This is a genomic window from Allopusillimonas ginsengisoli, assembly GCF_004153455.1.
Lineage (GTDB): Bacteria > Pseudomonadota > Gammaproteobacteria > Burkholderiales > Burkholderiaceae_B > Allopusillimonas > Allopusillimonas ginsengisoli.
Genome location: NZ_SDQE01000011.1, coordinates 1 through 57,671, shown reverse-complemented (window position 1 = coordinate 57,671; position 57,671 = coordinate 1). Strand labels below are relative to the sequence as shown.

Here is a 57,671-nt window from a genome sequence, read left to right as displayed (position 1 = left end):
CAGGCTCTTGCCGGTGGCCCTGGTGTCGCCAACCGTCACCGGCTGCGCCATGAAAGCTTCTACTTGCGTATTCATTTCGTCCCCTCAGGATGCAACCGCGCAGGCGAACACACTGGTCTGCGCGGGTTCCAGCGGCGCCTGCGGCCGGGTTTCCAGAAAGAAGCGCTGCAGCAGATTCTTTACCGTCGTGTGCCGGTAAGCACTGCTGGCGCGCATGTCGGACAAGGGGGTGTAATCCTGGCCCAGTGCGTCCATGGCGGCAGAGGCTGCCTCTTGTGCCCAGGGCTGCCCCAGCAATGCCTGTTCAGCCAGCGCGGCGCGCTTGGGTGTGGCCGCCACACCGCCAAACGCGATGCGCGCATCCGTAATGATGTCCCGGTCATCCAGCGTGATCGCAAACGCCGCGCACACGGCGGAAATGTCCTGATCAAAGCGCTTGGATAATTTATACGTGCGGAAACGCTGTGCAGGCCTGGGCAAGGGCACCTTGATGCCCTGCACGAATTCGCCTTGCTCCATGGCATTCTTCTGGTAATCCAGATAGAAGTCCTCAAGCGGCATTTCACGCACACGCTCGCCCTGGCGAAGCACGATGCGCGTACCCAGCACGATCAACGCGGGCATGGAATCGCCTATTGGCGAACCATTGGCAACGTTGCCGCCCAATGTGCCGGCATTGCGTATGGGATAAGAGGCGAAGCGTCGATGCATTTCGTCCAGCTCGCTGTAATGCGACACCAGCTCGCCGTAGGCGTCATTCAGCAGGACGCCGGCCCCAATGTAGAGTTCTTTTCCATCGTCCGACATCTCGCGCAGTTCCGCGACCTGGCCGATATAGATGAGTTCGGGCAAATGCCTGAGCTGTTTGGTCACCCACAATCCCACATCGGTGCTGCCGGCCAGTATGCGGGCCTGTGGATGCGCGACACGCAACTGGGCCAGTTGGGCCAGCGTACGAGGCGCATGAAACACCTGATCGCCATGCTGGTAGGTAAGCGGCACATCGCGCTCCAGCGTCTTGAGCCGGGCGGCCAGGGCTTTGCGGTCCAGCGGCACAGCCGGCATGTCGAACATGGCCTCGGCGGCATCAACGATCGGCCGGTAGCCGGTGCACCGGCACAAGTTGCCGGAAAGTACATTCTCGATATGCTGGCGGCTGGGCGGGGGATCGCCTGGCTTGTGATCCAGGTACATACCCCACAACGACATCACAAAGCCCGGCGTGCAGAACCCGCATTGCGACGCGTGCAGATCGACCAGCGCTTTCTGGACGGGATGCAGACTGCCGTCGGGCTGGCGCAGGTCTTCTACCGTAAAGACCGCCTTGCCGTCGAGCGCGGGCAGGAACTGAATACAGGCGTTGACGGCACGCAGGTCGACATCGCCCTTGTTGTCCAGCTCGCCCACCACGACCGTACAGGCGCCGCAGTCGCCCTCGGCGCAGCCTTCCTTGGTGCCGGTGCAGCGCAGATCTTCGCGCAAATACTGCAGCAGCGTTCGGGTGGGGGATTGCCCGCTTGCCTCTTGCACCTTGCCGCGATAATAGAAACGGATATTCTGTGTCTCCATGACTAACCCTGTATATTCTGAAGTTTCAGTCAAAGTAACACCGGCTGGCGTTCGCGGCATTTGCACATCATGATGTGCGATATCATGACGAAGCAATGTCGAGACGCCCGTACGCAGGCCGATCCGGCAATCGGCCATACCCTGCGCCTATATCAAGCATAATATCCTGATGGAACGACATCGTGAACAGCTTGAAACGTCTTTGCTGCGGGTGCTGCAAGTGTTGTTGACCGAGCAAAGCGTTTCCCGCGCCGCAATAAAACTCCGGCTTTCGCAGCCGGCCGTCAGCAACTCGTTGCGGCGGCTGCGCAGCATTACCGGCGATCCACTGCTTGTGCGCTGCAAAACAGGTATGGTGGCCACCGAGCGCGGGCACGAGCTGTTGGCGCACGCCAACGAAGCACTGGCGGCCATCGACCAGATCACCCAGCCCACTGCCGAGTTCTCGCCACAGGAATCCGAGCGGGTGTTCCGGGTGGGCGCGCCCGACTACCTCGATGCCCTCTTCCTGCCCAATATTGCCGAAATGCTCAGCAAGCAGGCGCCCTCCACCAAGTTGATGGTTCATCCCATCAATGCCGATTTCGACTACCAGAGCGCGCTGGAGAACGGCAATCTGGATATCGTTGTCGGCAACTGGCTCGCCCCACCGCCGCAATTGCATACTTCGCGGCTGTTCGAAGACGAAGTCGTGTGCATGCTGGGCAATCAGCATCCGCTGGCGAGCAAGGGCATTTCGATGGAACACTATCTGCAAATGAAGCATCTGGCCCCAACGCCGTATGTGTCGGAACGCGCCAGCTTCATCGACGGCTGCCTGGCCGAACACGGGGTGCAGCGCAACATTCACATGACCATCCCGTACTTCGGCCTGGTTCCGTATGTGCTCATGTCCACCGACCTGGTCTTCACGACAGGCCGCCAGTTCGCCCAGCACTATGCACGCTATCTGCCCGTGACCGTGCTCGATTCGCCGTTTGCCTTCCCGCCCATGCGTTTTTACCAACTGTGGCACAAGCGTTCGCACAATGCCCGCGAAATCGTCTGGCTGCGCCGCCGCATCGCCGAGGTTGCCGCGCGCCTGTGCACATAAGCGGAATAGACAAATACATATAGTGGTGGCCTTATGGCCTTGTCCGATGCGTTCTCCCGCAGGCAAACCACTATGAAACGCCCGGATTTCGACGCCCCGCTGCGCAAACGGCACATCAGCGCGGATGGATAACCTTCATCACCACGAGCGAAATAAGGGCTCGCAATCCGGTCCATAAAATGGTCTCACATCAACGCGACTTCAATCAGGAAGCCGTGCCCGCCTCGATGCGGTCATGATAAATGCGTGAGGAGACAAACACCATGACGGAACAAGACTACACCATGACACCCGCGCCGGCGGCCGTCTCTGCGGGCGCCTCCGCAACCAGGACGGGAGTCGGCGCGGCCTCTCTGGCCGCGACACCTGCGCCAGCCAGGGGAACCCGCCGCCCGGCGGGGCTTGCGGAAGGACTGGATCGCTACTTTGGCATACGCCAGCGCGGCAGCTCGGTGCGCCAGGAAGCCCTGGGCGGCATCACCACTTTTCTTGCCATGGTGTACGCGATCTTTGTCGTGCCCGGCATGCTGGGCAAGGCCGGCTTCGACCCCAGCGGCGTCTTTATCGCCGTCTGCCTGACCAGCGCCTTTGGTTCGCTGCTGATGGGGCTGTGGGCCAATCTGCCCATTGCCATCGGCTGTGCCATCTCGCTCACTGCATTCACCGCCTTCGACCTGGTGCTGGGCAAAGGCCTGTCGCCCGCCGTGGCGCTGGGCGCCATCTTCCTGATGGGCCTGGTGTTCACGGGCATTTCGGTGACCGGCATACGTTCCTGGATACTGCGTACACTGCCCGCTGGCGTGGCGCATGGCACAGGCGTCGGTATTGGGCTTTTTCTGCTGCTGATCGCCTCGAACAGCGTAGGCCTGGTTGTCAGCAATTCAGGGCCCGGGCTTCCGGTCGCGCTGGGCGACCTGGGCAAACTACCCGCCCTGCTGTCAGTGCTGGGCTTGGCCGCCATTTTCGGCCTGGAACAGCGCCGCGTGCCAGGCGGCATCCTGCTGGTGATCCTCGTCTTGTCCGTGTTTGGCCTGATCTTCGATCCCTCGGTGCAATATAGCGGCGTATTCGCCATGCCCTCCTTGGGACTGTCGGAGGGCACATCCGTATTCGGCGCCATGGACCTGCGCGGCGCACTCAGCGCCGCCGTGATTCCCAGCGTGCTCGCGCTGGTCATGACGGCTGTGTTCGACGCAACCGGCACGATCCGCGCCGTGGCAGGCCAGGCTGGACAACTGGACGACAAGGGCCAGATCATCAATGGCAGCAAGGCGCTGACCAGCGATTCGGTCAGCTCCATCTTCTCGGCGCTGGTGGGCGGCGCGCCGGCGGCGGCCTATATCGAATCCGCGGCCGGCGTCGCAGCGGGCGCACGCACGGGCCTGTCCACGACGATCATCGGCCTGCTGTTTCTCGCGCTGATTTTTGTGTCGCCCCTGGCCGCGCTGGTGCCCGCCTATGCCACCGCCCCCGCGCTGATGTATGTCGGTCTGCTGATGCTCAGCAGCATCCGAAAACTGAACATGGATGACACCGTTGATGCCTTGGCCGGGCTGGCGTGCGCCGTCTTTATCGTGCTGACATGCAATATCGTCACCGGCATCATGATCGGCTTTTGCACCCTGGTGATTGGACGGGTTGTCGCATGCGACTTCCGCAGGCTGAATGTCGGCACCGTGGCCATCGCCGCCGCGCTGGCAGCCTTCTATCTGGGCGGCTGGGCGATCTGACGGGCGCATACGGCAGCGCCTATATTCCTTATTCATTTTTGGGCTTAATTGTTTTTCATACAGCCCTTACACTTAATGCAAGCCCGGAAGCCGCCAACCGGCGGCATCCTGCCTTCAGCCGCAGGATCCCTGCATGCCAGCAACCTTGCCAATACGACGAGACAGTATGACGCAAACCCAGGTGCCAGACCTCACTCTGGCGGATCTATCCATGCTCCCGCAGGACGATTTCACGGATCGCCTCGCAGATATCTTTGAGCACTCTCCCTGGATCGCCAGAGGTGCGTGGCCAGCCCGCCCGTTTTCCGACGTGGCGTCCCTGCATCAGGCAATGCTGGACGTGCTTGCAGAGGCCAGCGAACAGGCCAAGCTGGATTTAATTCTTGCCCACCCTGAACTGGCAGGCAAAGAAGCCGCCAGCGGCACGCTGACGCAATCATCCACTAGCGAGCAAAAGGGTGCAGGCCTGGACCAATGCAGCCCAGAAGAACTGCAGCGGCTACGCGCGCTGAACGCAGCCTATCGCGAGCGCTTCGGTTTTCCTTTCGTGATTGCCGTGAAAGGTTTGAGCCGTTATGAGATCATGGACACCATCGAAGTGCGACTCACGCATGGCCGCGACACCGAATTCGCGGCATGCCTGAACGAGATCGGCAAGATTGCGCGCTTTCGCCTTGATGCACTGTTTGACTGAAAGGACACTGCCTTGACCACTCTGCTCCAGCTCCACGCCGAACCGCTGACCCGCGAAGCCTTCGCGCCATTTGGGGATGTGATCGAAGCCTCTGATTCCGTCAGGCACTTCTCCATCAACGACGGCAATACCGAGCGCTATCACGATCTGGCCAATATCGATCCCGGCGCCGACGGCAAGGCCATTGTGTCTATTTTCAGAGGGCAGCCACGCAGCCTGCCGTTTGCGGTCACCATGATGGAGCGCCATCCACACGCCAGCCAGGCTTTCATACCCATGTCGGGCCGACCCTATCTGGTGGTTGTGGCGCCGGCGGGTGATGCGCCAGGGCCAGACGACCTGCGCCTGTTTGTTTGCCAGGGCGACCAGGGCGTCAACTACGCCGCCGGTGTCTGGCACCACCCTTTGCTTGCGCTTGAAGCCGTGTCGGATTTCCTGATCATCGACCGCAGCGGCCCCGGTGACAACTGCGACGTCATCGAGCTGGCCGAAAGCCGCGAGATTCCCGCCGGGATCTGAGGCGCGGCGTGCAAACGAGCTCGGCCTGCGCCCCCCGGCCGGCCGACAGCGCTCAGGCCCGGAACAGCGCATGCCCCCGCCAGTTCCATCGCTCAATCCCCTGCGCCTTCCCAATACCCGGGCCGATTGTAGATAGCCCTGAGATAATCAATAAAGTGGCGCACCTTGGCAGGCAGATAACGCTGCTGAGGATAGACCGCCTGGATGTCGTACTCTGGCAGCGCAAAATCATCGAGCACCGTCATCAGGCTACCCTGTTTGAGCTCTGCCTGGATCTCCCAGGTTGAGCGCCAGCCTATGCCCAGGCCCTGCTTGACCCAGTCGTAAAGCAGCTCGCCGTCGTTGCAGGCCAGATCACCATCCACGCGCACGGCAAATGGCCTGCCGCTGCGCACGAACGTCCAGCCACGCTGCTGGCCACCCTGCAGATTGAACGCCAGGCAGTTGTGCTGGGACAGATCCTCCGGACGCGCTGGAATGCCATGCTTCGAAAAATAGGCGGGCGTGCCGCACACCACGCGCTGGTTGGGATACAGGCGCAGCGCAACATAATTGGGATCGCGCACTTCCCCTACGCGAATGGCGAGGTCATAACCTTCTCGTACAAGATCCACCACGCTGTCCGTAAAGTTAAAGGACAAACGCAGATCCGGATAGCGCGCGCGAAACGCAGCGGCGTGCGGCGCGATATGACGGCGCCCAAATGCGGCCGGGCCGGACACGACCAGGTGCCCGCGTACCGTGCTGCGACCCGAGCTGATGCTGTCTTCGGCCGCTTCGAAATCGTGCAGCAACTGCTGGCAATTTTCCAGAAACCGTTCGCCCAGTTCGGTGAGCGTGAGGCCACGCGTGGAGCGGTGCAGCAATTGCACGCCCAGGCGGCGCTCCAGCGACGTCAGCCGGCGGCCCATGATCACCGGCGTTACGCCCTCGACCAGCGCAGCGGCGGCAAAGCTGCCGTGCTCGGCCACCAGCACAAAGCTTCGGATAGCGGTGTATCGGTCCATTGCATACCTTTTATATGTGTTTTCGCATAATCGCAAAAAACCCGCTGCTCGCCCATGGTGCGCTGCACAATAGTATTAAGCAAGGGAGACAGACGGGTTTCAAGATCGTCCAGATCGAGGTGGCTGAACCTGGAACATACTAAAAGTATCGACAAAAACGATAGCAAGTGCAATTCAAAAGCATGAGGACATTCCCTATCCTGATCACCAAGAGCCTCGCGTACATCGCACGAGCACAGACACATCAACTCTGAACCCAAGGAAAGATCATGGCCCGAATGAGAGCAGTCGATGCAGCCGCCGCCGTATTGCACAAGGAAGGTGTCAGCACCTTGTTCGGCGTACCCGGCGCCGCTATCAACCCTTTGTACTCCGCCTTGCGCAAGCATGGCGGGTTTTCCCATATCCTGGCTCGCCACGTAGAAGGCGCCTCGCACATGGCAGAAGGCTACACGCGCGCCAAGCCGGGAAACATCGGCGTCTGTCTGGGCACCTCCGGCCCTGCCGGCACCGACATGATCACCGGCCTGTACTCCGCCTCCGGCGACTCCATTCCCATACTGTGCATTACCGGCCAGGCATCGCGCGACCAGTTGCACAAGGAAAGCTTCCAGGCCGTGGATATCGAGACCATCGCCAAGCCCGTCACCAAATGGTCCATCACGGTACGCGAACCGGCGCAGGTGCCGCGCGTGCTCCAGCAGGCCTTCCATATCATGCGCTCGGGCCGCCCTGGCCCCGTGCTGGTGGACCTGCCCATCGATGTGCAGATGGCAGAAATCGAATTCGATCCCGACACCTATGAGCCGCTGGCCGTGTACAAGCCATCGGCCACCCGCGCCCAGGCAGCGCATGCCGTTCAGATGCTCAATGATGCCGAACGACCCGTGATCGTATCGGGCGGCGGCGTCTTCAATGCCGACGCCTCGGACAAACTGCAGGCCTTTGCCGAATTGCTGGGCGTGCCCGTCATTCCGACGCTGATGGGTTGGGGCGTCATTCCCGACGACCACCCATTGATGGCAGGCATGGTCGGCCTGCAGACCTCGCATCGCTACGGCAATGCCACACTGCTCGAATCCGACTTCGTGATGGGTATCGGCAATCGTTGGGCCAATCGCCACACAGGCTCGGTCAGCGTCTACACCAAAGGCCGCAAGTTCGTGCACATCGATATCGAACCCACGCAGATCGGCAAGGTGTTTGGTCCCGACTACGGCATCGTGTCGGATGCAGGCATTGCCCTGGACTTGATGATCGAAGCCGCACAAGACCTGAAGAAAGCCGGCATCCTGCGCGATCGCAGCGAATGGGCGCAAAAGTGCCAGGCGCGCAAGCGCGAACAGTCCATGCAGCGCAAGACCAACTTCGACAACAAGCCGCTCAAGCCGCAGCGCGTCTACCAGGAAATGAATACGGCTTTTGGTCGCAATACCCGCTACGTGAGCACGATCGGCCTGTCTCAAATTGCCGCCGCCCAGTTCCTGCACGTCTATGGCCCGCGCAACTGGATCAACTGCGGTCAGGCTGGCCCGCTGGGCTGGACGATCCCTGCCGCCCTGGGCGTACGCGCTGCCTGCCCCGATGATGAAATCGTGGCGATCTCGGGCGACTATGACTTCCAGTTCATGCTGGAAGAGTTGGCGGTTGGCGCGCAGTTCAAGCTGCCCTACCTGCACATCCTGGTGAACAACGCCTACCTCGGCCTGATTCGTCAGGCGCAGCGCGGCTTTGACATGGACTACTGCGTGCAACTGGCGTTCGACAACATCAACAATCCGGACACCAAAGGCTATGGCGTGGATCACGTTGCCGTGGCCGAAGGCCTGGGCTGCAAGGCGATACGGGTGGATGCGCCCGAAGACATCCAGCCCGCCCTGGAAAAGGCCCGTGCCCTGATGAAAGCGCACCAGGTGCCTGTCGTGGTGGAACTGATGCTGGAGCGCGTCACCAACATCGCCATGGGCGCCGAAATCGACAACGTGAGCGAATTCGAAGACATGGCCCTGCAAGGTGTAGACGCACCCACCGCACTCGCCCTGCTCGACTGAATCAACTATCCAACCAGGAGTAAGACCATGCCAAGATTTGCCGCCAACCTGTCCATGCTCTTTGGCGAGCTGGATTTCCTGGACCGCTTCAAAGCGGCCGCCGATCATGGCTTTACCGGCGTCGAGTATCTGTTTCCCTACGCCTACGGCAAGGAAGTGCTGGCCGCAGCACTGAGTGAAAACGGCCTGACTCAGGTACTGCACAACCTGCCCGCCGGCGATTGGGACGCCGGCGAGCGCGGCATTGCCTGCCTGCCAGACCGCGCCGGTGAGTTCCAGGACGGCGTGGGCCGTGCCATTGAATACGCCACGACCCTCGGCTGCACGCAGGTCAACTGCCTGATCGGCAAAACGCCAGCGGGCGCCGATGCCGACACCGTGCATGCGCTGGTTGTCGATAACCTGCGCTTTGCCGCAGACCAGCTCAAAGCCGCCAACATTCGCCTGCTGATCGAACCCATCAACACCTTTGACATTCCCGGCTTTTATCTGAGCCGCACCGACCAGGCGCTGGAGCTGATCCGCCAAACCGGATCAGACAATCTCTTTGTGCAGTACGACATCTACCACGCTCAGCGCATGGAAGGCGAACTGGCCGCCACCATCGCCGCCAACCTGGCGCAGATCGGCCATATCCAGCTGGCCGACAATCCGGGCCGCAACGAACCCGGCACCGGCGAAATCAACTACGCCTGGCTGCTGCGACACATCGACAGCCTGGGCTATGAAGGGTGGATAGGCTGCGAGTACAAGCCGGCCGCCGGCACCAGTGCAGGCCTGGGCTGGATAGAGGCCCTCGCCGCCCAAGAGTACGCAATCTAATTTCAAGCATACGCAATCTGAATCAAGGAGCATCACCATGGCAAATATCGCTTTCGTTGGCCTGGGCATCATGGGTACCCCGATGGCCGCCAATCTCATCAAGGGCGGTCACACGCTGTATACCTATACGTTGGGCAATACCCCTGCCGATCTGGTCAGCGCGGGCGCAACATCGTGCGCGAGCGCTGCCGAGGCGGCCAGCCAGGGCGATGTTGTCATCGTCATGGTGCCAGACACCCCGGACGTCGAAAAAGCCCTGTTCGGCAAAGACGGCGTTGCCAGCGGCGTTCGCAAAGGCGCCATCGTGGTCGACATGAGTTCGATATCGCCCGTTGCCACCAAGGACTTTGCCAAACGCATCAATGAACTTGGGTGCGAATATCTTGATGCGCCCGTTTCGGGCGGCGAGGTCGGCGCCAAGGCAGCCAGTTTGACGATCATGGTCGGCGGCAAGCAGGAAGCCTTCGATACAGTCAAGCCACTGTTCGATCTGATGGGCAAGAACGTGACACTGGTCGGCGGCAATGGCGACGGGCAGATCACCAAGGTCGCCAACCAGATCATCGTGGCGCTGAACATTGCCGCGGTCGGTGAAGCATTGCTGCTGGCCTCCAAGGCCGGCGCCGATGCCGCCAAAGTTCGCCAGGCGCTCATGGGCGGCTTTGCCAACTCGCGCGTACTGGAAGTGCACGGCGAACGCATGATCAACCGTACCTTCGAACCGGGCTTTCGCATCGCCCTGCACCAGAAAGACCTGAATCTCGCACTGAGCACCGCCCGCCAGCTTGGCGTATCACTGCCCAGCACCGCCGTATCGCAAGAACTGTTCAACTCCTGCGCTGCCCATGAGGGGTCGGGATGGGATCATTCGGCCATGGTGCGTGCACTGGAAAAAGCCGCCAACTTCGAGATCGGCCAGTAAGCGGCACGCGTTCAGCCGCCCTTGTTGACTGCCCTGACGGAACCATCCATGACCTTGCCCCCTCGCGAACTACTGGCCCAAATGTTTGCCGCTGCGGTGGAAGCGGCGCAGCCGGCGCACTGCCTGCCGCCCTTTCTGCCTGCCGCGCCCAAGGGCCGCACCATCGTGATCGGGGCCGGCAAGGCGTCTGCCGCCATGGCCCGCGCCGTCGAAGACCACTGGGCGGGGCCGCTCGAAGGCCTGGTGGTCACCCGCTATGGCCATGCCGTAGCCTGTGAGCGGATAGAGATTGTCGAGGCGGCCCATCCGGTGCCCGATGCGGCAGGCAGTGATGCCGCCCGGCGCATGATGGAACTGGTGCAAGGCTTGACGGCAGACGACCTGGTGCTGTGCCTGATGTCCGGCGGCGGCTCCGCGCTGCTGGCAGTGCCCGGTGACGGCCTGACGCTGGAAGACAAACAGGCGGTCAACCGCGCCCTGCTCAAGTCGGGCGCCAATATTTCTGAAATGAATTGCGTGCGCCGGCATCTGTCCGCCATCAAAGGCGGGCGCCTCGCCGCGGCCTGCCACCCGGCACAGGTGGTGAATTTGCTGATTTCCGATGTGCCGGGGGACCAGCCCGCCGATATCGCTTCAGGCCCAACCGTTGCCGACGACAGTAGCTGCGCCGATGCGCTGGATATCGTGCGCCGCTATGGCATCGACCTGCCGCCCGCTGCCCGTCGCCTGCTGGAAGATGGATCGGGCGAAACGATCAAGTCCAATGACCCGCGCCTGTCCGGCGTGGAAACCCATTTGATCGCCACGCCGCAGAAGGCCCTCGGCGCCGCGGCCCAGGTTGCCGCACAGGCCGGGGTGAACAGCCTGATCCTGGGCGACCGCATCGAAGGCGAAGCGCGCGAGGTGGGCAAGGTCATGGCGGGTATCGCCTTGCAAGCCCACGACCATCATCAACCCATTGCCCCGCCCTGCGTGCTGCTATCGGGTGGCGAGACCACGGTCACGCTGCGTGGTCAGGGTCGCGGCGGACGCAACGTCGAATTTCTGCTGTCCCTGGCCGTCGCGCTGGATGGCGCAGGCGGCATCCACGCCATGGCTGGCGACACCGATGGCGTCGACGGACAGGAAGAGCGCGCCGGCGCCTTTATCGGCCCGGACACGCTGCAACGCGCACGCGAACTGGGCTTGCGGCCGCGCGACAGCCTGGACGACAACGACGGCCACGGTTTTTTCGAGGCGCTGGACGATGCGGTGATTACCGGTCCGACGCTGACCAACGTCAACGATTTCCGCGCCATTTTGGTCCTCTGACCATTGTGCGCCATCCCCAGGAGACTCACACCATGACAGCTCAACGACGCGCACGCATTGTCGCCACGCTCGGCCCCGCCAGCTCCACGCGCGAGTGCATCGCCGCGCTCCTGGATGCCGGTGTCAACGTATTTCGCCTGAACTTCAGTCACGGCACACATGAAGACCACGCCGCCCGCCTGCATATCATCCGCGAGCTTGAGCACGAACGCGGCCGCCCCATCGGCATTATCCAGGACTTGCAGGGCCCCAAGCTGCGGGTCGGCCGCCTCGAAGACGGCAAAGTCACGCTGGAGCACGGCCAGCCTTTTCGCCTGGACCTGGATCCGGCCATCGGCAATGCCCGCCGCGCCAATCTGCCACATCCCGAAATCTTCGCCTCGCTGGAGCACGGCGCGGACCTGCTGCTGGATGACGGCAAGCTGCGCCTGCGGGTCGAGACGTTCGGGCCGGACTTTGCCGAAACCACGGTCATGGTCGGCGGTCCGCTGTCGGACCGAAAAGGCGTGAACGTGCCCGGTGTCTTGTTGCCGATTTCTCCCCTGACCGCCAAGGACCGCGCCGATCTGGACTTCGGCCTGTCGCTGGGCGTGGACTGGATCGCGCTTTCGTTTGTACAGCGCCCCGAAGACATAGACGAAGCGCGTGCCATTATTGGCGACCGCGCCAACGTCAAGATCATGGCCAAGCTGGAAAAGCCGGCCGCCATCGAGCACCTGGACGCCATCATCGAACGCGCAGACGGCATCATGGTGGCCCGCGGCGACCTGGGCGTCGAGGTGCCGCCGCAAAAAGTGCCCGTGCTTCAGCAACGCATTGTGCGCGCCGCCCGTGCCGCGGGCCGCCCGGTGGTGGTCGCCACACAGATGCTCGAATCCATGATCACGTCGCCGGTGCCCACGCGGGCCGAAGCCTCGGACGTGGCCAATGCTGTCTACAGCGGCGCGGACGCGGTGATGCTGTCGGCCGAATCCGCCTCGGGGCAATACCCGGTCGAAGCCGTCACCATCATGGCCAGCATTATTCGCGAAGTCGAGCAGGATCCTGCCTGGCGCGCAGGCCTGGACGCCACCCACGCCGCGGCGCAGCCCACCACCCCGGATGCCATTTGCTGCGCCCTGCGTCGTGTTGTCGGCTTGCTGGAACCTGCCGTCACCGTTGCCTATACCGCGTCGGGATTCAGCGCCCTGCGTGCCAGCCGCGAACGCCCCACCGCGCCCATCCTGGCCTTGACCCCCGACCCGACCATCGCGAGACAGCTGGCCCTGGCGTGGGGGGTACATCCTCTGGCATTCCAGGCTCAGCTGACGGATGTCAGCCAAATGATAGACGAGGCCGTGGCTCATGCCCTGCGCGCCGGCCTTGCGGGCGTCGACGACAAGGTCGTTGTGATTGCCGGCCTGCCCTTTGGCTGCAGCGGCAGCACCAATCTGCTGCATGTCGCCACTGCAGGCAACGAGCACTTGCGCGACCGTTCATCCACCAGCGACCCAGGCAAACACAAAAAAACCGCCCGCGCCAACACCGCCAGTGAGACCGATCCGCGCCTCGCAACCGCCTGACTTTCGTCCCGGGGCCTTGATGCCCCGTACGTTTTCACGCTGCCTGCCCATCCAATAGGGGGTGGTCCGATATCGGGCCACCCCCTATTACCATACCCGCTCAGAAACTGAAACCTATAGTCTCAATTAACAAGTCTTATAATAGACTTGAAAGACTATGCGTAAAATTCGCAAATCCGTAGATAGCTGCGCAGCCGGCCCATCCAGCCGGCACGTATCGCATCCGCCCAGCATGCCGTGTCCACGCCGCCGCCTCCCTGCCGCGCGCCTGCGCACGGCACGCTTGCCACCTGCGAAACAGACGTCGCAAGCTATTGCTAATTAAACTGAGCGAGGAAATCACATGATCGAGCGAACGACTTGCAAGCGGCTGCAGGTAGCGACCGAACTGTATCAATTTGTCGAGCGGGAAGTGTTGCCCGGCACGGGGGTCGCTTCGGACGCCTTCTGGACAGGCTTTGATGCCCTGGTCCACGACTTGGCCCCTCGCAACCACACGCTGCTGGCCGAACGCGACCGTCTGCAGGCAGAGCTGGATAACTGGTATCGTCAAAATCCCGGGCCCGTCAAGGACGCAGACGCCTATCGCGCCTTCCTGTCCGACATCGGCTATCTCACGCCCGTGCCCGACAGCGTGGCTGTCAAGACCGACCGCGTCGACACCGAAGTTACGCAACAGGCTGGGCCCCAGCTTGTCGTGCCCATCACCAACGCCCGCTATGCGCTGAACGCGGCCAACGCGCGCTGGGGCAGTCTGTACGACGCCCTCTATGGCACCGATGCCATCTCCGAAGAAGACGGCGCAACGCGTGCCGGCGGCTATAACCCCAAGCGCGGTGAAAAAGTCATCGCCTTTGCCCGCAAGTTCCTGGACGACAGCATTCCGCTGGCCAAGGGCTCACACGTAGACGTTACCGCCTATCAGGTGGACGGCAACCGCCTGACGGTCACGCTGGCCGATGGCGGCACCGCCACGCTCGCCCAGCCGGACGCCTTCCTGGGTTACCGCGGCGAGGCCGCGACGCCTGAGGCGCTGGTGTTCCGCCACAACGGCCTGCATTTCGAAATCCAGATCGACAAGTCCCACCCCATTGGCGCGCAGGACAAGGCTGGTGTCAAAGACGTGGTGCTGGAATCGGCCATTACCACCATCATGGACTGCGAAGACTCCATCGCCGCCGTCGATGCCCAGGACAAAGTGCTGGCCTACCGCAACTGGCTGGGCCTGATGCAGGGCTCGCTGACTGAAGAAGTCTCCAAGGGCGGCAAGACCTTTACCCGCGCCCTGAACCCCGACCGCGAATACACCGGCACCGACGGCAAGACGCATAAGCTGCACGGCCGTTCGCTGATGTTCATCCGAAACGTTGGCCACCTGATGACCAACCCCACTGTCCTTGACGAGAACGGGAACGAAGTCCCAGAAGGCATTCTGGATGCCGTGTTCACGTCGCTGATTGCCATGCACGATCTCGAACGCAAGGGCAACTCGCGCACCGGCTCCATTTACATCGTCAAGCCCAAGATGCACGGCCCCGACGAAGTCGCCTTTGCCAACGAGCTGTTTGCCCGCACCGAGCAATTGCTCGGCCTGCCCGCCAACACCATCAAGATGGGCATCATGGACGAAGAGCGCCGCACCAGCGTCAACCTCAAGGCCTGCATTGCGTCGGCACGCGAACGCGTCGCCTTCATCAACACCGGCTTTCTGGATCGCACCGGCGACGAAATCCACACCTCGATGGAAGCCGGCCCCATGGTTCGCAAGGGCGACATGAAGCGCAGCGTCTGGATCGACGCTTACGAGCGGAACAACGTGCAGACTGGCCTGGAATGCGGCCTGCGCGGCCAGGCGCAGATCGGCAAAGGCATGTGGGCCATGCCTGACCTGATGGCCGACATGCTGGAGCAGAAGATTGGCCATCTCAAGGCGGGCGGCAATACCGCCTGGGTGCCCTCGCCCACAGCCGCTACGCTGCATGCACTGCATTATCATCAGATCGATGTGCAGGAAGTCCAGCGCGGCATGGAAGGCAAGTCCGAGCCCTTGCTCGACAAGATTCTGACGATTCCTGTTGCGACGGACACCAACTGGTCGGATGAAGAAAAGCAGCAAGAGCTGGACAACAACGCACAAGGCATTCTGGGCTATGTCGTGCGCTGGATCGATCAGGGGATTGGGTGTTCCAAGGTGCCCGACATCCATGATGTCGGCCTGATGGAAGACCGCGCCACGCTGCGCATCTCCAGCCAGCACATGGCCAACTGGCTGCGTCATGGCGTCGTTACCAAAGAGCAAGTCCAGGAAACCATGGAACGCATGGCAGCAGTTGTGGACAAGCAGAACGCCGGCGACCCCGCCTACCGCCCCATGGCAGGCAACTTCGCGTCCTCGGCTGCCTACAAGGCTGCGTGCGACCTGGTCTTCAAGGGCCTGGAACAACCCAATGGCTACACCGAGCCTCTGTTGCACGCCTGGCGTCAAAAGGTCAAGGCAGGCGCTTGATGCCAGCACGGCCATGTCTCGGGCAATCCGCCTGAGCTGGCCGCTGCAGTAGACAGGGCGCGGCGCAGTCTTAGCAAGCGCCCGGAGAAACGCCCCCGGCAAACAGGACACAAGTCCTGTTTGCCGGGGGCGTTTCCTTTATGCGATTTTTATAAAGTCCATTATGCGATTTTCGTAGCGTTGTCCGATGCCAAATTCGCATACATTCACATCACCTGCTCCACGGGGGATGCCGGTGTACACAACGAAAACGGAGACAACATCATGTTCAACCCGCTCAGACGCAAAATCCTGCTTGCCGCTTCCGTATCCGGGCTCGCCGCCTGCTCCCAACCGTTGCGGTTGAACCAGGACAAGCCCAAAGTGGCCGCCCTGTTTTGCGGCAGCACCAGCGATGGCGGCTTTATGCAGGCTGGTTACGAAGGACTCATGCTGGCGCAACGTCGCCTGGGGGTCACGGCAAGCTATCTGGACAAAGTCGCCAACGAGACGGAGGCGCAAGCGGCCGGACTCGAAAAACTTGCCGCGGCAAAGCCGGACCTGATCATCGCCCATGGGGGCCAGAACAACAAGGCCGCCGAGCGCGTTGCCGCCGCCCACCCGGACATTCTTTTCGTCGTCACCCAGGGCAGTGTCACAGGCAGCAATCTCTCAAGCTACGACGTGCTCCAGGAAGAGTCGGCATGGCTGGGGGGCGCCTATGCAGCCATGATGACGCGCACCGGCGTGATTGGCCACCAATCCGGCATCCGTGTGCCGCCCGGCCTGCGCGGCCGCGCCGCCTATGCCGACGGCGCTTTTACCGTAAACCCCAAGATCAAACTGCTCACCAACTTCTCGGGCGCCCAGGATGACATTGCGCTTGCCGACCGGGTCACCCGGGCACAGGCCAAGGCCGGCGCCGACATCATCTTTACCATGCTCAATGCGGGCCGAAGCGGCACCACCGAAGCCTGCCGCGCCCTGGGCATCAAACAGATCGGCAACGTGGCGGACTGGGTTGCCCGCGATCCCGAAGTGTTCATCGGTTCTGCCTACGCAGACGTGGGGATTGGCGTGTTCGAAGCGTGCAAGGACGTTGTGAACAATACGTTCAAGCGCGGCGAGATCTTCAAGGTTGGGCTGCAGAATCCTGAAGCGGTCAGGCTCATTATGTCTGAGCAGACACCCGAAGACGTGAAACAGCGCATTGAGGCCTATCGCAAGCAGATTCTGTCCGGCGAGATTCACGTCAAGAAGCAGTACGGCGGCCCCGAGTTCACGATCTGATCCGCTCTTAACCCGGCGTAAAAAAACCCGGGTGCGATTTGCGTATGGTTTCCGCATACTCCAGCGTACCCGACAGGTGCTGGCGCAGGCTATCCTGGGCTCCCAAGGCATCTCCCGCCTGAATGGCGTCCAGCACCTGACGGTGATCCGCCACAATGCGATCAAGCTTGCCGGCCGCCGGCAGATGCAGGCGCCGCAACCGGTCTATATGGCCGCTGCGGCTGCGCACCAGTCTCCATAAGGCATCTTTGCCTGTGGCCTGGTACATGCTGCGGTGAAACGCCTGATCGGCTTCGGTGAAGCCATCAAAATCGCCCGCATCGCGCAATGCTTCTTGTTGGGCCAACAGGGCAACCAGCCGCGCCAGTAGCGCAGGCGGCCGCATCAGGGCGATTTCGCGCACCAATTCCAGCTCTATCGCCCGGCGCAGAAAATGGGTTTCCTGCGCGTAAGCCATATCAATCAGGCTTACTCGGGTGGCCGATTGCGGGAACACGTCCACCAGTCTTTCTTCAGCCAGTTTCAGCAAGGCTTCGCGCACCGGCGTCTGGCTAATGCCGAATTCCAGCGCCATCTGCGGCCGGGACAACGACGCGCCTGGTTCCAGTTCCAGCGAAACAATTCTGGCCCGCAACAATTCGTAGAGCTGCGGTACCGCATGTCGCGCGCGATCAAACCCGGTCGGTGCATTCATAGATAAAAACAATCAAATTAATTGGCTGATGAAAATTTATCATTTACAACTCATACACTAATATATTAGTATATTTCAAAAGGATTTGCAGCACCTTTTCCACCAAAGGTAGTTCAAACGGAGCGAGACAATGATATCTACACGCAAATATGCCGCGGCTGTGGTCCTGGCTGCCGTCGGCATGGCAGGCACCTGCGCGTACGCGCAGCAAAAAACCGAGATCACCATCACCAAGCAGCCGAGCATTCTGTATTTGCCTGCCCTCGTCATGCAAAAGCAGGAACTGATTGAAAAATACGCGGCCCAGGAAGGCTTGAAAGACCTGAAGGTGAACTGGCGCTCTTTCAGCAGCGGCGGCGCTTCCACCGATGCATTGCTTTCGGATAACGTCGAAATCGTCAACAGCGGCGTAGGCAATCTGTTACTGCTATGGGATCGCACCAAAGGCAAGGTCAAGGGCATTACCACCAACTCGGCGCTGCCGCTGGCGCTGGTGAGCCGCGACCCCAACATCAATTCGCTCAAGGATTTTGGGCCCAAGGACAAGATTGCCGTACCCACCGTACGGGTTTCCACACAGGCAATCTTGCTGCAAATGGCGGCAGAAAAAGAATGGGGTGCGGAAAACTGGTCCAGGCTGGACGCGAATACCGTCCAGCTTGGCCACCCCGATGCGGCAGCCATGCTGGCCAATCCAAACGGCGAGATCAGTACTCACTTCGCGGCGCCCCCCTTCTACTACAAAGAGCTCAAGACAGTGCCCAATGCGCACGTCCTGCTGCGATCGAACGACATCATCGATGGCGGACTGTCACAATCAACGCTGTTCACCACCACCAAGTTTGCTGAGGCCAATCCCGTCATCATCAAGGCTGTGCTGGCGGCATCCAAAGAAGCCATCGGCTTCATCAAGACGCATACGCCCGAAGCCGTGGATATCTATCGTGAAATCAGCGGCGACCAGACGAGCCGCGAGGAGCTGTTGGACATGCTCAAGCAACCCGGCATGATGGACTTTCAGATGGCGCCGGCAGGCTCGATGAAGTTCGCCAGGCATATGGTCAAGGTCGGCATTTTGAAAACCGAACCCGGCGCATGGACGGACTATTTCCTGCCTGAATCCGCCGACCTCAACGGCAGCTGATCATGACGACCGCAACCACGCAGGCCCTGCTGGACGTCGATCGGGTCACACTGCGCTACAAAACACCGGACGCCATCATCACCGCGACCGACCAAGTGAGTTTCACGGTGAATGCGGGAGATCGCTTCGTGTTGCTTGGCCCCTCGGGTTGCGGCAAATCCACACTGCTCAAGGCCGTGGGCGGATATCTGATGCCCGAAGAAGGAGAAATACGCATCAAGGGCAGGCGTGTCGAGCGTCCTGGCGCCGACCGCATGATGGTCTTCCAGGAGTTCGACCAATTGCTGCCCTGGAAGACGGTGCTGGAGAACGTCATGTTCCCCTTGCTGGTTGCGCGCAAAATGCCGCGCAAAGAGGCGCAGGAGCGCGCCCGGGCCTATGTGGAAAAAGTGCATCTGGGCAAGTTTGCCGACAGTTATACGCATCTGCTGTCGGGCGGCATGAAGCAGCGCGTCGCCATCGCACGCGGTATGTGCATGGAGCCGGACATCCTGCTGATGGATGAACCTTTTGCTGCGCTGGATGCGCTCACGCGCCGGCAGATGCAGGACGAGCTGCTTCAGTTGTGGGACGAAACTCGCTTTACGGTCATGTTTGTCACCCACTCCATCGCCGAGGCCATACGCATCGGCAACCGCATTCTGCTGCTGTCGCCTCATCCAGGCGAAGTCAAGGCCGAAGTCAGCAATGTGCAAGCCATCGGCGACGATGCCGCCGCAGCAGCGGGCCTGGAGCAAGAAATTCACGGATTGCTGTTTGATCAAGAAGGAGCACACCCGGCATGACGCGCGCTACGATCACGCTGAAACAGGACACCGCTGCCAGTGAGAACAACAAGCAGGCTGTTCTTGTACGAAAGCTGCCTTTGATATACCGGATCTGGGCCGATGCGTTTGTTCGCAAGTCCGTCATCATCCTGCTGCTGGCTGTCGCCTGGCAAGTGTATGGCACCTTGCTGGACAACCCGCTGCTGTTTCCCACACTCACCGACACTGTGCAATCATTCATCGATCGCATCGCCGACGGCGTCCTGGTCGATCGCGCCTGGACGTCGCTGAAAGTGTTGCTCATGGGCTATGGCATCGGCATACTCATCGCCGCGGTGATCACCATTCTGGCCATCAGCACGCAGATTGGCACTGACTTTCTCGAAGTCATGACGGCGATGTTCAACCCCCTGCCGGCCATCGCGCTGCTCCCCCTGGCCCTGATCTGGTTTGGCCTGGGCACCACCAGCATCGTCTTTGTGCTGCTGCACTCTGTCGTATGGGTCGTGGCGCTGAATACACAGTCAGGGTTCATGGCGGTATCACAGACCCTGCGCATGGTGGGGCGCAACTACGAGCTGACCGGCCTGAGCTATGTGGCCCGCATTCTCATCCCTGCCGCCTTTCCGTCCATTCTCACCGGCCTGAAAATTGGCTGGGCCTTCGCCTGGCGCACGCTGATCGCCGCCGAGCTGGTCTTTGGCGTGGCCTCCGGCAAAGGCGGCCTGGGGTGGTTCATCTTCGAAAACCGCAACCTGCTCGACATCCCCGCAGTCTTTGCTGGCCTGCTTACCGTGATCATCATTGGTTTGGTCGTCGAAAACTTTGTCTTCAGGCTGATTGAAAAGAAAACGGTACGCCGCTGGGGCATGCAAAGCTAACTGACGCAGGCACGCAAATGAAAAAACCTGAAACGCTACGAAGCGCGCGCTGGTTCGCGCCGGACGACTTGCGCGGCTTTGGCCATCGCTCGCGCATGATGCAGATGGGCTACGGCCCCGAAGACTGGGCAGGCAAACCTGTTGTGGGCATCATCAACACCTGGTCCGACATCAATCCCTGTCACGCGCATTTCAAGCAACGTGTCGAAGATATCAAGCGCGGTGTACTGCAAGCGGGCGGCTTTCCCATAGAGCTGCCTGCGCAATCACTGGCGGAGCAATATGTCAAACCTTCGACCATGCTCTATCGCAATTTGCTCGCGCTCGAAACCGAGGAACTCATTCGCTGCCATCCCATAGACGGTGTGGTGTTGATGGGAGGCTGCGACAAGACCACGCCCGCGCTGCTGATGGGCGCCACCAGTGCCGGTGTCCCCGCGATCTATGTGCCGGCCGGCCCCATGCTGCGCGGCAACTGGGAAGGCAAGACCCTGGGCTCGGGCTCCGATGCGTGGAAATACTGGGATGAGCGGCGCGCGGGCAAGATTACGCCTGTGCAGTGGCTTGGTATCGAAGGCGGGATTGCGCGCTCGCACGGCCACTGCATGACGATGGGCACCGCCAGCACCATGACCGCCATCGCCGAGGCGCTGGGAATGACGCTGCCCGGCGCATCCTCTATCCCCGCCCCCGATGTGAATCATATGCGCATGTGCGCCGCATCCGGCAGGCGCATCGTCGAAATGATTCATGAAGACCTGACACCGGACAAGATACAGTCGCATGCCTCCTTTATCAACGCCATCCACGTTGCCATGGCCATGGGGTGCTCGACCAATGCCATCATCCATGTCATCGCGCAAGCCAGGCGCGCAGGTTGCGAGATCAGCCTGGCCGACTTCGACAGCGCCAGCCGCAAGATTCCCGTCATTGCCAATATTCGGCCGACGGGAGACCGCTATCTGATGGAAGACTTTTATTATGCGGGCGGCCTGCGCGCCATGATGGTCCAGATGAAATCCCATCTGGATCTGAACGTGATGACCGTCAGCGGACAGACACTCGGTGCGACACTGCAAGGCGCTGAAGTCTACAACGACGATGTGATCCGCAGCCTGGACAACCCCATTTATGCTGAGGGCTCGCTGGCGGTGCTCAAGGGCAACCTGGCGCCGGACGGCTGCGTGATCAAGCCAGCGGCTGCCGAGAAACGCCTGTTGCACCATACCGGCAAGGCGCTGGTCTTTGACAGCTATCCGGACATGAAGGCCAGAATCAACCAGCCCGATCTGGAGGTCACCGCCGACCATGTGCTGGTGCTGCGCAACGTCGGACCACAAGGCGGACCCGGCATGCCTGAATGGGGCATGATTCCGATCCCGCAAAAGCTCATTGAACAGGGCGTGCGCGACATGGTGCGCATCTCGGACGCGCGCATGAGCGGCACCAGCTATGGCGCCTGCATTCTGCATGTGGCGCCCGAAGCCTATATCGGCGGGCCATTAGCGCTGGTGCAAACGGGGGACGAAATCACCGTAAACCTGACCGAACGCCGCATCTCCCTGAATGTCACACCCGCCGAACTGGCCAGGCGCGAAGCAGCCAGAACGCCGCCACCCCCGCGCTATGGGCGCGGTTACGGATGGATGTTCTCCCGCCACATTCAGCAGGCGGACAGCGGTTGTGATTTCGATTTCCTGCAGACCGGCTTTGGTCCGACCGCGGGTGAGCCAGACATCTTCTAGGAGTGCATACATGTCCGCATTAACGCCAGCCATCAGGGCGCAGCTTGAGCACGTAAGCGTCGCTACCGTCACCACGACCTTGTTCAAGCGCGGCTTGCGCAACCAGCTCATCCAGGGTGTCTACCCAGTCGGCAAGGCCAGGCGCCGCATGATAGGCCCTGCTTTCACGCTGCGCTACATCCCGGCGCGGGAAGACCTGAACCAACTGTCAGTCTTTCGCGATCATGACCATCCGCAGCGCAAGGCCGTGGAAGAATGCCCCGAGAACGCGGTACTGGTCATGGACAGCCGCAAGGATGGCCGCGCCGCTTCGGCTGGCGGCATTCTGGTCACCCGTCTCCAGCAGCGCGGTGTGGCAGGCGTTGTGACCGATGGGGGCTTTCGCGATTCGCCCGAGATCGCTCTGCTGGATATACCTGCCTACCATCACAACCCCTCTCCTCCCACCAATCTGACACATCATCAGGCGATCGCCATCAATGAACCCATAGGCTGCGGCGATGCACCCGTTTTTCCGGGCGATATCCTGTTTGGCGATGAAGAGGGGGTGGTCGTGATTCCGGCGCATCTGGTCGGCGAGATCGCCCAGGAAGCGTTCGAGATGACCGCCTTTGAGGATTTCGTGACGGAGAAGGTGCGCGAAGGGCGCTCCATACTCGGACTCTATCCCGCGACAGACCCGCGCACACAGCCCGAGTTCGAGGCCTGGCGCAAACAGAACGGGCGCTGATCAGCGCCCGGTCCCTGCCTGCTTACGCAGCGCTCAATGTTCTGCGTTCAGGGCAGCCTGGACGCACGCTTCGTCGTCTTTGGCGGCGCCATTGAAAAACAGATTGAGTGCCAGTGCCGAAATGGAGGTCAGCAGAATGCCCGACTCAATCAGGGGATGAATGGCATGCGGCATCCACTGGCGGAAATGAGGGGCCACCAGCGGGATCATGCCCACACCGATGGAAATCGCCACAATCATCGCGTTGTTGCGATTGTTCTTGAAGTCCACGCCCGCCAGGATACGGATGCCCGTCGCCGTGACCATGCCGAACATCACAATGCCGGCACCACCCAGCACCACTGTCGGCAACGATTCCACCAGTGCCGCCAGCTTGGGCAGCAGGCCGAAAATCACCAGAATGACGCCGCCGGCCACGCAGACGAAACGGCTGCGTACCCCTGTCACCGCCACCAGGCCTACGTTCTGCGAGAAGCTGGAATACGGAAAGGTATTAAAGATACCGCCCAGCAGCGTCCCCAGGCCATCGGTGCGCAGACCACGCGCCAGATCCTGTTCCGTCACGGGCTTGCCGGTCATTTCGCCCAGCGCCAGGAACATGCCCGTGGACTCGATCATGACCACAATCATCACCAGCGTCATGGTGCCTATCATGATGGGGTCAAAAATGGGCATGCCGAAGTGGAAAGGCAGAATGATATCGACCCAGTCGGCACGCGCCACTTTCTCGAACGTCATCAGGCCCAGCGCCCAGGACAGGACGCCACCAATCGCAATCCCCAGCAACACTGCGACGTTTGAGGCGAAGCCTTTGAAATACTTGGTGACCAGCAGGATGGATACCAGCACCACCGCGGCAATCCCGACGCCCATCAAATCGCCATACCGCGGATTAGGCACAGAGGGCATGATAGACAGCCCATCGGGCAACGGCGGCAATGCGGAGCCTGGCGCATTGCCCAGCGACGCTGCCTTCTTGAGCCACTCTGTGTAGGTCGGATCCACCAGATTGGGGGCGGTTGGACCAACCGGATTGCCGAATATCCAGTTCACGCCGACCCGCATCAGTGTGATGCCGATAATGGCAATAATGGTTCCTGTCACGACGGGCGGAAAGAATCGCAGCAGGCGACTGACCGTCGGGGCGATGAGGATGGCAATAATACCCGCCCCGATAATCGTCCCGAACAATAGACGCGCCCCTTCATGCCCGGGTGCATTGCCCGCTATGGACACCATGGGGCCCACTGCGGCAAAGGTTACGCCCATCATCACTGGCAGCTTGATGCCGAACCACTGGGTCGCGCCGAGTGACTGAATAATGGTGACCAAACCGCAGCAGAACAGGTCGGCCGCGATCAGAAAGGCCACCTCCTCGGAGCTCAGATTCAAAGCACGGCCGACAATCAGCGGTACAGCCACCGCGCCGGCATACATGACCAGCACGTGCTGCAATCCCAGCACCGCCAGTTTTCCCCCCGAAAGGCGTTCATCGCTGAACACTTCTGTCTTGTTCATACCAGTCTCCAATAATGTGGTATTTATGAGAGGCAGATTACTGGATTTTCGAACGCTTAAAACTAGCTGAAATAGATAAACCTCTTGCCGAAATTCATATAACCCGGTGGAAACCCTAAGACGGGGGAAGACATCTGGAGTAAAGTATCTAATTACCTCGGGTTTTGAGCTAATTACCACAGGCTCTTGAACGAGCCTTACGATACTGTCACGGATCACGGCAATAACGATGTTCACACAACAACGAGAAAGCGGGCTTTATTTTGGCTGGTATATCGTTGGCGCGGCAACGCTGTTGACGCTGCTTACCGTTGGCATGCGGCTGAGTGTCGGGCCGTTCTTTCTGCCCATTGCCCAAGACCTGGGGCTGTCGCGCAGCGAATTGTCAGGCATCGTGGCGCTTGGCATGATGGTCTATGGCTTGGGCATGCCGCTGGCGGGGCAGCTTGTCAGCGCCTGGGGCACCCGCGCGGTATTGCTGCTGGGCACCGCCATTGTGGCGGCATCCATCCTGGGAACCATACTGACCACCAGCATCGTCGGCCTGACCCTGTATTTCGGTATCTTTCTTTCCATCGGTCTGGCATTTACCAGCCCGGTGTCGCTGACACCCGTCATCAGCCGCTGGTTCGTACGGCAGCGGGGGATGGCACTGATACTGCTGTCGGCGGGCTCCATGGCCGGGATCGCCATCCTGACGCCGGCATTCACCTCGGCAATCGAAACCTTTGGATGGCGCGAGGCCATGGTCGGATTCGCGGCCTTGTTTGCCCTGATCACCGTGCCCGCCGCGCTGTTTGTGATCCGCGAGCAGGCGCCAGACAACGCAGACATGTTTACGGGCAGGCCTGCCCGGCAGGACGCCAAAGCCGCGGCCCGACCCGCTCCCCGCAATTTTGTCGTGCCCAGTCAGGCGCCGAGCCTGCGCCTGAAAGATGCGCTGCGCACCCTGCCGTTTTGGCAGTTGACCCTGGGGCTCTTTGCCTGTGGGTTCAGCATGAATCTGCTGGGCACCCACGGCATGCCCATGCTGATGGACCATGGTTTCGGGCCCCACACCAGCTCATTTGGCATCGCCCTGATTGGCGTGGTCGCTATCGCCAGTTCCTTTGCCCTGGGCCGGCTGTCCGATATCGTGCAGCGACGCAACATCCTGGCCCTGATCTATATCGTGCGCGGCCTGGGATTTTTGGGGCTGGTCGAAGCGGCCGCCCCCTGGCAGCTGTACAGCGTGGCGGCCATCGGCGGCATTGTCTGGGCGGGCAGCGTCGCGCTTTCCTCGGCCATCATGGCAGACGTCTATGGCACGCGGCTGGTGGGCGTGCTCTGCGGATGGGCGTATGTCGGCCACCAGTTGGGCGGAACGCTCAGCGCGTGGCTGGGCGGGTGGGCCTACGAGGTGTTCCATACCCACCTGATCGCGTTCGGCATGGCCGGCCTCCTGCTGTTCGCGGCAGCGGCCATTTCACTGCGCCTGCCCTTGCGCGGCGTCCAGCTGCGCATGCAGACGGCCTGAAAAAAGCCTGCATCGCTGCAGGCTTTTTGACTTCACCCATCCGGGCAAACAGGCTTAACGGCGCACCTTGGAGATCACATCGTCGAGCATGGTCAGCATCTGGTCGACCTCTTGCTCCGTGACGTTGAGCGCAGGCATGAAGCGCAACAGGCTGGCGCGCGGCGCGTTCAACAGCAAGCCCTCGGGGCCCATGTCCCGCGCGGTGTCGACGAGAGCCGGACCGTCGTCGCGGTCCAGCATCAACGCGCGCAGCAGGCCTTCGCCACGCTCGCCCTGCATACCCCATTTGGAAGCCAGCGCCAGCAGGCCTTCGGAAAGCTGTTTGGCGCGAGCGTTGACAGAATCCAGGAAGCCGGGCGCCATCAGCGTGTCGAAGATGGCGACGCCCGCGGCTGTCATCAGCGGATTGCCGTTGTAAGTGCCGCCCTGATCGCCATGCTTGAACACGCAGACCTCTTCGCGGGCGCACAAGGCCGCCAGCGGCACGCCGCCGCCGATGCCCTTGCCCAGCGTCATGATGTCCGGCTGAACGCCGGACAGCTCATAGGCGAACATCTTGCCGCTGCGGCCATAGCCCGTCTGGACCTCATCCACGATCAGCAGCAGGCCTTTTTCGTCGGCCAGGGCGCGCAGGCCCTGCATGAACTCGCGTGTTGCCGGAATGACACCCGCTTCGCCCTGGATAGGCTCAAGCATGATGGCGACGGTCTGGTCGTCGACCAGCGCCCGCACGGAATCCAGATCATTCAGTTCCGCCTTGGGGAAGCCTTCGACCTGCGGCGCGAAAATGCGATCCCAGCCCGGCTTGCCCGAGGCAGACATGGTTGCCAGCGTACGGCCGTGGAAACTGTGGTCGAAGGTGATAATCTTGTAGGCGCCGTTGCGCTTGAGCTGGCCCCATTTGCGCGCCAGCTTGATGGCGCCCTCGTTGGCCTCCGCACCGCTGTTGGCAAAGAAAACCCGATCGAAACAGGACGCGCCCGTAATGCGCTTGGCCAGATCCATCGAGGGCTTGTTGTAAAAAGCAGGGGACGGATTGATCAGCGTTGCCGCCTGGCTGTTCAGCGCCTTGACGACCGATGGCGGGCAATGGCCCAGCGAGTTCACCGCCCAGCCTTGCACGAAATCCAGATATCGTTTGCCGTGGTGGTCCTCAAGCCACGAGCCTTGCCCGCGCACGAAAACCAGCTCGGGACGCGATGTGATTTCCATAAGCGCGTCCACGCCCGACTGATCGAATTTCATGATGACATCCTGTAGTAAAAGAGGTGAAAAGATGACAGCAAACCCAAGGGCTCCTTGAGCCGAGGATTTTACCCCAGTGGGCGGCGCACCGCGGCAAACCTGCCCAGCAGCCTTGGACCGAAGAGATTCACGGCCAGGCCCGCCATCACCACCAGGCCACCATACCATTGCACGACGGCCAGATGTTCGTTCAGCAACAGTGCGGACGACAACAGCCCCAGTACCGGCACGAGCAGGCTGAGCGGCGCGACTTTGCCTGCCGGGTAGCGAGCCAGCAGGCGCCCCCACAGCGAATAGCCGACAATCGTCGCAACGCCGGCAAGATAGACCACCGACAGCACGCCCACATAACTGATGTTGGCCAGACTGGACCACATCAGCTCGGGCCCTTCATACCGCCATGACAGCGCAAGAAAAGGCAGGGGCGGTATCAAGGCGCCCCAGATCACCAGGGGCAGCATGTCGATCTTGCCCGCGCCCTTGACGACAATATTGCCCGATGCCCAGCAAAACGCCGCGACCAGTGTCAGCACAAAGCCGATCAGCGTCATCGTACCGGCTTCGGCGCCCTGTTCAATCAGCACGAGGCCGCCGGCCGCCACGACCATCCCGAGCAGATTGTTCCAGCGCAGCCGCTCGCTCATGAATACCGCGGCAATCAATACGGTAAAGAAGGCCTGTGCCTGCAACACCAGCGACGCCAGCCCGGCGGGCATGCCCACCGACATCGCAATAAACAGGAACACAAACTGGCCCAGGCTAATGGTGAGCCCATAGAGGACAATGATGCGCCAGGGAAGCTGCGGGCGCTTGATGAAGAACACAGCGGGAAAGGCCACGAAGAAAAAGCGCAGCGCCCCCAGCAGCAGCGGCGGTACTTCGCTGAGCCCGAGCTTGATCACAACAAAATTCAGGCCCCAGGCGACAATGACCACCAACGCCGCCAACGTATCCTTGAGTGGCATGCATGCACCTTTGCCGACGCCAGGCGAGCACTTCGCCGGTCAGCGGAAAACGTCCAAAAAACGGTATTATGCGCCAGAAGGACTGTGTCCGATTTCCGTGCCCGCGTTTATCTGAGACATTCTTTCGTCAACCCTTCTACGCACCCGTTCCCCTACACGCAGATTATTCCCATGACCGTTCGCATCCTCAGCCTGCACAGCTATCCCATCAAATCCTGCGCCGGCGTCAACCATGACCAGGCCACGATTCTTCGCGGGGGGCTGCCCATGGATCGCCACTGGGTCATTGTCGACAGCAAAGGCATCTTCATGACGCAGCGCCAGTACGCGCGCATGGCCCTGGTACAGCCAGGCCTGCCGGATGGGGCGAACGGCGATCTGACCCTGTCGGCGCCAGGCATGCCGCAGCTGGCCGTAAGCGGCCAGCTGCCTGCAAATGATCCGCAGCAGGTGTCCGTGCGCATCTGGGCCGCCGACACCACTGGCTTTGACGAAGGCGACGCGGCCGCTCAATGGCTGAGCCAGTTCCTGGGCGTCTCCTGCCGCCTGTTGCGCGTACACCCTCGCGCGAACCGCGTGGCAAGCCCCAAGCATGTCGATGCATGGCTCACGCGCAACCGGGAATGGGCCGGCGACTTTCCCGCCAGCCATCCCTTCGCGTTCGCGGACGGCTTTCCTTTTCTGGTGGCAGGGCAACAGTCGCTCGAGGAGCTGAACCGCCGCCTTGTCGCCAAGGGGCAGCCTGCGGTGCCCATGAATCGTTTCCGCCCCAACATTGTGCTGGACGGGCTGGATCCCTACGAAGAAGACTATCTTTCGGCCATGCGCGCCGGCGCCATGACGTTTGCCTTTGTCAAACGCTGCGCGCGCTGCCCTATTCCCAATATCGATCAGGCCACGGCCCTGTCGGCGCCTGAGCCCGGCATCACCCTGGCCGAACACCGCCAGTTTCCCGACGGCGTGTTGTTCGGCGTCAATGCCGTGGTGGCGGGGGCGGACGATGGCGCCCTGCTCCGGGTGGGCGATGACGTCGAGCCCGAATTCGATCTTTAATCAAGCAGTAAGAAGGTCTTCAGGTGTTGCGCACACTGCGGCCAAAATAGCGTTCGAGCCGGCCCTGCACGCCTTCCAGGCAAAGACTCATCACCCAGTAAATACCCGCCGCCGCCAGATACAGGGGCAAAGGCTGGAACGTGGTGGCAATCACATCCTTGGTCGCCAGCAGCAGCTCGGTGACGGTAATCACAGAGACCAGGGAGGTATCCTTGATCAGGCTGATCAGGGAATTGCTCATCGCGGGCACCGCCAGGCGAAAAGCCTGGGGCAACACCACATAATGCAGATTCTGCCGGTACGTAAGCCCCAGGCTATAGCCCGCCGACCACTGGCCGCGGCTGATGCCCAGGATGGCGCCGCGCAGGCTCTCGGAAATATACGCGCCCGCATTCAGGCTGAGCGCCAGAATGCCGGCCGTCAGCGGCTCGAATGATATCCCGACGCTGGGCAGGCCGTAATAAACAATGAATACCTGCACCAGCAGCGGCGTGCCGCGCATCATGCTGACATAGACCTGGGCCGGCACTTGCGTCCAGCGGCTGGGGATAATACGCGCCACCGCCAGCAATATGCCAATGAGCAGGCCGCCCAGCATCGCCGAAAACGCAAAAATCAAGGTATAGCCGGCGCCCTTGAGCAATATCGGGGCGGCCAGCGCCATCAACGCCATAAAATCCATGGACTATTCCGGCTTGCGTACTTTGCTGACGTCGATGCCAAACCATTTTTCGGAAATCCTGGCAAACTCGCCATCCGCAAACGAATCCTCCAGGGCCTTGTTCAGGGCTTTTTGGAATTCGGGATTGCCCTTGCGAAAGGGAATGCCGTTGAACTTGGGTTCGCCGACAATGGCGCCACCCCTGATGGGAATATTCGACGTTTTGACAAGATAGGCCGTCATCAACTGATCATTGAGCGCCGCATCCACACGACGGCTGACCAGGTCGGACAAATACTCGGGGGCGCCGGGATAGCTCTTGACGTCTACGCCTTCCTGCGACTTGGCCAATGCCTCATAGTTGCTGCCTTGCGATACGCCCAGCTTCTTGCCCTTGAGATCGGCAAAGCTTTTGTAATCGCTGTCATCGTTCTTGCGCAGAATGAGCTGGGGGCTGGACGCCACATACGGCACGGAGAAGTCGAACGCCTTTTGGCGCTCCGGTGTAATCCCGACTTGATTCACGATGGCATCGAACTTGCCCGAACTCAGGCCGGCCAGGATGGCGCTCCATTCGGTTTTGACGAATTGCGCCTTGACGCCCAATCTGTCGGCAATGAGATTGGCCACGTCGATATCAAAGCCTTCTAGCTGGCCTGTCTTGGTATCAATGTAATTAAAAGGGGGGTAGGTTCCCTCGACACCCACGATCAACGCACCGCGCGCCTTGACGGTATCGAGCAGGTCTTCGGCGTGGGCAACGCCGCCCGTCGCAAGTGAAAATGCCACGGCGCCCACGGCCAGCAGGCCGCGTACAAAATAGGAAGGCTTCATTATTGGTTCCGTAAAAAAGCGGTAATGGCCATGTCGGTCAACGCATGGCCGCTGGCTCTTCATGCTACCAAGCCTGCTCCATTTTTATAACAACGGGTTAATAACAAATATATTCCTTCCTGTTATTAGACCAGCATGAAAAACGGAAGATTGTTATTAAATAATACCGCTCCGCAGGCGCGAACGGTTTTATTTAATACAGGCTTAGCTGCACAGGTTCGTGCATTATCGCCCCGCTGCCTTGCTGCAGGCCGCTGGCGCGCACGCCCAGCAGCCGGATGCGCTTGTCCAGCGACACCCTGCGCAGACATGCCCCGGCGGCGCGCCGTATGGCGTCTGCATCGCTGATGGGCACCGGCAGCGTGACATCGCGAGTCACCGTCTGGAAGTCATCGAACCGCAGTTTGATGCCTATGGTGCGGCTGACATAGCCCTTGCGCTCCAGATCACCCTGCAACAGTTCGCACAGCCGTCTGAAGATGCCCGACAGCTCGTTACGATCACGGCGTACATCCAGATCGCGGTCGAAGGTTGTTTCGCGGCTGATGGACTTGGGTTCTGACGACGTGCGCACTGGGCGATCATCCACCCCCTGCGCAACCTCCACCAGCCAGCGCGCATAGCTCAGGCCGAAGTGCGCCTGCAGAAATGCCGGTTTGGCCTGCGCCAGTTGCGCGATCGTCTCTATGCCCAGCGCCTGCAGCCTGGCGTTGGCCTTGGGCCCGATGCCATTGACCTTGCCCACGGCCAGCGGCCAGATTCTGCGCTGCAAATCGCCCGGGCCGATGAGGGTGATGCCGTCGGGTTTGTCGAGTTCGGATGCCAGCTTGGACAACAGCTTGTTGGGCGAAATACCGATTGAACAGGTCAGGCCGGTGGCTTGCCTGACCGCCGCCTTGAGCCGCTGGGCAAGCGCCTGCGATGCCTCGGGCAGCAGCGTGAGATCGATATAGATTTCATCAATGCCCCGGTCTTCGATCACCGGTGCAATCTGCGCCACCGCCTGCTTGAATAGCCTGGAATAGTGCCGATACGCGGCAAAGTCCACGGGCAGCAACACAGCATCTGGCGCGAGTTGCGCGGCCTTCATCATCCCCATGGCCGAAAACACGCCGAGCGCGCGCGCTTCGTAGGTTGACGTCGTGACCACGCCGCGCCCGGCGTAGCTGCGCAAACGGGAAAATTCGCGGCGGCCATCGGGCCAGGTGCGCGGCTGGTGGCGGCTGCCGCCCCCTATTACTACTGCCTGACCACGCAGTTCCGGATAGCGCAGGAGCTCCACCGATGCGTAGAAGGCATCCATGTCCAGGTGCGCAATGCGCCGCTCAGGCGCGGCAGGATCCGGCGGTGGAAGAGTGCCCATGACAGTATCGCTGTATGAATGCACAGCATTATAGAACACTGGCACGATAACAGTGCCAAGGCTTGCGCAGCGCACGATTCTGGTGCAACGCACCATGGGAGGATTGCCGCAAGGAGATGCTCTTCCGCCCAAGCACAGGGTGGGGAGCTTCTGAACACAAGCTGGCATGCGTTTTGCGTGAGCAGGGGTGACAGATTCCACGAGGCACCAGATGAAGACATACAAGTTAGTCGTCGTCGGCAATGGCATGGCCGGCATACGCACGATCGAAGAACTGCTCAGACTTGATCCGGATCTCTATGACATTACCGTGTTCGGTTCCGAGCCGCACCCCAACTACAACCGCATCCTGCTCTCTCCGGTGCTGACTGGCGAGCAGACCTTGCAGGACATCGTGCTGAACGACCTGGATTGGTATCGCGAAAACAATGTCACGCTGCACCTGAATACAAGCGTGATCCGGATCAACCGCGCGCGCAAGGAAGTTGTCGCCAGCAACGGGATCACCGCGAACTATGATCGTCTGCTGCTGGCCACCGGTTCACATCCCATTATTTTGCCAGTGCCGGGCCATGATCTGAGTGGCGTCATCACGTTTCGCGACATACGCGATGTGAACCTGATGATAGACGCGGCCAGCCGCGTCAAGCACGCAGTGGTCATCGGCGGCGGCCTGCTCGGGCTGGAGGCCGCCAACGGGCTGGCAATGCGCGGCATGGATGTTTCCGTGGTGCATCTGGGCAGCTCGCTGCTCGACCGGCAGCTTGACGGCACGGCAGCAGCCCTGCTGCAAAAGCGCCTGGAAGACCGCGGGCTGGCCTTTCTGATGCAGCGGCAGACGCAAGCGATTCTGGGTGACGTGCACGGCAATGTACGCGCCCTGCGCTTTCAGGACGGCAGCGAAATCAACACTGCACTGGTCGTCATGGCCGTCGGTATCCGCCCCAACACAGACCTCGCGGCATCGGCCGGCATTCACACCGACCGCGGCATCGTCGTCAACGATACCCTGCAAACCTTCGACCCAAGTATCTACGCCGTGGGCGAGTGTGTCAGCCATCGCGGCATGGCCTACGGCCTTGTAGCGCCCTTGTTCGAGCAGGCCAAGGTAGCCGCCAACCATCTGGCCATGTTCGGCATCAGTCGTTATGCGGGCAGCACAACCTCGACCAAGCTCAAAGTGACCGGCATTGACGTGTTTTCCGCGGGCGATTTCGTTGGCGGCTCGCAGACCGAAGCCATCACATTGGCCGACCCGGTGGGCGGTGTATACAAGAAACTGGTGATACGCGACGATAAGCTGGTGGGCGCCTGCCTGTATGGCGACACGGTCGATGGCGCCTGGTATTTTCGGCTGATCCGCGAAGGCAAGTCCATTGCCCAGTTGCGCGAACATCTGATGTTCGGCGAAGGGTCCATCGGCGATACCGGCCACGCTGGCGAGAACAGCATCGCCAATATGCCCGACAGCACCGAAGTCTGCGGCTGCAACGGCGTGTGCAAGGGGACGATCGTCAAGGCCATTCGGGAACAAGGCCTGTTCACCGTCGACGACGTCAAGAAGCACACCAAGGCCGCAAGTTCTTGCGGATCATGCGCGGGATTGGTCGAGCAGATACTCATCAGTTGTGTCGGTGGCGCTGCCGACATCAAGCCCAAGACCGAAAAGCCGCTCTGTGGCTGCACAGAGTTCACCCATGGAAATATCCGCAAGGCCATACGCGAACAGCACCTGACCAGTGTTTCCGATGCCATGCGCTTTCTTGAGTGGCGTAGCTCGGACGGCTGCGCAAGCTGCCGGCCCGCGCTCAACTACTACGTGCTCTCGACCTGGCCCGGCGAAGCGCGCGACGATTCCCAGTCTCGCCTCATCAACGAGCGTGCGCACGCCAATATTCAGAAAGATGGCACGTATTCCGTGGTGCCGCGCATGTGGGGCGGCGTCACGACGCCTGCACAGCTGCGCCGCATTGCGGATGTCGCGGACAAATACAAGGTACCCATGGTCAAGGTGACAGGCGGGCAGCGCATCGATTTGCTTGGCATTCGAAAAGATGACCTCCCTGCGGTCTGGAAAGATCTGGACATGCCCTCCGGCTATGCCTACGGCAAAAGCCTGCGTACCGTCAAAACCTGCGTGGGCAAAGCCTTCTGCCGCTTTGGTACGCAGGACTCCACGGGCATGGGTATCGCGCTGGAGAAAGAACTCGCAGGCATGGGCAGTCCGCACAAGGTCAAGCTGGCGGTGTCGGGGTGCCCTCGCAATTGCGCCGAATCCGGCATCAAGGATATCGGCATCATCGCCGTGGATTCTGGGTGGGAGCTGTACGTGGGCGGCAATGGCGGCATCAAGACAGAAGTCGCGCAGTTCTTCGTCAAGCTGCAAACGGCTGAGGAAGTGCTCGAGCACTGCGGCGCCTTCCTGCAGCTTTACCGCGAAGAGGCCTTCTATCTGGAGCGCACCTGCCATTACCTGGATCGCGTGGGACTGGAGCACGCCAAGGCCCGCGTCGTCGGCGACGCCGCCAACCGCGCTCAACTGTATGCACGGCTGAAGTTCGCCCTGTCCTTTGTTAAAGATCCCTGGGCCGAGCGCGTGGCTGCCTCACCGGCACGCCGCGAATTCGAAACCTTGTCGGTATGACGATGAGCCGGCCTGTTGACTGCACTGCCCCACGCAAGGACACACAAACATGAACACCACCGCCGTACACGTATGGACAGCCATCTGTCACATTGACGACATTCCTCCGCTGGGCGCGCGCATCGTTCGCCCTGAAGGCCTGGACGCCATCGCCGTCTTTCGGGCATCGGACGGCCATGTGTTCGCCGTCTTCAATCGCTGCCCGCACAAGGGCGGCCCATTATCCGACGGACTGGTACATGGCCATACGGTTACCTGCCCGCTGCATAACTGGAATATCAACCTGGAGAATGGCGAGGCCTGCGCGCCGGACACCGGGTGCGTGCGCACGATTGATGTTCGCCTGCACGACGGGCGTGTGTACCTCGCATTGCCGGGCCTGGAATGAAGGAGCGTTCCGCCGCCCTACGCACCACGCACTCCATCTGCTGCTATTGCGGCACTGGCTGTGGCGTACGCATACACAGCACCGGCCAGCAGGTATTGGCGGTGGATGGCGACGATCGCCATCCCTCCAGCTTGGGCCGGCTGTGCAGCAAAGGCCACGCATTGGCCGCAACCGTCGGACGTGATGGCAGTCGCATTTTGTCTGCGCAGTGGCGCACCGACAAGTCCGCCGCACGCCACGACATTGCCCTGGCCGATGCCTACGACCTTACCGCTTCCCGGCTGGCCGAGATCATACGCGGGCACGGTCCCGATGCGGTGGGCTTTTATCTGTCCGGCCAGTTGCTCACCGAAGACTATGCGGTCTTCAACAAGTTCGCGCGCGCTTTGATTGGCACCAACAACATCGACACCAATTCACGGCTGTGCATGTCCAGCGCGGTGTCGGGCTATAAACTGACACTGGGCGCGGACGCGCCACCCGCCAGCTACGAAGATCTGGACCACGCCGATACGATACTGATCGCAGGCTCCAACACCGCGTTTGCGCATCCCGTGCTGTTTCGCCGGCTCGAAGCAGCCAAACAACGCCGGCCCGGCATCAGGATTATTGTCGTGGATCCGCGCCGCACTGATACTGCCGACATCGCCGATCTGCATCTGCCCATTCTGCCCGGCAGCGATGTGGCGCTGTTTCATGCCATGCTCAATGTGCTTGTATGGGACGGACTGGTCGACCTGAACTATATCGCGCGGCACACAACGGGTTTCGCCGCCCTCAAGCAACGCATCCACGAATTCACTCCCGGCGCCACACAGGATATCTGCGGCGTACCGGCAGAACATATCGTGCGGGCGGCCCGCTGGTTCGGACAAGCAGACGCCGCGCTGTCGCTCTACACCATGGGGCTGAACCAATCGAGCAGCGGCACCGCCAAAAACGCGGCACTCATACACCTGCATCTGGCAACCGGGAACATCGGCCGGCCAGGCACCGGCCCGTTCTCGCTGACGGGCCAGCCCAACGCCATGGGCGGCCGCGAAGCCGGCGCGATGGCCACACTGCTGCCCGGCCACCGCGACCCTGCCAGCGCGGACGACAGAGCGGCAATGGCCCGCCTGTGGGGCGTAGACCAGCTACCCGATACACCCGGAAAAACCGCCATCGACCTCTTTGACGCCGTGCTGCAAGGCCAGATTAAGGCCTTGTGGATCGCCGCCACCAACCCGGCCCAATCCATGCCCGACCAGGCCAAGGTGCGTGCGGCCCTGCAAAAGGCAGAACTGGTCATCGTGCAGGAAGCCTTTGCCCACACGGAAACCCTGGCCTATGCCGATCTCGTCCTGCCCGCCGCCACGTGGCCCGAAAAAAACGGCACCGTCACCAACTCCGAACGGCGTATCAGCCGTGTACGCGCCGCCATCGAGCCACCCGGCGACGCACGCCCCGACTGGGAACTGGCAAGCGCCATTGCCCGCAAGCTGGCCGCGCGCATCGCCCCCGACAAAGCCGCCCTGTTCAGCTACGCCAACGAAGCGGCAATCTTTGCGGAACACGCCCGCAGCACCGCCGGGCAAGATCTGGACTACAGTGCATTGGACTACGGCGTATTAGAGCGCGAAGGGCCCCAGCAATGGCCATATCCACAGCAAACTGGCCCGCGGCGCCCCTCCGTGCGTCTGTACGGGCACGGCCGTTACGCGACCCCTGACGGGCGCGCCCGCTTTTTCGACACCGGTTATATCCCTGTGGCCGAGGGCGTATCCGCGCAGTACCCCTTGCGGCTGACCTCCGGGCGCATGCGCGATCAATGGCACACCATGACCCGCAGCGGCCTGGCGCCTGCACTGACACGCCATGCTGAGTCGCCCTGCATCGCCTTGCATCCCACCGATATGCAGCGATATGCGCTAAGCAATGACGCATTGGTTCGGGTACGCACCCGCAGAGGCAGCGTCATTTTGCCCGCAAGCGCCGACGACAGCCTGCGCCCTGGTCACGCCTTCGTGCCCATGCATTGGGGCAGCAGCTTTATCGCCGGCGATGGCGTTAACGCACTCGCCAACAGTGCGCGCGACCCGCGCTCACATCAGCCCGAACTCAAACACAGCGCTGCCCGCATCGAAGCGCTGCAGTTCGCCTGGCATGCACAGGCCTGGATACAGGGGAGCGCGCCCGCACTGCGCCGCAAGCTATTGCCCTGGCTGCGCCGCTTCCCCTTTGCCATGCTGATTCCGTCGGCCCTGGGCGGCGAAAGCGTGCGTCTGCGTATCGCCAGCCCGGCGTGCATCGCCCCCGACCTGCTGGACGCGCTCATACGCGACATAGGGCTGGAAGAAGCCGATCTGGCATTCGACGACCCCGCGCGCGGCATCGTTCGCCGCTTGCATCGTGAGGGGGAAACACTGCGTGCCTGGCTGCTGGCCGGCGATGTGCGAGCCGCCGAGGCGCTGTTGCACTGGGCTGATACGGGCCAGGCGCCGCAAGGCCCCAGCCAGGTGCTCATGGGGCGCAGCACCCCCACTGCACGGGCTCGCATTGTCTGCGCCTGCGCCAATGTGAGCGATCAAGCCATCCAGCGGGCGCTGGACACAGGCCTGGACCTCGACGCGCTCAAAGCCACGCTCGAATGCGGTATCACCTGCGGCGCCTGCCTGCCCGAGCTGCGTCGCATGATCGAACACGCAAACCTGAAGGACGCTTAAATACCATGAAAGCCACTCCCCCATACAGGCCTGCTGCCGGCAAAGTCTGGCTGGTTGGCGCCGGCCCCGGCGATCCCGAACAGTTGACGCTGAAAGCCCTGCGCATCCTCGCCGCAAGCACACTGTGGCTGGTCGACGATCTCGTCGGCGAAGGTGTACTGGCCCTGGCCAGCCCAGGCACGCGCATGATCAAGGTCGGCAAGCGCGGCGGCTGCAAGTCCACGCCACAGACGTTCATCCTGCGACTGATGGCACGCTATGCCCGACACGGTTATACCGTCGCCCGCGTCAAGGGTGGCGATCCGTTCATTTTCGGGCGGGGCGGCGAAGAAATCGCCTGGCTGCAATCGCAAGGCATCGACGTGGACAGCGTCAGCGGGATCACCGCCGGCCTTGCGGCAGGCAGCGCACTCGGTCTGCCGCTCACACACCGAGAGGTGGCCCGCGGTGTGGCGTTCGTCACGGCACATACCGCAAACGGCGACCAGCCCGCCTGGCATGCCCTGGCCAAAAGCGGCATGACAATCGTCTGCTACATGGGCATGCGCCATCTGGCCAGCCTCACTGACGAATGGCTGCAGGCCGGTTTCGCCCCTACCCTGCCTGTGGCCATCGTGCAGCGAGTCTCTTGTGCCGACCAACGCCACGCCATCACGACACTGGCGCAACTGGCCGACACGGCGCAAGCGCATGGCCTGGGCAGCCCGGCGGTGATCGTGCTGGGTGCGGCCGTCGCGCACGCAGCCTGCGCCGCCTTGTCCTGCACCCTGTCCGCCACAGCGGCACAAAGCGACGATATCGCCATATAGGCAAAGATCACCCCCGCGCCGCCCCACTACGCAACGCCTGCTGCCGGACATCACTTCCGCGTGGCGCTAGAATAAAGCCCATGAAACGCTGCCACTGGTGCTCCGACGATCCGCTCTACCTGGCCTACCACGATGAGGAGTGGGGCGTACCCTCGCGCGATCCCGCCCATCTGTTCGAAATGCTTCTGCTCGAAGGTTTTCAGGCAGGCTTGTCCTGGATTACCGTGCTGCGCAAGCGGCCGCGCTACCGCGATGTGCTGTTCGGCTTCGATCCCGTTGCCCTCGCCGGCATGGACGACGACTATATCTTTGACGTTCTGATGCACGACACCGGCATCATCCGCAACCGCCTCAAGCTCAAGGCTGCGCGGCAAAATGCACAGGCGTGGCTGCGGCAGGATGACCCCGTTGCGCTGGTCTGGTCATTCGTAGGCGGCAAGCCCCTGATTCACCACTATGCGCGGCACGAGGACATCCCTCTCGTTACGCCCGAAGCCCAAGCCATGAGCCGCGCCCTAAAGAAAGCCGGCTTCACTTTTGTCGGACCCACGATCTGCCAGTCTTACCTGCAAGCCATCGGCGCCATCATGGATCACACGACAGACTGTTTTCGATACAGGCAACTGGCCTGATGCAGGCGTCTCGTCTCAGAACCCGACCGCGTTGCCGTCAACAATCGCTGCCCTTGAACAATCGGAGCCACCATGTCCCCCCAGCCTTCGCACCTGATAGACCTGGATACCTATTTTGCGCGTATCGGCTATAGCGAGACGCCCACGCCGACACTCAGTACGCTGCAGACGCTGCATGCACTGCATACCGAGCACATACCCTTCGAGAATCTGGACCCGCTGCTGGGCAGGCTGGTGGCCCTGGATTTGCCCAGCCTCGAGGCCAAGCTGGTGCGCAGCCACCGCGGCGGCTATTGTTATGAACACAATCTGCTGTTTGCCCATGTGCTGGAGCAATTGGGCTTTACGCCGCGACGCCTCGCCGCGCGCGTTCTGTGGAACCAGCCTGCGGATACCCTGCCTCATCGCTCGCACATGTTGGTGCAAGTGTCCGTTGAGCAGCGGCAGTACATCGTGGATACCGGGTTCGGCGGAAACACGCTGACGGGTCCAATATGCCTGGATCAGCAAGGCGCGCAGCAAACAGCGCATGGTCAATTCAGGGTGTCGTCGCATGACGGCCTTTACCTGCTCGAAACCTTGCTACAGGGCGAATGGCGCAAGCTTTATCAGTTCGATCTTCAGGCCCAGTATCCTATCGACTACGAGGCGGTGAACTATTATCTGTGCACGCACCCTTCATCGCACTTCCGTTACGCCCTGTATGCCGCGCTTGCCAGCACAGAAGGGCGCCTGTCGCTACTGAACGACCGTGTCACACTGGTGCGTCCCAACGGCGAAATCCAGAGAGAACGCCTGCGGGACGCCGCGCACGCGCAGGATATTCTGGCGCAACGCTTTGGCATCGACGTGCCCGATCCCGCCTTGCTGCGCGACCTGTGGCCGCGGCTGCACACGCCAGTCCGGCCAGGAGAGCCTGCAGATTGATATCATGACAGGGGCGCCGTGCGAGATGCGCCGCGCCCCACGCTACGGATCGTCTTTTTCCGCCCACCCGGAGCCGCCATGCCCGCCCACACCGCTGTTGCCGACGCCATCACCTCCCGCAGAAGCGTGCGAGGCTTCCTGCCCCGCGATGTCGATCGCGAACTGATTGACCGCATTTTGCAGATCGCGGCCAGCGCGCCCAGCGGGAGCAACATTCAGCCCTGGAAAGTACATGTTGTACAGGGCGCCTTGCGCGACACGCTATCTCGCCAGCTGGTGGCGGCGCATGAACAGGGGCTGCCCTCGCAACGCGAATATGAGTATTACCCCGTGCAGTGGCGCAGCCCTTACCTCGAACGCCGCCGCGCAACCGGCTGGGGCTTGTACCGCACCCTGGGCATACAAAAGGGCGACCGGCAGGCCAGCTCGCTGCAACATCGCCGCAACTTCGAATTTTTTGACGCACCCGTCGTTTTTTTATTTGCCATAGACAGCGATCTGGAAAAAGGCAGCTGGCTGGACTATGGCATGTTCCTGCAGAACATTATGGTCGCTGCGCGCGGCTTTGGCCTTCATACCTGCCCGCAGGCCGCACTGGCCAACTATCCCGATATCGTCAAGAAACTGCTCAGCATTCCGGACGACCAAACCATCGTCTGCGGGATATCCATGGGCTACGAAGACCCCGACTGCCCCGCCAACCGCTTTCAACCCGCACGCATGGCGCTCAGCGAGTTCGTAACCTTTCACGACGGCTGATTCACCACAGACCTTGCCCGGCCCTGGCACGAAATATGCTGGTCTGACGGCTGCACATCAGCCCTCACTGGAGGCACCATGAGCTACCGATCACACCTTCCACGCAATATCTTCGTCGAGCTGGACCGCATGCAGCGCGACATGCAGCAGGCTTTCGGTTTCGCGCCCACGATAAGGGGCTCAAACTGGGGCGGTTTTCCGGCGATGAACATGAGCAGCACCCCAGAGGCTGTACACGTCTATCTCTTTGTCCCAGGCATCAAGCCCGCCGACATCGACGTTCAGATCGAAAAAGGCGTACTGATCGTGTCGGGGTCGCGCAAAACCGAACCGCCTGCCGAGTCCGATCACTGCACGTTGCATATCGACGAACGGTTCTCCGGCCGTTTTCGACGCGTCATCACCCTGCCGGACGATACCGACGAGGCGCAGGTGGATGCGAGCTATCGAGACGGCGTCCTGCGCATCAGCCTGCAGCGCCTGCAAACCACACTGACGCGAAACATTCCTGTCCAGTAAAAGGAGCGATACATGGTCGATATCAATCCCGGCACCGCTGCGCACGCTTCTGATTCCGCCCACGAACGCGACGACAAGCCTGAACCCATGACGCCTGCTGTCGACGTCTACGAAGACGACAACGGCATTACCCTGTGGGCCGATCTTCCCGGCGTGCCAAAAGAACAGATCTCCATTCATATCCAGAACAATGCCCTCACCATCCAGGGCACTATTGAGCTCGGATCGATCCAGAGCATGCAACCCATTCATACCGAGATCACCAGCGCACACTACCAACGCATTTTCACGCTGTCGCGCGACCTCGATGCCGACAAGGTCCGCGCATCATTCAACGCAGGCGTCCTGCACGTGCGGATACCCAAGCTGATGCAGGAAAGCGCCAGGCGTGTTGACGTGCGCGTGGAATAAAGAAAACCTTTCTGGCGGCGCTGAGTACAATTCCTGACAGCCATCAACGCAGGAGCAGCGCCCCATGTCCCAACCCATCCGCCTTACACAGTACAGCCACGGTGCTGGCTGTGGCTGCAAAATCTCACCCAAAGTGCTCGACATCATTCTCGCGGGCAGCGGCTCGCAGTCGCACGATGCCAATCTTTGGGTGGGCAATGCGTCGCGCGACGATGCGGCGGTCTATGGCATTGATGCGGAGCGCGGCATTGTTTCCACCACTGATTTTTTTATGCCCATCGTCGACGACCCCTTTGACTTCGGGCGCATTGCCGCCACCAACGCCATCAGCGACATCTATGCCATGGGCGGCACGCCGATCATGGCCATCGCCATCCTGGGCTGGCCCGTCAACGTGCTCCCGCCCGAGGTCGCGCGAGACGTCGTGCGCGGCGGACGCGCGGCCTGTGATGCGGCCGGCATTGCCCTGGCCGGCGGCCATTCCATCGACGCGCCCGAACCCATATTCGGCCTGGCCGTCACCGGCCACGTGAACCGCGCACAGCTCAAGCGCAACGACACCGCCACCGAAGGATGCGCGCTGTTCCTGACCAAACCGCTGGGCGTGGGCATTCTGACGACCGCGGAAAAAAAAGGAAAGCTGCGCGAAGCGGACATCAACGTGGCAAGAGACTGGATGTGTACGCCGAACGTGGCAGGCGCGCAGTTCGGCACGCTCCCCGGCGTCAAGGCCATGACAGACGTGACTGGCTTCGGGCTGCTTGGCCATTTGATCGAAATGGCGGACGGCAGTGGGCTGACGGCCCACGTGAACTATGCCGACATTCCGCGTCTGGATAGTGTGGCGCACTATCTTGAGCAAGGCTGCGTGCCGGGCGGCACGCAACGCAACTTCGACAGCTATGGTCACCGCGTTGCGCCTTTGCCCGCGGCGTGGAAGCAGCTGCTGTGCGATCCACAGACCAGCGGTGGCTTGCTGGTTGCCGTGGCGCCTGACAGCGTTACGCCATTTCTCAGCGTTGCCGCCGCGCAGGGCCTGACACTTACGCCCATCGGCCACTTTGCCCAACGTGGCGTACATTCGGTGGTGGTTGCCTGATGCGCGATGACACCCGCGACTATCGCCGCCTCTTCATTGACGATATTCCGCTCATGGATGTGCGCGCCCCCGTGGAGTTTGGCAAGGGTGCCTTTCCGGCGGCCAGCAACCTGCCACTCATGAACGACGAAGAGCGGCAGGCGGTCGGCATCATGTACAAGCAACAAGGCCAGGACTGCGCCATCGCCTTGGGGCAGCAACTGGTATCCGGCGAACGGCGCGACGCGCGCATCGCAGCCTGGGCCAACTTTGCCCGCCAACACCCTGAAGGCTATCTCTACTGCTTTCGGGGCGGCCTGCGCTCGCAGATCGCCCAGCAGTGGCTACGCGAGGCAGGCGTGCAGTATCCGCGTGTCCTGGGCGGCTATAAGTCTTTGCGAAACTATTTGATTCAGCAAATTGACCAGGCGCTCGGACAGTGCGCATTCGTCCTGGTGGGCGGCCTGACCGGCAGCGGCAAAACGGCGTTGCTTGCCGAACTCGACAATAGTCTGGACCTGGAAGGCCTGGCGCACCATCGCGGCTCCAGCTTTGGCAAACATGCCACGCCGCAACCTGCGCAGATAGACTTCGAAAACGCGCTGGCCGTTGAACTGCTCAAAAAGCGTGCGCGCGGCATGCGTCAGTTTGCGCTCGAAGAAGAAGGGCGCACAGTTGGCAGTTGCTTCCTGCCTGCGGCGCTCTACCAGAACATGCAGCATTATCCCCTGGTCTGGCTGGAAGACAGTTTCGAGAACCGCGTGCAGCGCATCCTTGAGGACTATGTCATCGACCTGGCCGGCGAATTCACCACCTTGCATGGCCAGGAGGCCGGCCTGTGCCTGTTTGCGCAGCGCCTTCGCGCAAGCCTTGCAAAAATCATCAAGCGTCTGGGCCATGAAAACTATCGCCGCCTGGCCACCCTGATGGATGACGCGCTGTCCGTGCAATTGCGCGACGGCGGCGTTGAACATCACCGTGCCTGGATAGAAGGCCTGCTGCGGGATTACTACGATCCCATGTATACCTATCAGCGCCGGGGCAAGGCGGCGCGCATAGCCTTCAGCGGCGACCGGTCTGCCGTTGCGGACTATCTGCGCGCATGCGCTGCCCGAACCTGATCAGATCTGCTCGGCGCGATATCCCATGTTGTGCGAGATCGCCTTCGCGCACTGTACGACTATTGGCGCGAACTTCTTCATCTGCGCCGAAGTAAGCCTGTCGAGCGGGCCCGAAATGCCCACTGCGGCCGCAGGCTCGCCCAAGTGGTTGAACACGGCAACCGCGACACCGCCCACACCCTCGCGCCATTCTCCGCGATTGACGGCATAGCCTTGCCTGCGGGTCTTGAGCAGCTCTTTTTGCAGCATCGCCAAGGAGGTGCAGGTAGCCTTGGTATGCGCGATCAACGCATCCGCATGCTGCGTGAAATAAGCATCCGACTGGTGAGCAAGCAGCGCCTTGCCCGTAGCCACTGCATAGGCAGGCGCGCGCCCGCCCACCATGGAATAAGCCCGTATCGGCTGAGGCGACTCTATCTTGTCTACATACACGACATCAAAGCCATCCAGCACGGACAAGTGCACCGTCTCGCCCGTATGGTCCGCCAGCCCCTGCATGGAGGGGGCCGCCAGCTTGCGGATATCCAGCTGCGCCAACTGGCGCGCACCCAGCTCGAACAGCCGTATCGTGCCACGATAGCCGCCACCCGCCTCATCCTTGACAACATATCCCGCGTGGATGAGCGTTTGCAGGGTGCGATGCGTGTTGCTGCGTGTCAGGCCCACCACCGCCGCCAGCTCGTCAATCGTGCGGGGCCGACGCTCGACATCCGTCACCGCTTCGAGCACCATCAGCCCTTTCAAGAGTGTCTTGTCCATCCCGCTAACCCTGCGCGCGTATTTCGGCCGAACGGTCCCAGAGGTTAGGCACAACTTGCGACGAATACCCTGATACAAAGCGCTTTGCCAGCCCGCTATCAGGATCGAACACGCTACGGGCAACCGCGCCGATATTGCCCCCGTATAGATGAATGCTGATGGATGTACGGTCTTCCAACGCATTCCACACACGGTGAATGTCGCCCTCTTGAGGAGACAGCACCTCTATCTGCCCGGGCGCCAGGCGAACCGCCTCGCCATCGGGCGCATACCTGCCGTCTGCGCTACGCGCGTAGCGCTGGCTCATCTCCGCGCCTCGCAGCATGCCCACGCAACCCCAGACGGTGTGGTCATGCACCGGCGTTTGCTGCCCCGGCCCCCATACAAAGCTGACGATGGAAAAGCGCTCCCGCGGATCACAATGCAGCAGGTACTGCTGGTAGAATTCAGGATGTGGAACCGTACAGGAATCCGGCAGCCAATCATCATGAGACACCAATTCCTGAAATGCATCGAACAGGCCCGGCGCAGGCGTATCAAGCTGCCCATGCGCGTCTGTCAGTTCGGTTGCCTTGAGTACGAAACGCCGCAAGCGGCTTATATCAGTGTCCATCCGTTGTCCTCCGTGTGGTCCGCTTCAAACATATACACCCCAGGCGCCGCATGGCAGCCCACGATACCGCCGAACCGCTAGCCCGCCAGGTATTGAGCAATACGCTGCTTGATGCCCGGTTGCGCCGCCGAATACACCAGCTCGGCCATATCATCATTGAACGATCGCCCGTCTACAACGCGATACAGGCGCCCGCGTGTTTCGGGCGACAACGCCAGCGCAGCCTCGCGGCACTGCGCAATGACCTGCGGCCATTCGCGCTGCGCGACCACCTCGTGCGCAAACGCCATGCGCGCTGCGGCATCGGCATCAAACGCCTTGGCCTCGCCGAGTATGGACAAGGCGTGCCCTGCGCCGACAATATCTCGAAAGCGCCGTGTTCCCAATACAAGCCCAAACTTCAGGCCAGGCATGCGAAAGCCGGCATCCGGCGTGCACACTCGCCGCCGACAGGCAGCGAATATATCCACGCCTGCGCCAAAGTTGCGCCCATGACACAGCCCCAGGGTCATGCTCGATGAACCGGCAATGGCTTCAAGCAGCGTCTCGATGCGCACGAAGCGCAGCAGCAAATCGCCTTCGCTTTCATCTTCATGGCCCGTAAAATCAAAGCCTGCGGAAAAGTTCTTGCCCTCGCCCTGAAAGACCAGCAGCGGTACCTGGTCGCGATGCGCCTCATCCAGTGCCGCAAGCAAGGCTTCGACCAGTTCGGCAGACAAGGCATTGCGTTTCTGAGGCCGATTCAGCGTGAACACCCAGCAATCCACATCCCGGCTGATCCGCAATACTGCATCGCTACCCATCAGGCGCTCCGCGCATCGGTCATGGCGGCGAGCACCTCTTCATTGTGCTCCCCCAGCGCTGGCGGACGACGCGCGATATCTGCCGTTCGGCCATCGAACCGAATGGGCGACACAAATGTTTTGGTGCGTACGCCATTGGGCAACTCCACATCCTGCACCCAATCCATATGCTGCACCTGAACATCATCCAGCACATCTGAATAGGTATTGATAGGCGCGCACGGTACGCCTGCCGCGCGGAACCGTTGCAGCCAGGCCTGCGCGTCATCGCCGGCAAAAATGGCTTCGAGCAGGTCTCGCAGCGCACCCTGGTGGCGGGCACGCAGCGTTGTCGAGTCGAAACGGCTGTCTTCAAGCAGATCCTCGCGCCCTACTGTTGCGCACACCGCTTTCCAGAGCGAGTCGTTGCCCGCCGCCATGCCAAAGTAGCCATCGCGGCAACGGAACACCTGGTAGGGTGCATTACGCGGATGCGCGGAGCCAAGTTTTTCGGGATTGACACCGGTGCCGAAGTACTGCGATGTTTGCAAAGCGGCGATACCCAGCGTTGCGCCGAGCATCGAGACATCAATATGCGCCCCCTTGCCCTCGCGCTCAACCGCCCGCAGCGCCGAGACAATCGCAAAGCCCGCATAAAGCCCCGCCGTAAAGTCGCACACCGGTACGCCGCACTTGACCGGCGCGCCATCCTGCTCGCCGGTCACGCTCATGAGGCCGCTCATGGCCTGCAGGGTAAGATCGAAACCGCCTTCCTGGCTGCGCGGGCCCGATTGGCCATAGGCAGAAATGGAGCAATACAGCAGGCGCGGATTGATTTGCCGCATGGCCTCGTAGCCCAGTCCAAGGCGATCCATTACGCCTGGCCTGTTGTTTTCGATCAGCACATCTGCGCTGGCGATCAACGCATGCGCGGTGGCGACGTCCTGTTCGTTTTTCAGATCCAGCGTGACTGACCGCTTGTTTCGGTTCAGCGACGCAAAGTTCTCACTGTAGCCTTGCGTAATCGGCGCCCAGCTGCGCAAGGTATCGCCACCCTGCGGGTGTTCTATCTTGATCAGGTCTGCGCCCATGTCGGCCAGCAGCAGGCCACAGAAAGGGCCTGCCGCGACATTGCAGATTTCTATAACCCGTATGCCTTCCAATGTGGATTCTTGATTCATGCAATGCCCCGAGAAATGGTTCTGTACAAATGAAAACGTCGCCGCCATCGTAAACGAATGCGCGGCGACGATCAAGTTTTAGAACCATCGTCCTATATATTAGGATTTATTTTCGGCGATGCACGGCCTCGCCCAGGTTCATCATCAGGCGATTGGCCCAGGCAAAGATTGAACTGGCATACAGCAGGTCCAGAATCTCCGCTTCGGTCAGGCCAGCCTCCTTCAGCGCCGCCATATCCTGCGGGCCTATATCGTCTGGCGACTCCGTCAGTTTGATCGAGAACTGAACAATCGCTTCTTCCCTGTCGTCGGCGCCTGCGGTGTACGGATTGTCGAACACCTGCGCAACCGTGTCGGCACGCTTGGCCATCTGCTCATAACGCTGGGCATGCACAGAACAACAGTACACACACCCGTTGATACGCGAGACGGTCAACGCGCCCAGCTCACGGTCCGCCCGCGACAAACCGCCAGGCGCGTACATGATGGCGTTATAGGCATCCGAACGTTGCCTCAGGATGTCGGGCTGATGCGCCAGCACCAGGTAATAATCCGAGGACTTCGCCTGTGGATGACTGAGCTCCAGCACCTCGATCTGGTCCGGGGTTGCGTTGTCGCAATCCACCACATCGAGCCAGGCCTTCCAGTCCAGCATTTCGTTAGTGAATCCATTGATCTGTATCGGGGTTCTCATAGCGACTCCATGGCTTTGAGGGCGCGCAAGCCAGCGGCCACTCGGATCTGGTACGACAAAAACGCGATCAGCTGTGCGAGCGTGACGATGTCCGGTGTTGCAACGCCCGCTTGCTGCAATGGCGCCAACGCAGCCTGATCACCCTCGACGGGTTTCAGTATCAGCTTGCGCGTGAACGCCAGCATCGCCTTCAGCCGCGCGGAGCTCAGCAGATCCAGCTGGTCCGCATCGATCGCCATGACAGCACCCGACTCTTGCGCATAGGTTGACAGCGCCTGGCGATAGTGCGTTTCCAGCGCCTGCGCCCTGGAAAGGCGGCAGGCGTACAAGGCCACGAGCAGGCGTTCCTGAATGGTCAGGCCCTTGCCCTGCGGATCAAAGAAGAGGTCATAGCTCTTTTGCATCGCAGCCGAAACCTTGTCCCGTGCATGGCGCACCGCATACAGTGGATTCGACGGCGTCAGGCCAACGACCTCATCCATCACGTCATGGCGTTCAGCCAGACCGGCATCGGCCCCTGGCGTAGCCAGGGCGTTGTGTGTAGTGTCCACGAGTTCTCCTCCAAAAAAATTAAACTAATCCGATCGTGCCTGTCGCATGGGCCTGCTGCGGCCGGCAACAGGACAGCGCCAGGCCCCGATGCCCACGAGCCTACGCCGCGGGCGTCCATTCGTCGCCGAATACCTCGGGCTCGTCAAACGTCTGCAGATCCTCGAAATGCCGGGAAACGTTCTCGCAGAACAGCAGGCTTGCGATGCCCTTGGACAGCCGCTCCGCGCCATCGCTGATGGCCGGAATATCGCCCGAGACCGTGCCATGCGTCAGCGTTGCCGGATAGCAAAGACAATGTATGCGCGACAGACCCGGCATAGGGTGCCCCTGCTTCTCCTGGAACTCGAATACCGGCCCCAAATCGGGCGAGCCCTCAAGCTCCCTGTCTTCCTGGCCTTCGCCTGGCTGATACCGCTCGCCCCACAACCGTATGTGCGGCGCAATCGTGGCGTACTCCGGGCGCGCGTGCCAGTCCACGAAAAAGCCCGTGGACAGGATCAGAAAATCCACCTCGAATGTTTTGTTCGGCGTGTCGACCTGAAGATAGCCATCCTTCTCGAGAACGCGCTGCACCGGCGTGCCCAGATTGAAGTATGCATTGTCATGGCGCGATACCCTGAGCACGCTGGCTCTGGGCGGCGGTACCTGCTGCACATTGATGTAATGCCGTATGCGCCATTTCCAGTCGTCGGGCAAATGCTGATAGCCATGGGTAAAGCCGGCATTGCCCGCGCCCTTGCCCTTGTTCACCCGCGGTATATCCGCACGACGAATCAACATGTCCACGCGCGCGGCGCCGTTTTCAAGCGCGGTGGCCGCCGAATCCATGGCGGACGCGCCGGCTCCGACAACGCCCACCCGCAGGCCCCGCAGCGTGGTGTAGTCCGTCGTATCGGACGAGTGCGCCCAGTACTTGCGCGACACCGTCCTCATGAAATCAGGGATGTACGCGCCGCCCAGTCCAGCCCGTCCCGTCGCCAACACGACCCGGCGCGCGTGCACGGTCGACAGGCCCTGCGGCGCTTGAATCTTCAAGGTGACATAGTCCTCGTGCGGAACAATGTCGATGACGCAATGCTCGTTGCGGACATCGAGGTTCAGCACCTTGCGATACCAGCGTAGATAGTCCATCCATTGCAGGCGGGGAATCTTGTCCAGCGCCTCCCAGGCCGACAGGCCGAACTGTGCCTCGAACCATGCGCGAAACGTCAGCGCAGGCAGGCCCAGGGCCGGGCCCGTCAGTTGCTTGGGCGACCGCAAGGTTTCCATCCGCGCGGTTGTCGCCCACGGGCCTTCATACCCTGCCGGCGCGCTGTCGAAAATGCATGCGCGCAAGCCCAGATGCCTCAGGCTGGTCGCCGCCGCCAACCCCGCCATCCCGCCTCCGATAATGGCAACATCCAGCAATGCCTCTCCATTCACTTCACTGCTCGGAACCCAGGGCTGGCAGGGCAGATCGAGCCACGCAAGATCTTGTGCGAGCCTCGCCTCCAGGCCAGCCAGGCCCGTCAATCCCGCAGACTGTGACGGCGCCTCCGGCCTGGCGGGCTTAGCCACAAGCAAGCCGGTATCGGCATACGCGTCCCCGTTGGAGCTCGTTTCTGTAATACGCATGTTTTCTCTCACCTTGTTCTATCGCCTTCTCTCGGAACTATTCATTGCCACAGGAGAAAAAGAAGGCATTTTTGATCTGGTCACAAAACCTTCTGACAATTTGTCTTTGACAAACGCATCGATCTGTTTTCTTATTACGTATAGTCTTTCATGCCCTCCCGACGCCAACAAGCGGGTTCTCCAAAAAGTATCTTTTGTATAAGGCAATAGCTCATGCGCTACGACCTGATTGATCTCAAGCTATTCGCCGCCATTGCCGACGCCGGCAATGTGTCGCGCGGCGGCGCAGCCTGCTTTCTCGCACCATCGTCCGCCAGCCTGCGCATCAAGCAGCTCGAAGAAACGCTGGGCACGCAACTGTTCAAGCGTGAAGCCCGTGGCGTATCGCTGACCCGCGCCGGGCAGATCATGCTCGAACACTGCAGGCGTTGCCTGGCCGGCCTGGAGCAGATGCATTCCGATCTCGCGCCCTATGCCAATGGCATCCGGGCGCAGGTCACCCTGTACGCCAGCAGCAGCGCACTGGCCTCGTTCGTTCCCCAGGATATGCAGCGCTTTCTTCTGGATTATCCCGAGGTCCGCGTTTCGGTTCAGGAACGCCTCAGCCATGAGACCGTTGCCGCGGTGCTGGACGGGCGCGCCGACATCGGCATCGTCACCTGGAACGAAACACACCCGGCGCTTGCATTCCTGCCTTACCGCCAGAATGAGCTTATGGTGGTGGTGCCGCCCGGAGACGCCCTTGCCCGCCAATCTTCAATCACATTTGCCGAATGCCTGCAACGCCCCTTCATTTCCATGAACAGCGGCAGCGCGATCTATACCTATCTCATGAACAAGGCCGCCTCCTTGCGTCTGCAACTCGATGTCCGCATCCAGGTCAGCAGCTTTGCCTCGATCCTGTCGCTTGTGCGGGCTGGCGCGGGCATTGGGCTGATACCCAGGCCCGTGCTGCAATCGCTCAATCGCGAAGGCGTGTGCATCCTGCCATTGAATGAACCCTGGGCTGTGCGTCCGCTGACCATCTGCAAACGCGTGGATGAACAGCAATCAACGCCTTATGCCGAAGCCTTGCTGGACTGTCTTCAAACCGCGTCGCGCCAGGATAGTGAGCAAGGATCAGGAGGGCGATAACCGCTGCGCATGATCGATCACTGCGCGCGCCAGAAAATCCTTGATCTGCTCCCACGAGTGTTCATTGGACTGCGCGTTGGGCGCGGGCGCCCCGCCCCCGGTGAACATTCTCCCGGTAACGGGATGCCTGTGCGTGATCTGCGTGGTGGGAATATACGGAAACACGATCGCGTGCCCGCCGTCCAGCGTATCGACCCATTGCACATCGTAAGGGTGCTTGTGCACCTGCAAGGTATCAACGACCATCTTGCTGTAAAGACTGGATGGCCATGCCGCATCATCGGTACCCGAAAGCAGAATGATGGGCGCGCGGCTCTTTTCAACAGGAATGCGCGCACGCGCGACCGCGTCAGCATCCTGCAGCGCCGTCTGCAGCGCCACCGCATGCCGCCCGCCCTCGTCGAATGACGCCCAACTGGCTGTCCGATTGTCATCCCACACGTGCACGAGCGGTTTTCCCTCCAACAGCCAGGCAGGTCCGTTGCGGCCCACGGATGGGTCGCAGGCGTTCTGCCCCCCATGCACCAATGCGCCCGGCACATAGGCCACCACCGCCGAAACATCGTCGGGGTAAACCGTCGAGAGCAACAGCACCAGCTCTCCGCCTCGGGACTGGCCGTTGATCGCCACGAAACCATTCTTGGGCTGCTGTGTTTTCCTGATCCAGTCCAGCCCCGTCTTGAAGTACTCGAGCGGCGTGTTGGAAATATAATCCGACAGGCCCGGCGCCTTGAAATAGGCAAGCGCAAAAGCAATATAGCCGTGCGAGGCATACAGCGCCGCCCGGGGTTCATTGATGCCGCCGCCTGATCCATTCAGTATCATCACAGCCGGATGCGGGCCAGGCGTGGCAGGCCGAAACAAAGTGCCGACCAACCCCTCTTCGCGAACCTCTTCACGCACCACACCCGGCAAGGCAAATCGCTGAATCAGCACACCGCTCGCGGCCTGCCCCGCGACGTCAGCCTCAATATGCGTGGCCAAGGACGCCAGAAGATCGTCAGGATAAACCTCATGTGTGCCGTCCCGCTCCGGACATTGCGACCAGATCAGCCCCATGCCCGACACGCCCTCGTAACTGCCCGATAACGGCGCGCAGGCGTCCAGGTCGACAACGCCTTGCTCGTCTGCCTGAAAGCAGGCTTCGCTACGCCAGATCACCCCTCCCGCGCGGCACGTATGCGTGCGCAGCATCACCCTGGCGAAGGGCGCCGCGCCCTCGACACGGATGCGGCGCGGCACATCGACCAAGGCGTCGGATGGGGCAATGCTCAGGCGAATGGACGCTGCGTTCTGATCGATGGCCATCATGCTTCTCCTACTTCGCTTCCGCTTCTTTGCTCACCATCATGGCCACAGTGCGATCGCTCGTCCAGGGCACGACCTTCAAGCCTTTTTTCGCGGCCCAGATATTCTTGTAGTGATACAGCGGCAAGATCCCTTCTTCTTCCCTGACCGCAGCCGCCGCTTCACGCAGAATCGCCTCACGCTTCGCGTCATCAAACTCTACCGTTGCCTGGCTCAGGAAGCCGTCGACCTTCGCACTGCTGTAGTGGCCCCAGTTCGATGCGCCCAGCCCTTTTTCCGGCGACACCGTCGCAAGAATGTTGACCAAAGCATAGCTGGCTTCGCCCGTTCCATTTCCCCATGCAATCATGCTCATGGCGTATTCGTTCTTGCGGGCCTGCCCGGCATAGACGGCCCAAGGCACAACCTCGACCTTGGTCTTCACGCCAACACGCGCCCAGAACTGGGCAACCGCCTGAGCGGTTTCAGGCGCCAGGGGATAGCGATCAGAGGGCACGTGCATGGTCAGCTGGAAGCCTTCCGGCAACCCGGCCTCTGCCAGCAGCGCCTTGGCCTTGGCCGCATCGTAGGGAATATCCTTGAGTTCCGGGTTGTAGCCTATGCTGCCGGCGGGCATCCATTGATTGGCCACTGTCACAGTGTCCTGCATGATGCGATCCGCAATGGCTTGGCGATTGATGGCAAGCGACAAGGCCTTGCGCACGCGAACATCCCGCAAGGGGTTTTCCGCCATTTCCTTGCCCGCGTTGTCCCTGATGAACTGATTCGGGCCTTCGCGAAAACTGGGCTGCAACAGCATTGCGCGCAAGCCGTTATAGGCAAACACCGAGACATCCGGCGAGGAGTTCAATCGGGCAAGGTCCGACACCGATACCTTGTCGATGACATCCACGTCGCCCGAGAGCAAGGCCGCGGTACGGGCCGCAGGATTGCTGATGTAGCGATAGTTGACCTTCTCCCAGGGTTGCGGGCCGCCGAAGTAGGCGTCATTGCGCTCCATCACCACACGGTCGCCGGGTGTATAGGAAACCAGCTTGTAGGGGCCCGTGCCCACCACCGCCTTGCCGCTGTTGTAGTCTTCAGGGTTGGCGGTACTGCCCACATGCTCGCTCACAATGTGCACCGACGACAGATTCAAAGGCAGATTCGGCGTAGGCTCTTTGGTCTTGACGATCAGTGTGTGCTCATCCTTTTTTTCGGCAGACGCCACCATGCGCACAAAGCCCGCGAACGTGGCCACCGAGCCGGGCACATTCCCTGCCCGCTTCAATGAAAAAATAACGTCCTCGACCTTGAGTGGCGTGCCATCCGACCACTTCGCCTCAGGGTTGAGCTTGAACTCCCACGTATTGTCGTCCAACGGTTTCCAGCTGGTCGCCAGATCCGGCCGCAACCCGCCGTCGCCGCTCTGAACCAGCAAGTTGAAAAAATGCAGATCGACAGAACGATCACCAGCAAAGTTATTCAGTTGCGGATCCAGAGAGGACACCGGGTCCGCAAATCCAATGTTCAAGGTGTCGGCATGGGCCAGCGATGCAGCCGTCAACAGCCCGGCGGCAATTGCACAAATCAGCTTCTTTTGCATGAAGATGTCTCCGTTGTCAGGATACTTATGTGTGGATGTTGTTTGTTATTTGCCATCGTCGAGATGGCAGGCACTCAGGTGGCCTGCGCCAATGCTGCGCAATGCCGGGGTTTCCGTCTTGCAGCGCGCCATGGCATGCGGGCAGCGCGGATGAAAATGGCAGCCCGAGGGCGGCGCCAGGGGGCTGGGAATTTCGCCTTTTATGGCGCTGTACGCCTTGCGGCGCACATCGATGCGTGGCACTTCATTGAGCAGTGCCTTGGTATACGGGTGATTGGGATGTCTGAAGATCTCGCGCACCGGCGCCGTCTCCACCACGCGCCCGAGATACATCACGACCACCCTGTCAGACAAATGCTCCACCACACCCAGGTCATGGCTGATGAAGAGATAAGTCAGATTCAGTTCTTCGCGCAGGTCCATGAACAGATTGAGCACTTGCGCCTGGATCGACACGTCAAGCGCGGCCACCGCTTCGTCGCACACCAGCATATCGGGCTTGACCGCCAGCGCACGGGCAATACCGATACGCTGGCGCTGGCCTCCGCTGAACTGGTGCGGATAGCGTCCGCGCAGGGCAGGATCCAGCCCTGCCCGCTCAAGCTGGCTGCACACGTAGGCATCGAGCTCTTTGGGAGGCACAATGCGATGAATGGCCGCCGCTTCGCCCACGATGTCCATGATGCGCCGCCGGGGATTCAAGCTGGCATAAGGATCCTGAAAAATCATCTGAATGCGCAGCCGCATCTGCGTCGCCTGCCGGGCATCCATGTCCGAAACCGGGATGCCGTCAATCTTGAGCCCGCCTTCACTGGGCTTGAGCAGGCCGGCGGCAATACGGCCCAGGGTGGACTTGCCGCAGCCCGACTCGCCCACCAGGCCGACAACCTCGCCCGGATAGACGGCCAGGTCCACGCCGTCTACCGCGTGCGTCACCTGCGGCTTTGTCCCCAGGCCCATGCGCTCGAACGCACGGTCTATCATATTGCCGGGCTGCTCCCCAAACCGGTGGCTCACGCCCTGCAGGCCCAGCAATGGCAACGCAGTCGTCATGCTGCCACCTCGTCTTTGGTCGGATGAAAGCACCGAACAGCGTGGGCGCCTGAGGCAACACGCATGTTCGGGATCTGCTCACAGGCGCCGCTACGGCGCGAACAACGCTCGGCAAACGCGCAACGCGGCGGCAGCGCCAGCAAACTGGGCGTCATGCCAGGAATCTGCCGCAAGCGCTGACCATGCCGGTTATTGCTTGGCAAACTGTCCAGCAGTCCCTGCGTGTAAGGATGCAGCGGGCGATCCAGCACACTGCCGACCGCTCCGTGCTCGACGATACGCCCGGCATACATCACGGCCACATCGTCGGCCAGCCCGGCCACCACAGACAAATCGTGTGTGATCCAGATCAGCGACGTGCCATAACGCTGCGTCAGCTTCTGCACTTCAGACAAAATCTGCCCCTGTATCGTCACATCCAGCGCCGTCGTGGGCTCGTCCGCCACAATCAGTTCGGGCCGATGCAACAGCGCAATGGCAATAGCAATACGCTGGCGCATGCCACCGGACAGCTGATGCGGATACGCCATCAATCGCTCTTCGGGGCTGGCAATCCCCATCAGCCCCAGCGTATCGCGCGCCATCTCGCGCGCCTGCGCACGGCTTACCTTCTGGTGAGCCAGCACGGTTTCAATCATCTGAACGTCTACCCGCAACACAGGATTGAGCGTCATCATCGGGTCCTGAAAAATCATCGCAATGCGATTGCCCCGCAAGCGCCTGAAGGATTTTTCCGAAAGACGGTTCAGGTCCTGGCCCTTGAACAGGATTTCTCCACCCACCACCTGGCCAGGCTTGTCGACCAGCCCCATGATTGAGAATCCCGTCACCGATTTGCCGGAACCAGACTCGCCCACCAGGCCGAGTATCTTGCCCCGCTCCAATGTGAACGACACGTCATCCACCGCCGCAACCACACCGGCACGCGTAAAAAAATGCGTGCGCAAACCCCGCACATCCAGCAATATGTCTGAGCTCATTTCTGCAACCTCGGATTGAATATGTCGCGCAGGCGGTCGCCTACCAGGTTGAGACTGACGATGGTGATCAACAGCGCAATGCCGGGATAAAAGCAGATCCAGTATTCACCCGAGAGCATGTACTGATAGCCATTGGAGATCAGCAATCCCAGTGACGGCTCGGTAACCGGCACGCCCAGACCCAGAAAACTCAGCGTGGCTTCCAGCGTGATCGCTCGCGCGATCTGCAGCGTGCCAATCACAATCAGCGGCGGCAGACAGTTCGGCAGGATATGCTTGAGCACAATGCGCCACTGCGGCACCGCCAGGCAGCGCGCAGCTTCCACATAATCGCGCTGGCGTTCAACCAGTGCCTGACCGCGCGCGGTGCGGGCGTAATAGGCCCACTCCATGATGACCAGCGTGATAATGACGTTGCCGATGCTCTTGCCCAGATAAGCGAGAATCATCATGGCCACCAGAATGGAGGGAAGCGACAGCAGCAGATCGACCAGACGCATGATCATCGTATCCGTCTTGCCGCCAAAATACGCGGCGACCAATCCCAGCACCGTGCCCAGTATGCCCGCCGCAAGCGCCGATCCCACGCCCACCATCAAACTGATGCGCAGGCCATAGAGCACCGCGGAAAACAGATCGCGCCCCTGGCCATCCGTACCCAACCAATGCGTGAATGTCCCCATCTCACTAAGCGTACCTGGCGGCAACCGTGCATCCAGGATGCTGATCTGCATCAGATCGTAAGGATTCTGGGGCGCCACCCACGGCGCAAAGACGGCCGCCACGATCAGCATCAGCGCCACGGCCAATCCAAGCACCGCGCCCTTGGACGCAAAGAAGTCTCGTCTGAACTGGCGCCAGTTGGATTCGAGTTTGAACGGAACGCTGGCCATCGTCGCGGCGGTCATGCTGGTCTCCCGAGACGAACACGCGGATCCAGAAGGCGATACAAAATATCGACAACGAGATTCAAGGTAATGAACAAACAGACAATCACAATGAGGTAGCCCACAATCACAGGCCTGTCGAGCGCATTGATGCTGTCCAGTATCAATTTGCCGGCGCCTGGCCACGAGAAGATGGTTTCAGTCACCACGGCAAATGCAATCGTCGACCCCAGCTCAAGGCCGAGGGTAATCCCCCCAGAAAAGGAACGGTCTTAAAGGTAGAATTTTCTAACAGCAGTATTCAGGAAATTTTGCATGAAGACCTCACGTTTTACCGACAGTCAGATAATTGCCATCCTCAAGCA

General features: G+C 61.0%; 52 protein-coding genes and 1 pseudogene (1 of these 53 running past the window's edge). 30 read left to right on the top strand and 23 right to left on the bottom strand.

Going from position 1 to position 57,671, the window contains the following annotated elements; all coding sequences use genetic code 11:
* Both xdhB and xdhA read right to left on the bottom strand, forming a co-directional pair.
* Positions 1-75: the 5' portion of a xanthine dehydrogenase molybdopterin binding subunit gene (gene xdhB / locus ERE07_RS16810; RefSeq protein WP_130010207.1), read on the bottom strand. 2,274 nt of this gene lie to the left of the window's left edge; only the first 75 of its 2,349 coding nucleotides appear in the window; the start codon lies at positions 73-75; the stop codon falls past the left edge of the window.
* 9 nt (positions 76-84) lie between these two features.
* On the bottom strand, positions 85-1,569 hold the full coding sequence (gene xdhA, locus ERE07_RS16805) for a xanthine dehydrogenase small subunit (RefSeq protein ID WP_130010206.1): 1,485 nt from the start codon (positions 1,567-1,569) through the stop codon (positions 85-87).
* 169 nt (positions 1,570-1,738) lie between these two features.
* Between xdhA and ERE07_RS16800 the strand changes: the two genes are divergently transcribed.
* The 4 genes from ERE07_RS16800 (at position 1,739) to ERE07_RS16785 (ending at position 5,605) form a co-directional block, all read left to right on the top strand.
* Positions 1,739-2,662: a LysR substrate-binding domain-containing protein gene (locus tag ERE07_RS16800; RefSeq protein ID WP_130010205.1), complete on the top strand. Its 924-nt coding sequence runs from the start codon at positions 1,739-1,741 to the stop codon at positions 2,660-2,662.
* A gap of 263 nt (positions 2,663-2,925) precedes the next feature.
* Positions 2,926-4,392, top strand: a complete 1,467-nt coding sequence (locus ERE07_RS16795; RefSeq protein ID WP_245153760.1) for an NCS2 family permease — start codon at positions 2,926-2,928, stop codon at positions 4,390-4,392.
* Between the two features lie 166 nt (positions 4,393-4,558).
* Positions 4,559-5,086 (top strand): 2-oxo-4-hydroxy-4-carboxy-5-ureidoimidazoline decarboxylase, encoded by a 528-nt coding sequence (uraD, locus tag ERE07_RS16790; protein ID WP_130010204.1) that lies wholly within the window; start codon positions 4,559-4,561, stop codon positions 5,084-5,086.
* Positions 5,087-5,098: 12 nt separating this feature from the next.
* Positions 5,099-5,605, top strand: a complete 507-nt coding sequence (locus tag ERE07_RS16785) for an ureidoglycolate lyase (RefSeq protein ID WP_130010203.1) — start codon at positions 5,099-5,101, stop codon at positions 5,603-5,605.
* Between the two features lie 92 nt (positions 5,606-5,697).
* On the opposite strand, the gene ERE07_RS16780 is transcribed toward ERE07_RS16785, so the two are convergent.
* Positions 5,698-6,612: a LysR family transcriptional regulator gene (locus tag ERE07_RS16780; protein ID WP_130010202.1), complete on the bottom strand. Its 915-nt coding sequence runs from the start codon at positions 6,610-6,612 to the stop codon at positions 5,698-5,700.
* Between the two features lie 269 nt (positions 6,613-6,881).
* Between ERE07_RS16780 and gcl the strand changes: the two genes are divergently transcribed.
* From gcl to ERE07_RS16745, 7 genes are all read left to right on the top strand, one after another.
* The gene (gene gcl, locus ERE07_RS16775; protein ID WP_130010201.1) at positions 6,882-8,663 is read left to right on the top strand and encodes a glyoxylate carboligase; all 1,782 of its coding nucleotides are present in this window, start codon (positions 6,882-6,884) and stop codon (positions 8,661-8,663) included.
* A gap of 27 nt (positions 8,664-8,690) precedes the next feature.
* The gene (gene hyi, locus ERE07_RS16770; RefSeq protein WP_130010200.1) at positions 8,691-9,485 is read left to right on the top strand and encodes a hydroxypyruvate isomerase; all 795 of its coding nucleotides are present in this window, start codon (positions 8,691-8,693) and stop codon (positions 9,483-9,485) included.
* 37 nt (positions 9,486-9,522) lie between these two features.
* Positions 9,523-10,407 carry a 2-hydroxy-3-oxopropionate reductase gene (locus ERE07_RS16765; RefSeq protein ID WP_130010199.1) on the top strand — a complete coding sequence of 295 codons (885 nt, stop codon included), beginning with the start codon at positions 9,523-9,525 and terminating at the stop codon, positions 10,405-10,407.
* A 48-nt stretch (positions 10,408-10,455) separates the two neighbouring features.
* A complete protein-coding gene (locus ERE07_RS16760) occupies positions 10,456-11,718 on the top strand; it encodes a glycerate kinase type-2 family protein (RefSeq protein WP_130010198.1) in 1,263 nt (420 codons plus the stop codon).
* A gap of 32 nt (positions 11,719-11,750) precedes the next feature.
* Positions 11,751-13,280, top strand: coding sequence for a pyruvate kinase (pyk, locus tag ERE07_RS16755; RefSeq protein ID WP_130010197.1), 1,530 nt, complete (start codon positions 11,751-11,753; stop codon positions 13,278-13,280).
* A 343-nt stretch (positions 13,281-13,623) separates the two neighbouring features.
* A complete protein-coding gene (locus ERE07_RS16750; RefSeq protein WP_130010196.1) occupies positions 13,624-15,786 on the top strand; it encodes a malate synthase G in 2,163 nt (720 codons plus the stop codon).
* Between the two features lie 264 nt (positions 15,787-16,050).
* Positions 16,051-17,055: a BMP family protein gene (locus ERE07_RS16745; RefSeq protein ID WP_130010195.1), complete on the top strand. Its 1,005-nt coding sequence runs from the start codon at positions 16,051-16,053 to the stop codon at positions 17,053-17,055.
* Between the two features lie 7 nt (positions 17,056-17,062).
* On the opposite strand, the gene ERE07_RS16740 is transcribed toward ERE07_RS16745, so the two are convergent.
* Positions 17,063-17,749 carry a GntR family transcriptional regulator gene (locus ERE07_RS16740; RefSeq protein WP_130010194.1) on the bottom strand — a complete coding sequence of 229 codons (687 nt, stop codon included), beginning with the start codon at positions 17,747-17,749 and terminating at the stop codon, positions 17,063-17,065.
* A 130-nt stretch (positions 17,750-17,879) separates the two neighbouring features.
* On the opposite strand from ERE07_RS16740, the gene ERE07_RS16735 reads away from it, so the two are divergent.
* From ERE07_RS16735 to ERE07_RS16715, 5 genes are read left to right on the top strand one after another with little or no spacing between them, the layout of a single operon-like run.
* Positions 17,880-18,893 (top strand): ABC transporter substrate-binding protein, encoded by a 1,014-nt coding sequence (locus ERE07_RS16735; RefSeq protein ID WP_130010193.1) that lies wholly within the window; start codon positions 17,880-17,882, stop codon positions 18,891-18,893.
* Between the two features lie 2 nt (positions 18,894-18,895).
* Positions 18,896-19,678: an ABC transporter ATP-binding protein gene (locus tag ERE07_RS16730; RefSeq protein ID WP_130010192.1), complete on the top strand. Its 783-nt coding sequence runs from the start codon at positions 18,896-18,898 to the stop codon at positions 19,676-19,678.
* On the top strand, positions 19,675-20,541 hold the full coding sequence (locus ERE07_RS16725) for an ABC transporter permease (RefSeq protein WP_130010191.1): 867 nt from the start codon (positions 19,675-19,677) through the stop codon (positions 20,539-20,541). Before ERE07_RS16730 ends, ERE07_RS16725 begins: the two co-directional genes overlap by 4 nt.
* A gap of 17 nt (positions 20,542-20,558) precedes the next feature.
* On the top strand, positions 20,559-22,286 hold the full coding sequence (gene araD, locus ERE07_RS16720; RefSeq protein WP_130010190.1) for an L-arabinonate dehydratase: 1,728 nt from the start codon (positions 20,559-20,561) through the stop codon (positions 22,284-22,286).
* 10 nt (positions 22,287-22,296) lie between these two features.
* Entirely contained in the window at positions 22,297-23,016 is a 720-nt protein-coding gene (locus ERE07_RS16715; protein WP_130010189.1) for a ribonuclease activity regulator RraA, read from the top strand.
* A 33-nt stretch (positions 23,017-23,049) separates the two neighbouring features.
* On the opposite strand, the gene ERE07_RS16710 is transcribed toward ERE07_RS16715, so the two are convergent.
* On the bottom strand, positions 23,050-24,534 hold the full coding sequence (locus tag ERE07_RS16710) for a nucleobase:cation symporter-2 family protein (RefSeq protein WP_130010188.1): 1,485 nt from the start codon (positions 24,532-24,534) through the stop codon (positions 23,050-23,052).
* 229 nt (positions 24,535-24,763) lie between these two features.
* On the opposite strand from ERE07_RS16710, the gene ERE07_RS16705 reads away from it, so the two are divergent.
* Entirely contained in the window at positions 24,764-26,050 is a 1,287-nt protein-coding gene (locus ERE07_RS16705) for an MFS transporter (protein ID WP_130010187.1), read from the top strand.
* 54 nt (positions 26,051-26,104) lie between these two features.
* Here the strand turns inward: ERE07_RS16705 and ERE07_RS16700 are convergent, their stop codons facing one another.
* A complete protein-coding gene (locus ERE07_RS16700) occupies positions 26,105-27,295 on the bottom strand; it encodes an acetylornithine transaminase (RefSeq protein ID WP_130010186.1) in 1,191 nt (396 codons plus the stop codon).
* 68 nt (positions 27,296-27,363) lie between these two features.
* Entirely contained in the window at positions 27,364-28,260 is an 897-nt protein-coding gene (locus ERE07_RS16695) for an EamA family transporter (protein WP_130010185.1), read from the bottom strand.
* Between the two features lie 171 nt (positions 28,261-28,431).
* Here ERE07_RS16695 and ERE07_RS16690 point away from each other — a divergent pair, with 171 nt between their 5' ends.
* Entirely contained in the window at positions 28,432-29,313 is an 882-nt protein-coding gene (locus tag ERE07_RS16690) for an MOSC domain-containing protein (RefSeq protein WP_130010184.1), read from the top strand.
* Positions 29,314-29,332: 19 nt separating this feature from the next.
* Here ERE07_RS16690 and ERE07_RS16685 read toward each other — a convergent pair whose 3' ends face one another.
* From ERE07_RS16685 to dinB, 3 genes are all read right to left on the bottom strand, one after another.
* Positions 29,333-29,995 (bottom strand): amino acid ABC transporter permease, encoded by a 663-nt coding sequence (locus ERE07_RS16685; protein WP_130010183.1) that lies wholly within the window; start codon positions 29,993-29,995, stop codon positions 29,333-29,335.
* Positions 29,996-29,998: 3 nt separating this feature from the next.
* The gene (locus ERE07_RS16680; protein WP_130010182.1) at positions 29,999-30,808 is read right to left on the bottom strand and encodes a transporter substrate-binding domain-containing protein; all 810 of its coding nucleotides are present in this window, start codon (positions 30,806-30,808) and stop codon (positions 29,999-30,001) included.
* A gap of 193 nt (positions 30,809-31,001) precedes the next feature.
* Positions 31,002-32,171: a DNA polymerase IV gene (gene dinB, locus ERE07_RS16675; protein WP_130010181.1), complete on the bottom strand. Its 1,170-nt coding sequence runs from the start codon at positions 32,169-32,171 to the stop codon at positions 31,002-31,004.
* Between the two features lie 211 nt (positions 32,172-32,382).
* Between dinB and nirB the strand changes: the two genes are divergently transcribed.
* From nirB to mnmH, 11 genes are all read left to right on the top strand, one after another.
* Complete coding sequence (gene nirB, locus ERE07_RS16670) at positions 32,383-34,815, top strand: nitrite reductase large subunit NirB (RefSeq protein WP_130010180.1); 2,433 nt, start codon at positions 32,383-32,385, stop codon at positions 34,813-34,815.
* 49 nt (positions 34,816-34,864) lie between these two features.
* Positions 34,865-35,203, top strand: coding sequence for a nitrite reductase small subunit NirD (gene nirD, locus ERE07_RS16665; protein ID WP_130010179.1), 339 nt, complete (start codon positions 34,865-34,867; stop codon positions 35,201-35,203).
* Positions 35,200-37,908: a nitrate reductase gene (locus tag ERE07_RS16660; RefSeq protein WP_130010178.1), complete on the top strand. Its 2,709-nt coding sequence runs from the start codon at positions 35,200-35,202 to the stop codon at positions 37,906-37,908. The genes nirD and ERE07_RS16660 overlap by 4 nt, the downstream gene beginning before the upstream one ends.
* A gap of 5 nt (positions 37,909-37,913) precedes the next feature.
* Entirely contained in the window at positions 37,914-38,717 is an 804-nt protein-coding gene (cobA, locus tag ERE07_RS16655) for a uroporphyrinogen-III C-methyltransferase (protein ID WP_130010177.1), read from the top strand.
* Between the two features lie 80 nt (positions 38,718-38,797).
* Positions 38,798-39,349 (top strand): DNA-3-methyladenine glycosylase I, encoded by a 552-nt coding sequence (locus tag ERE07_RS16650; RefSeq protein ID WP_130010176.1) that lies wholly within the window; start codon positions 38,798-38,800, stop codon positions 39,347-39,349.
* 72 nt (positions 39,350-39,421) lie between these two features.
* Entirely contained in the window at positions 39,422-40,276 is an 855-nt protein-coding gene (locus ERE07_RS16645; RefSeq protein ID WP_130010175.1) for an arylamine N-acetyltransferase family protein, read from the top strand.
* A 78-nt stretch (positions 40,277-40,354) separates the two neighbouring features.
* A complete protein-coding gene (locus tag ERE07_RS16640) occupies positions 40,355-41,035 on the top strand; it encodes a nitroreductase (RefSeq protein WP_130010174.1) in 681 nt (226 codons plus the stop codon).
* A 78-nt stretch (positions 41,036-41,113) separates the two neighbouring features.
* Positions 41,114-41,554 (top strand): Hsp20/alpha crystallin family protein, encoded by a 441-nt coding sequence (locus ERE07_RS16635; RefSeq protein ID WP_130010173.1) that lies wholly within the window; start codon positions 41,114-41,116, stop codon positions 41,552-41,554.
* A gap of 12 nt (positions 41,555-41,566) precedes the next feature.
* Positions 41,567-41,965 carry an Hsp20/alpha crystallin family protein gene (locus tag ERE07_RS16630; RefSeq protein WP_130010172.1) on the top strand — a complete coding sequence of 133 codons (399 nt, stop codon included), beginning with the start codon at positions 41,567-41,569 and terminating at the stop codon, positions 41,963-41,965.
* Between the two features lie 64 nt (positions 41,966-42,029).
* Positions 42,030-43,064 carry a selenide, water dikinase SelD gene (gene selD / locus ERE07_RS16625; RefSeq protein ID WP_130010171.1) on the top strand — a complete coding sequence of 345 codons (1,035 nt, stop codon included), beginning with the start codon at positions 42,030-42,032 and terminating at the stop codon, positions 43,062-43,064.
* A complete protein-coding gene (mnmH, locus tag ERE07_RS16620) occupies positions 43,064-44,164 on the top strand; it encodes a tRNA 2-selenouridine(34) synthase MnmH (protein WP_130010170.1) in 1,101 nt (366 codons plus the stop codon). The genes selD and mnmH overlap by 1 nt, the downstream gene beginning before the upstream one ends.
* Here the strand turns inward: mnmH and ERE07_RS16615 are convergent, their stop codons facing one another.
* The 7 genes from ERE07_RS16615 to ERE07_RS16585 form a co-directional block, all read right to left on the bottom strand.
* Positions 44,165-44,923 carry an IclR family transcriptional regulator gene (locus ERE07_RS16615; protein ID WP_130010169.1) on the bottom strand — a complete coding sequence of 253 codons (759 nt, stop codon included), beginning with the start codon at positions 44,921-44,923 and terminating at the stop codon, positions 44,165-44,167.
* A gap of 4 nt (positions 44,924-44,927) precedes the next feature.
* Positions 44,928-45,536 (bottom strand): cysteine dioxygenase family protein, encoded by a 609-nt coding sequence (locus tag ERE07_RS16610; protein WP_130010168.1) that lies wholly within the window; start codon positions 45,534-45,536, stop codon positions 44,928-44,930.
* Between the two features lie 77 nt (positions 45,537-45,613).
* Positions 45,614-46,339 carry an enoyl-CoA hydratase/isomerase family protein gene (locus tag ERE07_RS16605; RefSeq protein WP_130010167.1) on the bottom strand — a complete coding sequence of 242 codons (726 nt, stop codon included), beginning with the start codon at positions 46,337-46,339 and terminating at the stop codon, positions 45,614-45,616.
* On the bottom strand, positions 46,339-47,499 hold the full coding sequence (locus tag ERE07_RS16600) for a CaiB/BaiF CoA transferase family protein (protein ID WP_130010166.1): 1,161 nt from the start codon (positions 47,497-47,499) through the stop codon (positions 46,339-46,341). The genes ERE07_RS16605 and ERE07_RS16600 overlap by 1 nt, the downstream gene beginning before the upstream one ends.
* 106 nt (positions 47,500-47,605) lie before the next feature.
* A complete protein-coding gene (locus ERE07_RS16595) occupies positions 47,606-48,193 on the bottom strand; it encodes a peroxidase-related enzyme (RefSeq protein WP_130010165.1) in 588 nt (195 codons plus the stop codon).
* Complete coding sequence (locus ERE07_RS16590) at positions 48,190-48,744, bottom strand: CMD domain protein (RefSeq protein ID WP_245153759.1); 555 nt, start codon at positions 48,742-48,744, stop codon at positions 48,190-48,192. The genes ERE07_RS16595 and ERE07_RS16590 overlap by 4 nt, the downstream gene beginning before the upstream one ends.
* Positions 48,745-48,844: 100 nt before the next feature.
* On the bottom strand, positions 48,845-50,359 hold the full coding sequence (locus tag ERE07_RS16585; RefSeq protein WP_130010164.1) for an NAD(P)-binding domain-containing protein: 1,515 nt from the start codon (positions 50,357-50,359) through the stop codon (positions 48,845-48,847).
* Between the two features lie 213 nt (positions 50,360-50,572).
* Between ERE07_RS16585 and ERE07_RS16580 the strand changes: the two genes are divergently transcribed.
* Positions 50,573-51,493, top strand: coding sequence for a LysR family transcriptional regulator (locus ERE07_RS16580; protein WP_130010163.1), 921 nt, complete (start codon positions 50,573-50,575; stop codon positions 51,491-51,493).
* Here the strand turns inward: ERE07_RS16580 and ERE07_RS16575 are convergent.
* From ERE07_RS16575 to ERE07_RS16550, 6 genes and pseudogenes are all read right to left on the bottom strand, one after another.
* Positions 51,479-52,804, bottom strand: coding sequence for an acyl-CoA thioester hydrolase/BAAT C-terminal domain-containing protein (locus ERE07_RS16575; RefSeq protein ID WP_245153758.1), 1,326 nt, complete (start codon positions 52,802-52,804; stop codon positions 51,479-51,481). The genes ERE07_RS16580 and ERE07_RS16575 overlap by 15 nt on opposite strands.
* A gap of 7 nt (positions 52,805-52,811) precedes the next feature.
* On the bottom strand, positions 52,812-54,386 hold the full coding sequence (locus ERE07_RS16570; protein ID WP_130010162.1) for an ABC transporter substrate-binding protein: 1,575 nt from the start codon (positions 54,384-54,386) through the stop codon (positions 52,812-52,814).
* A gap of 45 nt (positions 54,387-54,431) precedes the next feature.
* Positions 54,432-55,439: an ABC transporter ATP-binding protein gene (locus tag ERE07_RS16565; protein ID WP_130010161.1), complete on the bottom strand. Its 1,008-nt coding sequence runs from the start codon at positions 55,437-55,439 to the stop codon at positions 54,432-54,434.
* Entirely contained in the window at positions 55,436-56,419 is a 984-nt protein-coding gene (locus tag ERE07_RS16560) for an ABC transporter ATP-binding protein (protein ID WP_130010160.1), read from the bottom strand. Before ERE07_RS16560 ends, ERE07_RS16565 begins: the two co-directional genes overlap by 4 nt.
* Complete coding sequence (locus ERE07_RS16555; RefSeq protein WP_130010292.1) at positions 56,416-57,312, bottom strand: ABC transporter permease; 897 nt, start codon at positions 57,310-57,312, stop codon at positions 56,416-56,418. Before ERE07_RS16555 ends, ERE07_RS16560 begins: the two co-directional genes overlap by 4 nt.
* 11 nt (positions 57,313-57,323) lie before the next feature.
* A pseudogene (locus tag ERE07_RS16550) lies at positions 57,324-57,551 on the bottom strand (ABC transporter permease subunit); the annotation flags it as partial.
* Positions 57,552-57,671: the final 120 nt, after the last annotated feature.

Bases quoted from the DNA above. Each gene is read 5' to 3' on its own strand.
- xdhA (WP_130010206.1), bottom strand. From the start codon at position 1,569: ATGGAGACACAGAATATCCGTTTCTATTATCGCGGCAAGGTGCAAGAG.
- ERE07_RS16800 (WP_130010205.1), top strand. From the start codon at position 1,739: ATGGAACGACATCGTGAACAGCTTGAAACGTCTTTGCTGCGGGTGCTG.
- ERE07_RS16795 (WP_245153760.1), top strand. From the start codon at position 2,926: ATGACGGAACAAGACTACACCATGACACCCGCGCCGGCGGCCGTCTCT.
- uraD (WP_130010204.1), top strand. From the start codon at position 4,559: ATGACGCAAACCCAGGTGCCAGACCTCACTCTGGCGGATCTATCCATG.
- ERE07_RS16780 (WP_130010202.1), bottom strand. From the start codon at position 6,612: ATGGACCGATACACCGCTATCCGAAGCTTTGTGCTGGTGGCCGAGCAC.
- gcl (WP_130010201.1), top strand. From the start codon at position 6,882: ATGGCCCGAATGAGAGCAGTCGATGCAGCCGCCGCCGTATTGCACAAG.
- hyi (WP_130010200.1), top strand. From the start codon at position 8,691: ATGCCAAGATTTGCCGCCAACCTGTCCATGCTCTTTGGCGAGCTGGAT.
- ERE07_RS16765 (WP_130010199.1), top strand. From the start codon at position 9,523: ATGGCAAATATCGCTTTCGTTGGCCTGGGCATCATGGGTACCCCGATG.
- ERE07_RS16760 (WP_130010198.1), top strand. From the start codon at position 10,456: ATGACCTTGCCCCCTCGCGAACTACTGGCCCAAATGTTTGCCGCTGCG.
- pyk (WP_130010197.1), top strand. From the start codon at position 11,751: ATGACAGCTCAACGACGCGCACGCATTGTCGCCACGCTCGGCCCCGCC.
- ERE07_RS16750 (WP_130010196.1), top strand. From the start codon at position 13,624: ATGATCGAGCGAACGACTTGCAAGCGGCTGCAGGTAGCGACCGAACTG.
- ERE07_RS16745 (WP_130010195.1), top strand. From the start codon at position 16,051: ATGTTCAACCCGCTCAGACGCAAAATCCTGCTTGCCGCTTCCGTATCC.
- ERE07_RS16740 (WP_130010194.1), bottom strand. From the start codon at position 17,749: ATGAATGCACCGACCGGGTTTGATCGCGCGCGACATGCGGTACCGCAG.
- ERE07_RS16735 (WP_130010193.1), top strand. From the start codon at position 17,880: ATGATATCTACACGCAAATATGCCGCGGCTGTGGTCCTGGCTGCCGTC.
- ERE07_RS16730 (WP_130010192.1), top strand. From the start codon at position 18,896: ATGACGACCGCAACCACGCAGGCCCTGCTGGACGTCGATCGGGTCACA.
- ERE07_RS16725 (WP_130010191.1), top strand. From the start codon at position 19,675: ATGACGCGCGCTACGATCACGCTGAAACAGGACACCGCTGCCAGTGAG.
- araD (WP_130010190.1), top strand. From the start codon at position 20,559: ATGAAAAAACCTGAAACGCTACGAAGCGCGCGCTGGTTCGCGCCGGAC.
- ERE07_RS16715 (WP_130010189.1), top strand. From the start codon at position 22,297: ATGTCCGCATTAACGCCAGCCATCAGGGCGCAGCTTGAGCACGTAAGC.
- ERE07_RS16710 (WP_130010188.1), bottom strand. From the start codon at position 24,534: ATGAACAAGACAGAAGTGTTCAGCGATGAACGCCTTTCGGGGGGAAAA.
- ERE07_RS16705 (WP_130010187.1), top strand. From the start codon at position 24,764: ATGTTCACACAACAACGAGAAAGCGGGCTTTATTTTGGCTGGTATATC.
- ERE07_RS16700 (WP_130010186.1), bottom strand. From the start codon at position 27,295: ATGAAATTCGATCAGTCGGGCGTGGACGCGCTTATGGAAATCACATCG.
- ERE07_RS16695 (WP_130010185.1), bottom strand. From the start codon at position 28,260: ATGCCACTCAAGGATACGTTGGCGGCGTTGGTGGTCATTGTCGCCTGG.
- ERE07_RS16690 (WP_130010184.1), top strand. From the start codon at position 28,432: ATGACCGTTCGCATCCTCAGCCTGCACAGCTATCCCATCAAATCCTGC.
- ERE07_RS16685 (WP_130010183.1), bottom strand. From the start codon at position 29,995: ATGGATTTTATGGCGTTGATGGCGCTGGCCGCCCCGATATTGCTCAAG.
- ERE07_RS16680 (WP_130010182.1), bottom strand. From the start codon at position 30,808: ATGAAGCCTTCCTATTTTGTACGCGGCCTGCTGGCCGTGGGCGCCGTG.
- dinB (WP_130010181.1), bottom strand. From the start codon at position 32,171: ATGGGCACTCTTCCACCGCCGGATCCTGCCGCGCCTGAGCGGCGCATT.
- nirB (WP_130010180.1), top strand. From the start codon at position 32,383: ATGAAGACATACAAGTTAGTCGTCGTCGGCAATGGCATGGCCGGCATA.
- nirD (WP_130010179.1), top strand. From the start codon at position 34,865: ATGAACACCACCGCCGTACACGTATGGACAGCCATCTGTCACATTGAC.
- ERE07_RS16660 (WP_130010178.1), top strand. From the start codon at position 35,200: ATGAAGGAGCGTTCCGCCGCCCTACGCACCACGCACTCCATCTGCTGC.
- cobA (WP_130010177.1), top strand. From the start codon at position 37,914: ATGAAAGCCACTCCCCCATACAGGCCTGCTGCCGGCAAAGTCTGGCTG.
- ERE07_RS16650 (WP_130010176.1), top strand. From the start codon at position 38,798: ATGAAACGCTGCCACTGGTGCTCCGACGATCCGCTCTACCTGGCCTAC.
- ERE07_RS16645 (WP_130010175.1), top strand. From the start codon at position 39,422: ATGTCCCCCCAGCCTTCGCACCTGATAGACCTGGATACCTATTTTGCG.
- ERE07_RS16640 (WP_130010174.1), top strand. From the start codon at position 40,355: ATGCCCGCCCACACCGCTGTTGCCGACGCCATCACCTCCCGCAGAAGC.
- ERE07_RS16635 (WP_130010173.1), top strand. From the start codon at position 41,114: ATGAGCTACCGATCACACCTTCCACGCAATATCTTCGTCGAGCTGGAC.
- ERE07_RS16630 (WP_130010172.1), top strand. From the start codon at position 41,567: ATGGTCGATATCAATCCCGGCACCGCTGCGCACGCTTCTGATTCCGCC.
- selD (WP_130010171.1), top strand. From the start codon at position 42,030: ATGTCCCAACCCATCCGCCTTACACAGTACAGCCACGGTGCTGGCTGT.
- mnmH (WP_130010170.1), top strand. From the start codon at position 43,064: ATGCGCGATGACACCCGCGACTATCGCCGCCTCTTCATTGACGATATT.
- ERE07_RS16615 (WP_130010169.1), bottom strand. From the start codon at position 44,923: ATGGACAAGACACTCTTGAAAGGGCTGATGGTGCTCGAAGCGGTGACG.
- ERE07_RS16610 (WP_130010168.1), bottom strand. From the start codon at position 45,536: ATGGACACTGATATAAGCCGCTTGCGGCGTTTCGTACTCAAGGCAACC.
- ERE07_RS16605 (WP_130010167.1), bottom strand. From the start codon at position 46,339: ATGGGTAGCGATGCAGTATTGCGGATCAGCCGGGATGTGGATTGCTGG.
- ERE07_RS16600 (WP_130010166.1), bottom strand. From the start codon at position 47,499: ATGAATCAAGAATCCACATTGGAAGGCATACGGGTTATAGAAATCTGC.
- ERE07_RS16595 (WP_130010165.1), bottom strand. From the start codon at position 48,193: ATGAGAACCCCGATACAGATCAATGGATTCACTAACGAAATGCTGGAC.
- ERE07_RS16585 (WP_130010164.1), bottom strand. From the start codon at position 50,359: ATGCGTATTACAGAAACGAGCTCCAACGGGGACGCGTATGCCGATACC.
- ERE07_RS16580 (WP_130010163.1), top strand. From the start codon at position 50,573: ATGCGCTACGACCTGATTGATCTCAAGCTATTCGCCGCCATTGCCGAC.
- ERE07_RS16575 (WP_245153758.1), bottom strand. From the start codon at position 52,804: ATGATGGCCATCGATCAGAACGCAGCGTCCATTCGCCTGAGCATTGCC.
- ERE07_RS16570 (WP_130010162.1), bottom strand. From the start codon at position 54,386: ATGCAAAAGAAGCTGATTTGTGCAATTGCCGCCGGGCTGTTGACGGCT.
- ERE07_RS16565 (WP_130010161.1), bottom strand. From the start codon at position 55,439: ATGACGACTGCGTTGCCATTGCTGGGCCTGCAGGGCGTGAGCCACCGG.
- ERE07_RS16560 (WP_130010160.1), bottom strand. From the start codon at position 56,419: ATGAGCTCAGACATATTGCTGGATGTGCGGGGTTTGCGCACGCATTTT.
- ERE07_RS16555 (WP_130010292.1), bottom strand. From the start codon at position 57,312: ATGGCCAGCGTTCCGTTCAAACTCGAATCCAACTGGCGCCAGTTCAGA.